This window comes from Rosettibacter primus (genome assembly GCF_036860675.1).
GTDB lineage: Bacteria > Bacteroidota > Ignavibacteria > Ignavibacteriales > Melioribacteraceae > Rosettibacter > Rosettibacter primus.
In genome coordinates this window covers 288,358-346,028 of record NZ_JAYKGK010000003.1, presented here as the reverse complement: position 1 = coordinate 346,028, position 57,671 = coordinate 288,358, and the positions used below count along the sequence as shown (strand labels likewise).

The 57,671-nt window shown below is 30.6% G+C and carries 48 protein-coding genes (2 of these 48 only partly in view); 34 read left to right on the top strand and 14 right to left on the bottom strand.

Translation table 11 applies throughout. The features are described from left to right. Together VJY32_RS06250 and VJY32_RS06245 are read left to right on the top strand one after the other, a co-directional pair. On the top strand, positions 1-1,565 hold the 3' portion of the coding sequence (locus tag VJY32_RS06250) for a spermine/spermidine synthase domain-containing protein (RefSeq protein ID WP_353677041.1). Its footprint begins 604 nt before the window's first position; the window shows 1,565 of its 2,169 coding nt (coding positions 605-2,169); its start codon lies off the left edge, out of view; the stop codon is at positions 1,563-1,565. Between the two features lie 62 nt (positions 1,566-1,627). Next, on the top strand, positions 1,628-2,038 hold the full coding sequence (locus VJY32_RS06245; RefSeq protein WP_353677040.1) for a c-type cytochrome: 411 nt from the start codon (positions 1,628-1,630) through the stop codon (positions 2,036-2,038). A 70-nt stretch (positions 2,039-2,108) separates the two neighbouring features. On the opposite strand, the gene VJY32_RS06240 is transcribed toward VJY32_RS06245, so the two are convergent. The 5 genes from VJY32_RS06240 to VJY32_RS06220 all read right to left on the bottom strand — a co-directional run bounded on the left by VJY32_RS06240 (position 2,109) and on the right by VJY32_RS06220 (position 6,200). Next, positions 2,109-3,101 (bottom strand): class II fructose-bisphosphate aldolase, encoded by a 993-nt coding sequence (locus tag VJY32_RS06240; protein WP_353677039.1) that lies wholly within the window; start codon positions 3,099-3,101, stop codon positions 2,109-2,111. Between the two features lie 96 nt (positions 3,102-3,197). Further along, the gene (gene aat / locus VJY32_RS06235; protein ID WP_353677038.1) at positions 3,198-3,800 is read right to left on the bottom strand and encodes a leucyl/phenylalanyl-tRNA--protein transferase; all 603 of its coding nucleotides are present in this window, start codon (positions 3,798-3,800) and stop codon (positions 3,198-3,200) included. Then, on the bottom strand, positions 3,793-4,275 hold the full coding sequence (locus tag VJY32_RS06230; RefSeq protein ID WP_353677037.1) for a DUF2721 domain-containing protein: 483 nt from the start codon (positions 4,273-4,275) through the stop codon (positions 3,793-3,795). Before VJY32_RS06230 ends, aat begins: the two co-directional genes overlap by 8 nt. Positions 4,276-4,285: 10 nt before the next feature. Then, the gene (locus VJY32_RS06225) at positions 4,286-4,714 is read right to left on the bottom strand and encodes a CBS domain-containing protein (protein ID WP_353677036.1); all 429 of its coding nucleotides are present in this window, start codon (positions 4,712-4,714) and stop codon (positions 4,286-4,288) included. 91 nt (positions 4,715-4,805) lie between these two features. After that, positions 4,806-6,200: an aminopeptidase P family protein gene (locus VJY32_RS06220; protein WP_353677035.1), complete on the bottom strand. Its 1,395-nt coding sequence runs from the start codon at positions 6,198-6,200 to the stop codon at positions 4,806-4,808. A 198-nt stretch (positions 6,201-6,398) separates the two neighbouring features. On the opposite strand from VJY32_RS06220, the gene VJY32_RS06215 reads away from it, so the two are divergent. Next, a complete protein-coding gene (locus VJY32_RS06215; protein WP_353677034.1) occupies positions 6,399-7,280 on the top strand; it encodes a DMT family transporter in 882 nt (293 codons plus the stop codon). A 6-nt stretch (positions 7,281-7,286) separates the two neighbouring features. On the opposite strand, the gene VJY32_RS06210 is transcribed toward VJY32_RS06215, so the two are convergent. Together VJY32_RS06210 and VJY32_RS06205 are read right to left on the bottom strand one after the other, a co-directional pair. Further along, positions 7,287-9,308, bottom strand: a complete 2,022-nt coding sequence (locus VJY32_RS06210) for a chloride channel protein (protein ID WP_353677033.1) — start codon at positions 9,306-9,308, stop codon at positions 7,287-7,289. Between the two features lie 12 nt (positions 9,309-9,320). Then, positions 9,321-10,508 carry a PP2C family protein-serine/threonine phosphatase gene (locus tag VJY32_RS06205; RefSeq protein ID WP_353677032.1) on the bottom strand — a complete coding sequence of 396 codons (1,188 nt, stop codon included), beginning with the start codon at positions 10,506-10,508 and terminating at the stop codon, positions 9,321-9,323. Positions 10,509-10,694: 186 nt separating this feature from the next. Here VJY32_RS06205 and VJY32_RS06200 point away from each other — a divergent pair, with 186 nt between their 5' ends. Next, positions 10,695-11,999 carry a sodium:proton antiporter gene (locus tag VJY32_RS06200; protein WP_353677031.1) on the top strand — a complete coding sequence of 435 codons (1,305 nt, stop codon included), beginning with the start codon at positions 10,695-10,697 and terminating at the stop codon, positions 11,997-11,999. Between the two features lie 15 nt (positions 12,000-12,014). Here VJY32_RS06200 and VJY32_RS06195 read toward each other — a convergent pair whose 3' ends face one another. Together VJY32_RS06195 and VJY32_RS06190 are read right to left on the bottom strand one after the other, a co-directional pair. Then, positions 12,015-12,527, bottom strand: a complete 513-nt coding sequence (locus tag VJY32_RS06195; RefSeq protein WP_353677030.1) for a hypothetical protein — start codon at positions 12,525-12,527, stop codon at positions 12,015-12,017. A 1-nt stretch (position 12,528) separates the two neighbouring features. After that, entirely contained in the window at positions 12,529-13,503 is a 975-nt protein-coding gene (locus tag VJY32_RS06190; protein ID WP_353677029.1) for an asparaginase, read from the bottom strand. A gap of 392 nt (positions 13,504-13,895) precedes the next feature. Between VJY32_RS06190 and dnaA the strand changes: the two genes are divergently transcribed. The 18 genes from dnaA (at position 13,896) to VJY32_RS06100 (ending at position 39,714) form a co-directional block, all read left to right on the top strand. After that, a complete protein-coding gene (gene dnaA / locus VJY32_RS06185; RefSeq protein ID WP_353677028.1) occupies positions 13,896-15,287 on the top strand; it encodes a chromosomal replication initiator protein DnaA in 1,392 nt (463 codons plus the stop codon). A gap of 318 nt (positions 15,288-15,605) precedes the next feature. After that, a complete protein-coding gene (gene dnaN, locus VJY32_RS06180; RefSeq protein ID WP_353677027.1) occupies positions 15,606-16,736 on the top strand; it encodes a DNA polymerase III subunit beta in 1,131 nt (376 codons plus the stop codon). A gap of 1 nt (position 16,737) precedes the next feature. After that, entirely contained in the window at positions 16,738-17,850 is a 1,113-nt protein-coding gene (gene recF, locus VJY32_RS06175) for a DNA replication/repair protein RecF (protein WP_353677026.1), read from the top strand. Then, entirely contained in the window at positions 17,825-18,124 is a 300-nt protein-coding gene (locus VJY32_RS06170; protein WP_353677025.1) for a DciA family protein, read from the top strand. Before recF ends, VJY32_RS06170 begins: the two co-directional genes overlap by 26 nt. 12 nt (positions 18,125-18,136) lie before the next feature. Further along, a complete protein-coding gene (gene gyrB / locus VJY32_RS06165; RefSeq protein ID WP_353677024.1) occupies positions 18,137-20,128 on the top strand; it encodes a DNA topoisomerase (ATP-hydrolyzing) subunit B in 1,992 nt (663 codons plus the stop codon). A 6-nt stretch (positions 20,129-20,134) separates the two neighbouring features. Further along, positions 20,135-21,127: a magnesium transporter gene (locus tag VJY32_RS06160; RefSeq protein WP_353677023.1), complete on the top strand. Its 993-nt coding sequence runs from the start codon at positions 20,135-20,137 to the stop codon at positions 21,125-21,127. Positions 21,128-21,167: 40 nt separating this feature from the next. Then, entirely contained in the window at positions 21,168-23,609 is a 2,442-nt protein-coding gene (gene gyrA / locus VJY32_RS06155) for a DNA gyrase subunit A (protein ID WP_353677022.1), read from the top strand. A 220-nt stretch (positions 23,610-23,829) separates the two neighbouring features. Continuing rightward, the gene (locus tag VJY32_RS06150) at positions 23,830-25,719 is read left to right on the top strand and encodes a M1 family metallopeptidase (protein ID WP_353677021.1); all 1,890 of its coding nucleotides are present in this window, start codon (positions 23,830-23,832) and stop codon (positions 25,717-25,719) included. 37 nt (positions 25,720-25,756) lie between these two features. Beyond that, complete coding sequence (locus VJY32_RS06145) at positions 25,757-28,570, top strand: S8/S53 family peptidase (protein WP_353677020.1); 2,814 nt, start codon at positions 25,757-25,759, stop codon at positions 28,568-28,570. 127 nt (positions 28,571-28,697) lie between these two features. Then, on the top strand, positions 28,698-31,163 hold the full coding sequence (leuS, locus tag VJY32_RS06140) for a leucine--tRNA ligase (protein WP_353677019.1): 2,466 nt from the start codon (positions 28,698-28,700) through the stop codon (positions 31,161-31,163). 3 nt (positions 31,164-31,166) lie between these two features. Beyond that, on the top strand, positions 31,167-31,502 hold the full coding sequence (locus tag VJY32_RS06135; RefSeq protein WP_353677018.1) for a nucleotidyltransferase domain-containing protein: 336 nt from the start codon (positions 31,167-31,169) through the stop codon (positions 31,500-31,502). After that, the gene (locus VJY32_RS06130) at positions 31,492-31,824 is read left to right on the top strand and encodes a HEPN domain-containing protein (RefSeq protein WP_353677017.1); all 333 of its coding nucleotides are present in this window, start codon (positions 31,492-31,494) and stop codon (positions 31,822-31,824) included. Before VJY32_RS06135 ends, VJY32_RS06130 begins: the two co-directional genes overlap by 11 nt. Before the next feature lie 97 nt (positions 31,825-31,921). Further along, on the top strand, positions 31,922-33,208 hold the full coding sequence (locus VJY32_RS06125) for a DNA-methyltransferase (RefSeq protein WP_353677016.1): 1,287 nt from the start codon (positions 31,922-31,924) through the stop codon (positions 33,206-33,208). After that, complete coding sequence (locus VJY32_RS06120) at positions 33,205-33,783, top strand: MjaI family restriction endonuclease (protein WP_353677015.1); 579 nt, start codon at positions 33,205-33,207, stop codon at positions 33,781-33,783. The genes VJY32_RS06125 and VJY32_RS06120 overlap by 4 nt, the downstream gene beginning before the upstream one ends. A gap of 11 nt (positions 33,784-33,794) precedes the next feature. Then, complete coding sequence (gene serS / locus VJY32_RS06115; protein ID WP_353677014.1) at positions 33,795-35,072, top strand: serine--tRNA ligase; 1,278 nt, start codon at positions 33,795-33,797, stop codon at positions 35,070-35,072. A gap of 75 nt (positions 35,073-35,147) precedes the next feature. Beyond that, a complete protein-coding gene (locus VJY32_RS06110; RefSeq protein ID WP_353677013.1) occupies positions 35,148-36,899 on the top strand; it encodes an ABC transporter ATP-binding protein in 1,752 nt (583 codons plus the stop codon). A gap of 14 nt (positions 36,900-36,913) precedes the next feature. After that, positions 36,914-37,924, top strand: coding sequence for an NAD(P)-dependent oxidoreductase (locus tag VJY32_RS06105; RefSeq protein WP_353677012.1), 1,011 nt, complete (start codon positions 36,914-36,916; stop codon positions 37,922-37,924). Continuing rightward, positions 37,924-39,714 (top strand): ABC transporter ATP-binding protein, encoded by a 1,791-nt coding sequence (locus tag VJY32_RS06100; protein ID WP_353677011.1) that lies wholly within the window; start codon positions 37,924-37,926, stop codon positions 39,712-39,714. The genes VJY32_RS06105 and VJY32_RS06100 overlap by 1 nt, the downstream gene beginning before the upstream one ends. 11 nt (positions 39,715-39,725) lie before the next feature. Here VJY32_RS06100 and VJY32_RS06095 read toward each other — a convergent pair whose 3' ends face one another. From VJY32_RS06095 to VJY32_RS06085, 3 genes are read right to left on the bottom strand one after another with little or no spacing between them, the layout of a single operon-like run. Further along, complete coding sequence (locus VJY32_RS06095) at positions 39,726-40,880, bottom strand: metallophosphoesterase (RefSeq protein ID WP_353677010.1); 1,155 nt, start codon at positions 40,878-40,880, stop codon at positions 39,726-39,728. 23 nt (positions 40,881-40,903) lie between these two features. Then, a complete protein-coding gene (locus VJY32_RS06090) occupies positions 40,904-42,400 on the bottom strand; it encodes a glycogen synthase (RefSeq protein ID WP_353677009.1) in 1,497 nt (498 codons plus the stop codon). Positions 42,401-42,456: 56 nt separating this feature from the next. Then, positions 42,457-43,620 (bottom strand): AI-2E family transporter, encoded by a 1,164-nt coding sequence (locus VJY32_RS06085; RefSeq protein WP_353677008.1) that lies wholly within the window; start codon positions 43,618-43,620, stop codon positions 42,457-42,459. 139 nt (positions 43,621-43,759) lie between these two features. Here VJY32_RS06085 and VJY32_RS06080 point away from each other — a divergent pair, with 139 nt between their 5' ends. Next, on the top strand, positions 43,760-44,419 hold the full coding sequence (locus VJY32_RS06080; protein WP_353677007.1) for a heme exporter protein CcmB: 660 nt from the start codon (positions 43,760-43,762) through the stop codon (positions 44,417-44,419). A gap of 42 nt (positions 44,420-44,461) precedes the next feature. Here VJY32_RS06080 and VJY32_RS06075 read toward each other — a convergent pair whose 3' ends face one another. Continuing rightward, positions 44,462-44,821, bottom strand: a complete 360-nt coding sequence (locus VJY32_RS06075; protein WP_353677006.1) for a thioredoxin family protein — start codon at positions 44,819-44,821, stop codon at positions 44,462-44,464. A gap of 116 nt (positions 44,822-44,937) precedes the next feature. Between VJY32_RS06075 and nadB the strand changes: the two genes are divergently transcribed. The 11 genes from nadB to VJY32_RS06020 all read left to right on the top strand — a co-directional run bounded on the left by nadB (position 44,938) and on the right by VJY32_RS06020 (position 57,605). Then, the gene (nadB, locus tag VJY32_RS06070; protein ID WP_353677005.1) at positions 44,938-46,512 is read left to right on the top strand and encodes an L-aspartate oxidase; all 1,575 of its coding nucleotides are present in this window, start codon (positions 44,938-44,940) and stop codon (positions 46,510-46,512) included. 24 nt (positions 46,513-46,536) lie between these two features. Further along, positions 46,537-47,397, top strand: a complete 861-nt coding sequence (gene nadC, locus VJY32_RS06065) for a carboxylating nicotinate-nucleotide diphosphorylase (RefSeq protein WP_353677004.1) — start codon at positions 46,537-46,539, stop codon at positions 47,395-47,397. Then, on the top strand, positions 47,394-48,329 hold the full coding sequence (gene nadA, locus VJY32_RS06060; protein ID WP_353677003.1) for a quinolinate synthase NadA: 936 nt from the start codon (positions 47,394-47,396) through the stop codon (positions 48,327-48,329). Before nadC ends, nadA begins: the two co-directional genes overlap by 4 nt. A 20-nt stretch (positions 48,330-48,349) precedes the next feature. Next, the gene (gene yjjX / locus VJY32_RS06055) at positions 48,350-48,895 is read left to right on the top strand and encodes an inosine/xanthosine triphosphatase (RefSeq protein WP_353677002.1); all 546 of its coding nucleotides are present in this window, start codon (positions 48,350-48,352) and stop codon (positions 48,893-48,895) included. A gap of 4 nt (positions 48,896-48,899) precedes the next feature. Further along, the gene (locus tag VJY32_RS06050; RefSeq protein ID WP_353677001.1) at positions 48,900-49,682 is read left to right on the top strand and encodes a PhzF family phenazine biosynthesis protein; all 783 of its coding nucleotides are present in this window, start codon (positions 48,900-48,902) and stop codon (positions 49,680-49,682) included. A 140-nt stretch (positions 49,683-49,822) separates the two neighbouring features. Continuing rightward, positions 49,823-51,769, top strand: coding sequence for a carboxypeptidase-like regulatory domain-containing protein (locus VJY32_RS06045; RefSeq protein ID WP_353677000.1), 1,947 nt, complete (start codon positions 49,823-49,825; stop codon positions 51,767-51,769). A 15-nt stretch (positions 51,770-51,784) separates the two neighbouring features. After that, positions 51,785-53,284: a sigma-54 interaction domain-containing protein gene (locus tag VJY32_RS06040; protein WP_353676999.1), complete on the top strand. Its 1,500-nt coding sequence runs from the start codon at positions 51,785-51,787 to the stop codon at positions 53,282-53,284. Beyond that, positions 53,262-54,809 carry a serine/threonine-protein kinase gene (locus VJY32_RS06035; RefSeq protein ID WP_353676998.1) on the top strand — a complete coding sequence of 516 codons (1,548 nt, stop codon included), beginning with the start codon at positions 53,262-53,264 and terminating at the stop codon, positions 54,807-54,809. The genes VJY32_RS06040 and VJY32_RS06035 overlap by 23 nt, the downstream gene beginning before the upstream one ends. Before the next feature lie 39 nt (positions 54,810-54,848). Further along, complete coding sequence (locus tag VJY32_RS06030; RefSeq protein WP_353676997.1) at positions 54,849-56,132, top strand: T9SS type A sorting domain-containing protein; 1,284 nt, start codon at positions 54,849-54,851, stop codon at positions 56,130-56,132. Then, positions 56,129-56,941 carry a hypothetical protein gene (locus VJY32_RS06025; RefSeq protein ID WP_353676996.1) on the top strand — a complete coding sequence of 271 codons (813 nt, stop codon included), beginning with the start codon at positions 56,129-56,131 and terminating at the stop codon, positions 56,939-56,941. Before VJY32_RS06030 ends, VJY32_RS06025 begins: the two co-directional genes overlap by 4 nt. A 292-nt stretch (positions 56,942-57,233) precedes the next feature. Next, complete coding sequence (locus tag VJY32_RS06020; protein WP_353676995.1) at positions 57,234-57,605, top strand: STAS domain-containing protein; 372 nt, start codon at positions 57,234-57,236, stop codon at positions 57,603-57,605. Here VJY32_RS06020 and VJY32_RS06015 read toward each other — a convergent pair. Beyond that, positions 57,586-57,671, bottom strand: partial view of a peptidase U32 family protein gene (locus VJY32_RS06015; RefSeq protein ID WP_353676994.1) — the 3' portion only. 1,138 nt of this gene lie beyond the right edge of the window; 86 of the gene's 1,224 nt are visible here — the last part of the coding sequence; the start codon falls outside the window, past its right edge; the stop codon is at positions 57,586-57,588. The two genes, VJY32_RS06020 and VJY32_RS06015, sit on opposite strands and share 20 nt — an antisense overlap.

Genomic DNA, 57,671 nt, shown 5'->3' with positions numbered 1-57,671 from the left:
TCACAAGTTTAATATTTGCAATCACTTTTCTTCTATTCGTTTTTAATCAAAAAATTGATTACTACATGAATCTATGGAATCATCCTTTTCTAATTAAATCAATTGATACTCCTTACGGACGTATTTCAATTTCATCATTTGAAAATCAGATAAATGTTTTTATTGATGATGCTCTTGCTTACGAAACCAGCAGCTTTGATGCAGAAGAGATTGTACATCTGTCAACTTTACAACTTGAAAAGATAGATAATGTTCTTGTACTCGGCGGAGGTTTTGAAGGAATTATTAATGAGTTATTGAAATTGCCTGTTAAAAAAATTGAATATGTTGAAATCAATAAAGAATTAATCGACATAGTTAAAAATTATTTACCCGAAAATTTATCGAACCCGCTGAGAAATCAAAAGGTAGAAATAATTTATGACGACCCGAGAAAATTTTTGCGTAATAAACATTCTTATGATTTGATTCTAATTGGAATGCCTGAACCAATGTCAGCACAAAACAATCGATTTTATACTAAGGAATTTTTTCAGCAATGCTATAATTCTTTAACTCAAACTGGCATTCTTACTTTTAGAATTCGTTCTTCAGAGAACATCTGGACAAATCAATTAAAGGAAAGAAATAAAAGTATCTTCAATGCTCTTAAAACAAGTTTTAAAGACATAACCGTTCTTCCCGGTGTAATTTTTATTGCTTCAAAATCAAATTTGATAAAAGATGTTTCATTACTCGTCAACAGATTTAACGAAAGAAAACCCGAAACAAAATTAGTTTCACCTCAATACATCAATTATATTTTTACTAACGACAGGTTTTATGAAATTCAAAAAATATTTAATGAACCGTCGGAGAACATAAATACAGATTTACAGCCTGTTTGCTATGCATATACAACATCAATCTGGTTATCAAAATTTTTTCCTGATTTATCATATAAAAAAATTCCATTTCAAAACTCAAAGAAAGAGTTATTAATAATTGCTTTAATAATTTTACTGGTATTTTCTCTTATCATAAGAAAGTTCAGCAATTTCAAAAGAATTGTGATTGTTTTTACTGCAGGATTTACAGGAATGATTTTAGAAGTTATACTTATAATCATCTATCAAAATCAAAATGGAATTTTGTATAGAGATATAGGACTTCTGCTAACATCTTTTATGATTGGCTTATCGCTTGGTGCATATTTAGTTAATTATTTTGTAGGTTCTTTCAAAGAAAAAGAAAAGTATTTAGGAATAATGCTCATCATTTCATTTCTGCTTTTGAATTTGTCTGTTTACTATTTAATGAAAACTATTTTACAAAGCAGTCTAATAATTTTTCTCATTTTACTTTTACTCGATGGATTTTTAACCGCAGGAATTTTCTCTTTTGCCTGTTTTTACAAAACAGAAAATCAGAAGAATTTAATTTCGCAGCTATATGCATCAGATTTAATTGGTGGATGCACTGGTTCATTAATTGCAAGTTTAATATTAATACCTTTCTACGGATTACCTTTTTCAATTTTATTTCTTGCTGTTATGTTGTTCTACAATTTAATATTAATTAAATGAAAAATTGTAATTAGTCTTCCTACCTATTAATTTTACAATTGAAAAACGAAAGGAAAAACTATATGACAAATGCTCAAAAATGGCTTGCTGCTTTTTTAAGTTTATTCATAGTACTCTTCATATTAGGCAGAATTACAAAACCAAAAGAAGAGACACAGACTTCTATAAATTATGTTGAAAAGACAATGCAGTCGAATGAAGAGAAGGACGGGTTAACATTAATCCGTGAAAATGGTTGTACTTCCTGTCACGGACAAAATCTTGAAGGAAGCAACATTGCCCCGGCACTCGTTCAAATAAATAAATACTGGAATAGAGACAATTTAATCAATTATCTAAGAAATCCATCTTCTTACAGTAATAAAAGACTGAAGCAATACAGATTGAAATACAAAAACATTGTAATGCCTTCATTTAATAATCTTGATGTAAAAGATTTAGGAAAGATTGCAGATTATTTATTAACAAGATGAGCTAAAGAAAAATTTATTATATAAAATAAAGGGAATCCATCTTGCTTGAATGGATTCCCTTTTTTGTTACTTATGCTTTATTTGCACTTCCAAGCACATTAATAATTTTATGCTTGTATAATTCTTTCAATGCTTCGCGTGCAGGACCAAGATATTTTCTTGGGTCAAACTCTGCAGGATTTTCTGCCAATACTTTTCTGATAGCTGCAGTCATAGCCAATCTTCCATCCGAATCTATATTAATTTTGCAAACTGCTGACGCAGCTGCACGACGCAACTGGTCTTCTGGAATTCCTACAGCATCTTTTAATTTCCCGCCATAACTGTTAATTGTTTTGACTAATTCAACTGGAACAGAAGAAGCTCCATGCAGAACAATTGGGAATCCAGGAATTCTTTTTTCAATTTCTTCAAGTATATCAAATCTAAGCGGCGGAGGAATTAGAATCCCATCTTCAGTTCTTGTACATTGTTCAGGTTTGAATTTATTAGCACCATGTGATGTGCCAATTGAAATTGCAAGAGAATCAACGCCGGTTTTACTTACAAAATCCTCTACTTCTTCAGGTTTTGTATAATGTGTAACCTCGCTTGAAACTTCATCTTCAATTCCTGCAAGAACACCTAGTTCACCTTCTACAGATACATCGAATTGATGAGCATATTCAACTACTTTTCTTGTAAGTTCAACATTTTGTTCATATGGTAAATGTGAACCATCAATCATAACAGATGAAAAACCTGATTCAATACAGGATTTGCAAAGTTCAAAACTATCGCCGTGGTCAAGGTGCAGAACGATTGGAATATCATATCCAAGTTCATGAGCATATTCTACTGCTCCTTTTGCAAGATGTTTTAACAATGTTTGATTGGCATATTTACGAGCTCCGCTTGATACCTGCAGAATTACAGGAGATTTAGTTTCAACACAAGCACCAATAATTGCCTGAAGTTGTTCAAGGTTATTAAAATTGAAAGCTGGAATAGCATATCCACCTTTCACTGCTTTTTGAAACAGCTCTTTTGAGTTTACTAAGCCTAATTCTTTGTAATGTATCATTGTACTCGCCATTTTGTTAATTAATAATCATAATTTCGTTCATAAGTATAAAAAAAATATGAGGATTTATCAAAGATGAGCAGAATTTTTGGCAGGTCAATTAAAATTTACTTTCTTTTCATGTGCTCTTAGAAGCAACTCTGTATACTCATCAAAAGAAATTTCGACTGCACCAAACATTCTCAAATGTTCTGTTTGAAATTGCACATCAAGCAAAACAAATTCTTTTTTATTCAAATGTTCTATTAATCTAACAAGTGCACACTTAGAAGCCTGTGATACTTTTGAAAACATTGATTCACCAAAAAAGGCTCCTCTATATGTTACTCCATAAAGACCACCAACTAATTCATTGTTCTGATAGACTTCGACAGAATGCAGATAACCAAGTTTAATTAATCCTTTGTATGCTTCGATTAATTCTTCGGAAATCCATGTTTTTGGTCTTTTAGAACAATTAATTATAACTTCGATAATTTTAGAATCAATCTTGTATTCGAAATTTGATTTCTCCATAAACTTTCTTAGTGAGCGTGGAATATTATAATTATCAAGAGGAATGATAGTTCTAATTTCAGGCAAATACCATTCTATATTTCCATCGTCATCTGCCATGGGAAATGCACCCTGAGCATAAAGTTGAATCATATTTTCTGGTTTTAATAAATTTTTCTTTGAAATGATTCTTTGTTCATTCATGAGACTCTACTTCAAATTTTATAATATCGTAACCCTTTTTGGATTCTATCGCGGTAAAAAAGGCACCAAGAAAAACCTGAAGCATTCCAAGCAAAAATGCTGTAGTAATAAATGCATCAAGACCATCAACAGAAAATATTGAAGTAATGCCAAGTAAAATTGAGCACAGAACAAAAAGAGCTACTGCGCTTACAAAACTTAGTACAGAATTTCTTACAAGTTTCACACGATAAACAAGTGCATCAATCTGTTTTGCAATGCTTGCAAGCCTAACATTATCTTCTGTTGTGTAAGGACCTTCGCCTATCTTCAAAAGTAACCTTCTTTTTTCTTCGTTCAGGAGTCTTATTCTATTTGCAACCATTGAATACCGGCTATTCATTCCAAGCAACAAAAGACCGCAAGCATTAATCATAACTGCTGGTGCAAGCATCAATTGTATAATATTTACCGCATTAATATTTAAGGAAAACATTTTACCTTACCTATTTTGAATAAATGTAATTATGAAGAACTTCTATTGTTTCTTTTTGAACTTTCAAATCTATCTCTAATAAATCCCTTATAGAAAGTATTCCGGCTAATTTTTCATTTTCAATAATCAGAATATGTCTTGTGCCGCGGTCTTTCATTTTCTTTAAGCATTCTTCATAAGTCTCATTAATATCTGCAATAACCAAATCTTTAGACATAACATCGTCGACTTTAGTAGTTTTCAAATCAAGATTATTTGCAATCACACGTCTTACCAAATCTCTTTCTGAAAATACCCCGAGAAGTTTTCCATCGTCGCCAAGTACTGGTACAAGACCAATATTATGCTCTGCCATAAAAAGAACTGTATCATAAATATTGGTTCCGGATTTAACTGTCAATATTTTTTTTGAAAGTACTTTTTCTTTTATTGATTTCATTTTACCTCCTAATTTCTATTCAGTCTTAATGTCCATTTTAATCTAATATTTTTGGACAATGAATTGCAAGAAAAAAAATCATCTGCAAATTCTAAATTTTACTTGATGAAACTTCTTCCACTTCATCAACAAACTTTGGAATTGGTTTCCCAAGAACTTTACTTCCTGTCTCAGTTACAAGAACATCATCTTCAATTCTAATTCCACCAAAATTTTTATATGCTTGTAATTTCTGGTAATTAATAAATTGAGTAAATTTTTTTTCTGCTTCCCATTTTTCAATCAGTTGAGGAATAAAATAAATACCTGGTTCAACAGTAATTACAATTCCAGGGACAAGTGCTTTTGCATAACGCAGTGATTTTAGACCGAACTGAGAACTTCTTTTAATTTTATTATCATAACCAAAATTGCTTTCCCCAAAATTTTCGAGATCATGAACATCAAGTCCAAGCAGATGTCCAAGTCCATGCGGAAAGAAAAGAGCATGAGCCCCTTCTTTTACTGCCTGCTTTACATCGCCTTTCATCAGTCCAAGTGCTTTTAATCCATCGGCAATAACTGTAGATGCTTTCAAGTGAATATCTTTATAACTAACTCCTGGCTTAATTGATTTTATAGCTGTTAATTGTGCAAGCAATACAATTTCATATATTTCTTTTTGCATCTGAGTAAATTTTCCACTTACAGGAAATGTTCTTGTTATATCACTTGCATAATGTAAAAGACTTTCTGCCCCGGAATCATTTACAACTATATCTCCATTGTTTAATTTATTTCCATAAAAATGATTATGAAGAGTTTCCCCATGTTTTGAAAATATTACTGGAAAAGAAAGACCGCTTCCCATTGAAATTGCAATGCCTTCAATAAATCCAGCAACTTCTTTTTCCATCATTCCAGCTTTTGCAAATTTCATTGCAGCAACCTGCATTTCGTATGCTATTGATATTGCTTTTTCAATTTCTTCTAATTCTTCCTTAGATTTTACAGCCCGTTGTTCTGCCACAGCTTTAATCAATTCCTGTGAAGCATAATCATTCACTCTTGAGGCATCAATGCCAAGCAGAATTTGCAACTTAATCATATTACTATGCCGATACTGAGGAATGAAGTGAATTTTTCTTCCTTTTGCTAAAGCAGCCTTCAGAATATTTTCCAGTTCGTTCATCTTAAAAGTTAGATTAACTCCGCATTTTGCTGCTTTTTGTTTTACAGTTTTCTGTGGTCCCATCCAGACGATTTCATCAATAGTAAAATCATTTCCAAAAATCATTTCTTTGTTTTCATCAATATCTATAATAGCTGCAAAATTTGGTTCATCAATTCCAAAGTAATAAAGAAATGTGCTGTCCTGACGAAATTTATAAGCATTATCTGCATAATTCATAGGGGATTCATCATTTCCTAGAAAAAGAATTAATCCTTTTTCAATTTTTTTCTTCAATTCAGTTCTTCTTTGTTTATAAATTTTTGCTGAAAACATATTCCACCTTTTGATAAGTAATTATTTATTGCCAATATCAAAATAGTGTATTGGGTTCAAACAAAAAATAAATTTATTTGACACAGTAAAAAATATGCCTCGCTAATTTTAACCTATTAACATAGTTGATTCATGATAGTAGTTTGACTTGTCATACAGGTTTAATTATAATACAATTATAAATAAAATTATTTTTTAATGAACAATAAGTTAAAATCATTTTTATTTGCTATTGCTTCAATCATACTATGGTCAACTTCGGCCACAGCATTTAAACTTACACTAAAAGGAATGAGTGTTACTCATTTGTTGTTAATTTCTTCTTTAACTAGCACTATTATTTTTTTTGTCTTCGAGTTCATCAATAATAAAAAAAATATTTATTTAATAATCAAAGGAAAAGATTTTAAAAACAATCTGGTTCTTGGCATTATTAATCCTTTTCTTTATTACTTAATTTTATTTAAGGCATACTCAATATTGCCTGCTCAGGAAGCTCTTCCTTTAAATTATACATGGCCTATAGTTATTTCAATTTTTTCTGTTCTGTTCTTAAAAAATAAATTGACTTTGAGGACTATACTTGGTTTGTTCATAGCTTTCACTGGCGTAATTATTATTGCAACAAGAGGAAATTTAATAAGTCTTCATTTTCACAACATTACTGGAGTAAGCCTTGCCATTGGAAGTTCTGTTGTTTGGGGTTTATTCTGGATATTAAATTTACTTGACAGCAGAGAACCGTCAGAAAAACTTTTTGGTTCATTCTTGTTTGGGACAATATTAATTGGTATCTATACTTTATTTTTTGAAAATCATTTTGATTTCGAACCAAAGTATTTTTTAGGTTCGGTTTACATCGGTTTTTTTGAAATGGGGATAACATTTTTTCTCTGGATGAAAGCATTATCGTTAAGTGAAAATAAAGCACATACTGCCACTCTTGCTTATCTTTCTCCTTTTATCTCATTGATTTTTATCTCTGTTATTCTTGGAGAAAAACTATTTGCTTCTTCAATTTTAGGATTAATTTTTATTGTTGGCGGGATTATTATTCAGCAAATAAAAACAAACAATTAAAAATTTCTACAAATTTTCAAAATTATCTACATCTTCATCTTTGCCAAACAAAATTAGTTTATCATCTTTTTCAATAACATAATTTGAATGCGGGAAAACAATATTTTCGTTCTTTGAAAAATCTTTTTTTATCATTAAGATTTCTAAGCCAAAATTCTTTCTAAAATCAAGTTGCGAAAGTGTTTTTCCAATTAGTTCTTGTGGCGGAATTTTTTCTATTATGGAATACCCTTCAAAAACTTTTATCCTTTTAACTTTTTCCAGTTTTAATAAATTGAATGATAATTGTTCAATAATTTCTGCCCTGAGATTTTCTTTGTTATAAACAGCAATAATATCATTTCTGCTTATTGTTCCGAGTACTTTCTTTTTGTCAGCAGATATTACTGGAATTTCATTAATATCATAAATCTCAAATAGTTTTAAAACCTCATCCAAAGTATCGTCTTCCAATACAGTTACAATTTTATTTTTTGATATGTCTCTTGCAACAAGTATATCTCTTATACTTTCATATTCTGTAATTAATTCCTTTAATTCAGATTCAGAAATATACCCATTCAAATTTCCTTCTTTATCAACAACATAAAAAACGCTTTGTTTACTTTCTATTAAATCTTTTATTAAATGCGGTAATAGTGTATCTTCTGAAATTAGAACTATGTCCTTTCTCATTACAGATTTTACAGGAATTAATCTAAACTTAATATCTCTTGTTGTTGAAATACGATAACCTTGCTGTTCAAGATATCTCTCATGAATAGATTTTTTTAAGGTCAGCTGTACAAACATTGTGCTTGTTACAACTGCTAGCATCAAAGGAAGTATAAATGAATAATCCTTTGTCATTTCAAAAATTATAAGAATAGCAGAAATTGGTATGAAATTTATCCCACCTAGGACTGCCCCCATTCCAACGAGAACAAATGCTGTAACATCAAATTGATTCCCCAAAAGATAATTTAATCCAGAACCATATAAATAACCAGAACATGCACCTATAAACAATGATGGTGCAAAAATACCTCCAAAACCACCTGAATTTAGAATAAGCGGCACAAGAATAAATTTCAAAACAAGCAAAATTAAAACCACCTGAAAAGTTAAAGAACCAGATAAAATTTGATTAATCCCATTATAACCTATGCCAAAAATATATTTATAAAAATATCCTGTTATGCCAACCAGCAAACCAATAGAAGTCATAACAATCCACTGAGGAATTTTTTTTAGTATTCTACTAAAAATTTTTTCTGTTTTATTTGAATAACTTACAAATGCAAAAGAAATTATACCTGCCAGCACTCCCAGTAATGCATAATGATATAAATAAAGATAACTTCCTGGATTTGGGCTGTGAAAAACAAAAATTGATTCGTTTCCTAAAAAAGTTCTTGAGATAGCACTTGCAGAAATAGAAGAAAGAATTAAAATAGGAACGCTTGTAGTTGAAAATTCATTTAATAAAATTATTTCGAGGGCAAAGAAAATTCCTCCGATTGGGGTATTAAAAATTGCTGATATAGCGGCTCCTGCGCCTGCAGCAGTAAGAATACTTTTTTTATTATCAGGTAACTTAAAAACAAAAGCAAATTTATTTGCTATTCCGCCTCCAAGACGAGCAGCCGGACCTTCTGGACCAACAGTATTACCGGAACCAATACTTATAACTGAGGCAAGAAAATTAAATATTGTTGAGCGAAAAGGAATTCTATTTCCATTTAATGCTACTGCTTTAATAACTTCTGTAACTCCCTTTTTGCTTGCATATTCTGGCGAAAGAAAAATCATTACACTCTGTATTAACATTCCAATTGCAGGAATAATAATAACCGCTGCGGCTCCAAGGAAAAATAAACCACTTGCTGTTTGATGAAAAAATAGTTCGTTAAAAAATTCTATTGAATTGTGAAAAAGAACTGCAGAAAGTCCTACAATTATTCCTGTTGCTACAGCATAAATTATATTTAATGTAAAATCATTTCTAATTGTTTGAGAAAAGAACTTTTTTATTATTTCTTTATTCAATTATATATCCTCTTATTTATCTCTTCTTACAATAACAACCGTTGCATCATCATCCCATTTTTTTCCTCCTCCATATACGTAAAGTGTATCAAAGATTATATCGAGAAGTTGTTCTGGTGTTTTATCAAAATGTTCTTTAATTATTTTTTTTAATCCTGTAATATCAAAATCATTTTCATTGCTGTTTTTTCTCTCAATAATTCCATCACTGTAAAGAATTAGCAAACTATTTGGTTTCATAAATGCATGGCCGCGATGAATGTTTATTTCGGGGAGTGCACCAAAAATTAATCCTGTAGAATCTAGTTCTATAAATTCATTGCCATCGTATAGTAAAGGCGCTGGATGACCCGCATTTACATAGATTATATTACCATTCTTCTCAATTTCTGCATAAAACAACGAAACAAAACTTGTGGAATAAACACTTCTATAAATAACATTATTAAGTTTCTTAAATGTATAAACCATTTTAAGATGTTTTTCAAGACCCATCCTCAATCCTGTTACAACATCTCTTACAAGCAAAGCTGCAGGCAATCCATGTCCGCTCGCATCGCCGATACAAACACCAAAAACTTCGTTATCGAAATTAAAGTAATCATAAAGGTCGCCACCGACCATTTCTGCTGGAATAGATCTACCTGCAATTGTCAGCCCTTCAAATTCAGGAGCAGTAAGAGGCAATAAACTTTGCTGAATTTGAACTGCCTGTTCCATTTCACTTTTTACTGCTTCTGATGTTAATCTATAATTTAAAACTGTTCGCACTGCATTTAAGCATAATTCAATTTCTTCTCTTATCCAGCCACTCATCAAATCAAAAATAAATATCCATCTTTGTTCTTTTCCTCTTACTGTAATAGCTGCAGGTATTCTATACTCACCATTTCTGCCAACAGTATTATCAATAGACACTTCAGGATTATCGAATATATATGTTTTTGATTTCAGTAATAACTGTACTGCCTTTGAATCTGCTGGTATTTTTTCCATTGGATGATTTTCTTTCGAGAAGATTAATACATATTCATTATCTCTTTCTTCATAAATTCTTCCATTACCAATATGTAAATCGTAACCAAAAGTTTTTTCGAGCTCGGTTACTATTGTAGATAGAAAATCCTTTCCAGATTTTTCCTGTCCTATTTTTGAAAGAAGAGAGTCAAGCTTTCTGTGAAATGTTTTTGGGTCAAGCATTTCTTTATCTTTTTTATTTCGTAAAACAAATTTACAAAAGATAATAATCTTATTTTAATCATAACTATTTAAAAAGTAATATTAAATCAGCTGGTTATTTTTCTGTTAAATTTCTTGCTTTAATTGATTCATTATCATATAAATTTTAGTTTTGCAGGAATTTTTAACTAATTTATGTGAGAAAAAATGGAAACACACAGTATCTCTATTCCTTTGCTTAGTTTACTTCCTTTCGTATTGATGCTATTATCTATTGCAATTTTTCCACTGGTATGGAATCATTTTTGGGAAAAAAATTCAAACAAACTCATTATTGCAATTATCTTGAGTATCCCTGCCACAATTTTCCTTCTGTCCTCTAATTTAGGTGAACATCTTTATGAAACCCTGGTGTTTGATTACATCCCTTTTATTATTCTGCTTGGTTCTCTTTTTACTATAACCGGTGGAATTTATCTATCAGGAGACATTGAGGCAAAACCTTCTATTAACACTTTATTTTTAGGGATTGGAGCTGTTCTAGCTTCATTTATGGGAACTACTGGTGCTGCTATGCTCCTAATTCGTCCGGTTATTCAAACAAATAAAGAAAGACAATTTAAGGTTCATACAATTCTATTCTTTATAGGAATTGTAGCTAATTGCGGTGGCTTATTAACCCCTCTTGGCGATCCGCCATTATTTATGATGTATCTGCGTGGTGCTCACTTTACATGGTTCCTAAAGCTGTTTCCGGAATGGTTCTTCACTAACGCAGTATTATTAATAATTTATTTCCTGGTTGACAATTATTACTACAAAAAGGAACCAAAAGCTTCAATTCAAAAAGATAAAACTAACATTCGTCCGATAAAGTTAGAAGGAAAAATAAATTTCCTCTGGCTTGCTGGGGTTGTTTTATCTGTAGCATTTTTAAATGAACAATATCTGCACTTTATTGAAGAGAATGAATACTACAAGTTTATTAGAGAAGGTGCAATACTTTCTATGGCTATTCTTTCTCTCTTATTTACTCCTAAACTCACAAGAGAATCTAACAATTTTACTTGGGAGCCAATTAAAGAAGTTGCTTACCTGTTCTTAGGAATTTTTATAACTATGGTTCCTTGTTTGTTATATCTTGAAGTAAATGCTCACACGCTTGGTGTTACATTACCACATCAATTTTACTATTACACTGGGTTACTAAGTAGTTTTCTTGACAATACTCCAACCGCTGTAACATTTCATTCATTAGCTTTAGGACTGGGAATAAATACGGGGACTCTTGTAGCAGGAATTCCAGAGGAATTGTTAAAAGCAATTTCTGTAGCTGCTGTATTGTTTGGAAGTATGACTTACATTGGAAACGGACCAAATTTTATGGTTAAAGCTGTTGCAGAAGAAAACAATATTAAAATGCCCAGTTTCTTTGCTTACATGTATAAATTTTCATTAATCGTGTTACTTCCTATTTTTATATTAATTCAATTGATTTTTATTGGCTGGTAAGAAAATATTTTGGGGCTACAACTTTAAATCAATATCTTCTTTTTTGTAGCCCCTTCTATTTAAAGGTAGCAATAGAGCAATAATAAAAATTATTATGCCAATAAAGTAAAAAATTTCTCCAACTATAAAATCATAATTCAAAATTCCGAGTTCATTCAAAATATAGTTCCAGTCGTGATATACTTTTTTACCCCCTAATAATGGCAGCTTTTGTGTTCTCGCATCTGCTGCATAAACACTAATATTCAAAAAGTTTTCTCCAAGCCAAACCAAAAGTATCTGTGAAATAAAAATTTTTTCATTTTTCAAATAATAAATAACAAACATAACAGGAATTAAAATTTGTGTAAGTGTCCCTCCTATTGCGTGTAAAAATTTTCCAAAGATTTTGAATATACCATGCCCTCCTTCATGAATTAGTAAATTGATATAATCAATAAAAATAAATTTCCCCTTGTTGATAATTAAAAAAATAATAATTGGAATTAGCAACACTGTGCAAATCCATTTTTCAAGCTCTTTCTTCAATTCAGCCTTCAAACATTTTTCTTAGATGATTTACATCTTTTGTAATACCAAGACAAACAATTAATTTGATTCTTGCTTTCTGTCCATTTAAATATTCTGCAAAAATTACTCCTATTTGTTTTAACCATTTGCCCGCACCTGGATATCCATAGATATCAAGTGTTTCTCCTGCTGGACATCTTGATACAAGAACTACAGGTATATTTTTTTCAATTGCATATTTTATTCCATCAAATGCTTTTGGAGGAACATTTCCTACTCCCATTGCTTCTACTACTATTCCATCAACTCCACTGTCTGCTGAGAAACGGAAAAATTTTTCATCCATTCCTGCATATACTTTAATTAAATCAACATTAGAATTAATTTTTTCTGTTTCGAATTTCTCAAGTTTTCTCGGCAACCGATTAAATATTACTTTTCCCCTTTCAACAAAACCAAGCGCGCCAAAATCGAGACTTCTAAATGTTTCAATATCTTCTGTATGTGTTTTTGTAACTTCACTTGCTGCATTAATTTCACCATTCAAACAAACAAGAACTCCAAGACCTCTACTATTAGAATTATTAATAATGTGTATTGCATCAATCATATTTCGTGGTCCATCCCAGTCTGGTTCGGAACTTGTTTTCATTGCTCCTATTACTACTATCGGTTTATCTGTTTTAATTACCAAATCCAGAAAATATGCTGTCTCTTCTAATGTGTCTGTTCCATGTGTGATAATAATTCCATCAATGTTTTCATCACTAATAAATTTTTTTATTTCTTTTGATAATTCTAACATTAATTGTGGTGTCATATGCGGTCCAGGATAATTCCCGAACTCATATATAGAAATATTTGCTAATTCTTTTGCTTCTGGAATTAATTTAATTAATTCTTCTCCATGAAAATGGGGAATTGCCGCTTTTGTTTCCTCGTCTATTCTCATTGAAAAGGTTCCGCCTGTAAAAACAATCAAAATATTTTTCATTGTTCTTCCTTTTATTTAACTCAAAACTAATCAAATTTATTTTCTTTCTTTATTAGAAAAATTTTTAAATTATTCTTAAAAATTAATTTGCTCTTATGATTTCCAACCCATATTTTCACGTGGGTTTAAACCCTTCCAAAACTTGTTGATAATTTGTTGATAATTTTATTTTGTGAAACGTTTCACAAAAAATAATTTTGGTTTTTTCTTTTTTTATATACAGGTGTTAATGTTTATTTTTTTGCTCATTTGCTTGTATCTTGTTTTATTATAATAAGTTATGGTTATTTTTTAATGTTAATAATTTGTTGATACTTTAAGTAGTTATGCTTTTTTTTATATAAAAAAATTTGATTTTTAGTTCATTTTCAAAACAAAAATTGTGGATAACTATGGAGTTAATTCAAAAATCCGAGATAACAAAAGATGCAAAAGATATTTGGAAAGAATGCTTAAATATAATTAGAAATAACGTTTCTTATATGACTTATCACACTTGGTTTTTACCAATTAAACCTTTTGAATTCAACAATAATACACTAAAAATTTTTGTGCCTAATCACTTTTTTATAGAATGGATAGAAGAGCATTACAATACTTTAATTAATAATGTAATTAATCAAGTTTTAGGTAGTGATGGAAAATTAGTTTACATAGTATTAGAAGAAAAAGAAGAACCGACAGAAAATGAACTTATAATTACAAAAAAAGAAGAACCGTCTTTATCCAATGTTCCACAACAAAAACAATATGAAACATTTTTAAATCCAAGATATACTTTTGAAAATTTTATTAAAGGGGAAGGAAATCAACTTGCAAGGGCTGCTGCCTATGCAATAGCAGAAAATCCTGGTCAAACTTCTTTTAATCCCCTTTTTATTTACGGAGGCGTTGGTCTTGGTAAAACTCATCTGATGCATGCTATAGGAAATAAAATCCTTGAGAGAACTCCCGAAAAAAGAGTAATCTACATTTCTTCAGATGCTTTTACTGTTGAATTTGTAGAATCCATTCAAAGTGATAAAGTTAATGAGTTTTCAAGTTTTTACAAAAGCATGGATGTATTAATTATTGACGACATACAATTTCTCGTTGGCAAGGAAAAGACTCTCGATTTATTTTTCCAGATTTTTAATACTTTACATCATAACGGAAAACAAATAGTTCTATCAAGCGACAAGCCGCCAAAAGAATTAAAGGGATTAAACGAAAGATTAATTTCTCGTTTTTCCTGGGGTTTAACCGCTGACATTCAACCACCTGATTTTGAAACTCGTGTTGCTATCTTAAAAAATAAAAGTGAAAATTATGGAATTAATCTTCCAAATGAATTTCTTGAATATATTGCTTATAACATCACCTCAAATATTCGTGAATTAGAAGGTTGTTTAATTAAATTACTTGCTACTTCTTCTCTTAATTCTAAAGAAATAGATTTTGAATTAGTTAAAAAAACTGTAAAAGAAGTTTCTACTAATAAGCAGGTTAACATTTCTATTGACATTATAACAAAAGTTGTTTGTGATTTTTATAATGTTGATGAAAACAAAGTAAGAGAAAAGAATAGAAGAAAAGAAGTAGTACTCGCAAGACAAATTGCTATGTATCTTTCCAAAACTTTAACTAAATCTTCTCTAAAAACTATTGGCTTGCATTTTGGAGGAAGAGACCACTCCACTGTTATTCATGCCTGCTCTTCTATTGAAGAATTAATAAAGACAGATATGAAATTAAAAGAAACTATTGATTTCCTAAAAAACAAAATCGAAATGTCTTCTTCTTAATTGTTTATATCTTGTGATTACTTTGTTAAAATATTGTTGAATAATTATCAATTTATTTTCTGCATTTTTTTAACATTAACTTTTAACAAAAAAGTAACAACAATTAATTTTATTTTTTCTTTCTTTTAATCTAAAAACTAATAAATGAGTAATTATCAACTTATCAACATTCTTATTATTTACCCTATAGAATTAATTAATTAGCAAGTATTTATAATAACTGTGTGGATATTAATAATTTATATAGTCAATACAAAAATTTATAAATTGAAAGTATAGGCATTTTTTGATATTTTGCACTGTCAATTGGAGATAAAAATGGAATTTAAAGTCAACAGTAAAGAACTAGAAAAACTACTTAGCAAAATCATCCCTGCTGTTCCAACAAGAACTCCAATGAAGATTTTAGAGAATTTTCTTTTTGATATCAAAGATGGTTTGCTAACAGTTTATGCAACAGATCTTGAAATATCTTTAAAGTCATTTTTAAGTGTTATTTCTGATGATAATGTAAAATTTGTAATACAAGCACATCATCTTTATAATTTAGTAAAATCATTGAAAGACACAACAATAAATTTTCTTCTTCAAGAAAGTAATAAGAAAATAATTCTGACTACAGATACAGGTAAGTACTCTCTAAGTTATCTGGAAGCAGAAGATTTTCCAGAAATTCCTTCATTAAACGATAGCAAAGAACAGGATATAAATGAGATTTCCATTAATGGCGAAGAATTAAGAAGTGCAATAGAAAGAACTGCATTCGCAATGAGTAAGGAGGAAATTAGACCAGCATTATTAGGAACACTTTTTGAATTTTCTGATGATGGGTTAAGATTCGTAACAACAGATGGACATAGGCTCGTTAACCTTTTGAGAAAAAACATTGAAGCACCAGTTAAAAAACAGTATGTAGTTCCAGAAAGAGCAGTAAATGTGTTAACAAAGATTTTAGATGAAAAAGAAGTAAAAGTCTATTTCACAAATACCTATGTATCTTTTAGGCTCAGTGATATAGAATTAATTTCCAGACTAATTTCACATAAGTATCCAGAATATCAAAGCGTAATACCTTTAGAAAATGAATATTTACTAAAGATTAATACAAAAGAATTAAATGAATCAATAAAAAGAATGATGTTATTTTCTACATCTAACACAAGAAGAGTAAAGTTTAGTTTAAACAAAGAATATATAACTATTTCAGCAGAAGATGTAGATACAGGATCTGCAGGAGAAGAAAAAGTATCTTGTGAATATTCTGGCGAACCGATGGATATTGGTTTTAATTCTCAATATATGAATGATATTTTAAGCCATCTTTCAGATTATGAAGAAGTTTTATTTAAATTACATTCTCCAACAAAAGCAGTTATAATCGAGCCGGCAGAAAAAAAAGAAAATATTGAACTTATGATGTTGCTTATGCCGGTAAGAATAAACACATAAAATGGTTCTTAAACAAATTGAGCTGCAGAATTTTAGACTTCACAAAAATACATCCATTGAGTTCTCTGATAAATTAAATCTTATTATTGGAGGAAATGGGCAAGGAAAAACAACTATCTTAGAAGCAATATATTACTTGTGTACGACTAAAAATTTACATTTATCTGCTGAAAGTGAAGTAGTTACTTATGATGCGCCATATTTTGAAATAACAGGGAAGTTTATTGATTTGACGGAAGAAAAAGCACGACTGACTTACGATATTCAAAAAAATAAAAAAATATATTATCTCAACGAAAAACAAATTAATTCAGCTGCAGAAATCATCGGGAAATTTCCTGTAGTATCTTTAACACAGTCAGACCATTCAATTACACAAGGTGCACCAGCAGATAGAAGAAAATTTGTTGATTCTATTATTTCACAAATCAGTCAGGTATATTTAAAAATACTTCTCGAGTATTCAAAAATTCTTAAACAACGATCATTAATCTTAAACCAGATTAGAGAAAACAAGAATGTTAATCTTTATAGTCAACTTGATGTATGGACAGAAGCCTTAATTAAAAGGGGTATAGAAATTATTAAACAAAGGAAAAAATTTATATTCGATTTTGATAATTACCTAAAAGAAGCATATAAGCAAATAATGTCAGATGAAGAAATTCCAGCAATTATTTATTCTACACAAATTAATAGTGAAGAAATCAAGGAAGAAGAATTTAGAGAAATACTAGAAAATCAAAAAGAAGAAGAAATAAAAAAAAGTATGAATTTGATTGGACCGCACAGAGACGACTATATTTTTTATCTGAATGGAAAAGAATTAAAAAGGTATGGTTCACAAGGACAGCATAAAACATTTCAAATTGCACTAAGGTTTGCACAATTCTTTTATATACATGAAAAGATTTCAAAGTCGCCTATTTTTTTAATGGATGATATATTTGGCGAACTTGATAAATATAGAGCAGAAAAAATCAGCAGGTATCTTCCAAAAGTTGGACAGGCATTTATAACTATGACGGACTTAACCAAAAAAGAAGAACTTGGTGATTTATTAGATACACTTTTAATAAAAGTGGAAAATGGGAAAACGACAATCATTAATTAGTTTTAAAAGTATAAACGATATCTTGCAGACGGAAAAGGAATTTGAGAAAATTAGGGAGATAGCAGAAAATTATAATATTGCAGAAGAGTTTGTTAATATTTTTCCTGAGTTAAAAGAAATAGCAAAAGCAAAAAAAGTGGATAAGCAAACTTTATACTTGAAAGTAGAAAACTCAGTCTGGAAAAGTGAATTGAATTTTCAAAAAAATTTATTAATAAAAAAAATCAATAAATATTTTGGCAGAGAAGTAATAAAAGCAATAAAATTTTTATGAGGACAAGAAATTATGACTAAAGAAAAAACAACACCAACAGCAGAATATACTGCTAAAAGTATTAATGTTCTAAAAGGACTTGAAGCAGTTAGAAAAAGACCGGCAATGTATATAGGCGATGTTGGTTCAAGAGGTCTTCATCATTTAATAAATGAAGTTGTGGATAATAGTATAGATGAGGCACTTGCAGGATTTAATGATAGAGTAATTGTAATAATACACAAAGACCAAAGTGTAACAGTAGAAGACAAAGGAAGAGGTATTCCAGTTGATATTCATCCAGAAGAAAAAAAATCTGCACTTGAAGTTGTAATGACAGTACTTCATGCAGGAGGAAAATTTGATAAAAGTTCATATAAAGTATCGGGTGGATTACATGGCGTAGGTGTGTCTGTTGTTAATGCTTTATCAGAATGGCTAAAAGTTGAGGTTAGAAGAGATGGGAAAATTTATTTTCAAGAATATCGTCGTGGAATTCCAAAAGCCCCTGTAAAAGAGATAGGCACTTGTAAGGCAGACCAAACAGGAACAAAAATTACATTCAAACCCGATAAAGAAATTTTCAAAACAGTTAAATTCAATTTTGATACTGTAGCCGAAAGAATGCGTGAACTTGCTTACTTGAATAAAGATGTTACCATGATTTTAAAAGACGAAGCAGAAGGATTAGAAGAAACTTACAGATTTAAAGGTGGACTGATTGATTTTGTTAAATATCTTGATGAACAGAGAGAGCCAATTCATAAGCCAATTTATATCGAAGGTGAAAAAGATGGAACTCCAGTAGAAGTGGCTTTTGAATATAATAATTCTTATTCAGAAAATGTTCACTCGTATGTCAATAATATAAATACAATTGAAGGAGGAACACACTTAATTGGCTTTAGAACAGCTCTTACAAGAACTTTCAATAATTACGCTTATAAAAATGGATTAATAAAGGAAAACAGTAAAATAACTTTAACAGGAGATGATTTTAAGGAAGGACTTACAGCCGTAATTTCTGTTAAAGTAATGGAACCGCAATTTGAAGGACAAACAAAAACGAAACTTGGCAATAGTGAAGTTAAATCAATTGTAGAATCAATCGTAGGTGAAAAACTTTCTGAATATCTTGAAGAAAATCCATCTGTAGCAAGAAAAATTATTGAAAAATGTTTGCGTGCAGCCGAAGCAAGAGAGGCAGCAAGAAAAGCACGTGAACTTGTAAGAAGAAAAAATGCTCTTGACTCTTTACACTTGCCCGGCAAATTAGCAGATTGTTCAATTACAGACCCAGAACATTGTGAAATTTATATTGTTGAGGGAGACTCTGCTGGTGGTTCTGCAAAACAAGGAAGGGATAGAAGATTTCAGGCAATTCTTCCAATAAAAGGAAAAATTATAAATGTAGAAAAAGCTAAGATTAATAAGATTCTGGAAAATCCAGAAATTCAGGCTATAGTTTCTGCAATTGGCGCAGGAATAGGAGAAGATTTTGACCCATCAAAAGCACGATATGGAAAAATAATTCTAATGACAGATGCAGATGTAGACGGAAGCCATATTAGAACATTACTTCTTACTTTCTTTTACAGACACATGAAAGAGCTGATTACCGAAGGAAGAGTTTATATCGCTCAGCCGCCGCTTTATAAAATTAAAAAAGGAAAAGATGAATATTATGCTTATGACGATGAAGAAAGAGATAAAATCTTAAAACGACTTAAAGCAGATGGAAAAGTGAAAAAAGAAAATGCGGAAGTTGTAGAAGCAGAAGAAGGAACAGAAGAAACAACCACATCAAAACATATTGTTATATCCCGTTATAAAGGTCTTGGTGAAATGAACCCGGAACAGCTCTGGCAAACAACAATGAATCCGGAAACAAGAACCATTCTTCAGGTTAATCTGGAAAGCGCAGCAGCAGCAGATAAAATTTTTGAAACCTTAATGGGAGACGAGGTTGAACCAAGAAGACAATTTATAGAAAAACATGCAAAGTATGCTAACCTTGATATTTGATAAAGTATGAATGTAAAGCCAACATACGATAAACCAATTATTGAATTTGCCCGTAAAGATTTTACAGTGTTAAATAAAAATTTATCGGTGGAAGAAGCACTTCAAAAAATAAGAAACGAAGGAGTTGGAGAAAGAATAGTTTATTTCTATGCCATTGATGATGAAGATAAATTAGTTGGAGTTTTACCAACAAGGAGATTATTAACTGCACAACCGGATACAAAATTAGAACAAATTATGGTTCAAAGAGTTGCTGCACTTCCATCGACTGCTACAGTTTATGATGCCTGTGAATTTTTTGTAACTTATAAATTTCTTGCATTTCCGATAGTTGATGAACAAAGAAAATTAGTAGGAATTATTGATATTAATATTTTCACAGAAGAGTTTTTGAGCAGCGAACCAGATATTGAAGAACGCCGGAGAATTAATGATATCTTTGAAACAATTGGTGTTAATATTAATGAGATTAAAAATGCTTCACCTATTAAAGCTTGGAGAATTAGATTTCCTTGGTTGCTTGCCACGGTAACAAGTGGTACTATTTGTGCTTTTTTAGCTGGAATGTTTGAAACAACTATAGAAGAAAGTTTAATTATTGCTTTTTTTCTTACATTGATTCTAGGACTTGCAGAAAGCACAAGCATTCAATCTATGACGCTTACAGTACAGGCTCTTCATTCAGTAAAGCCAACGATTAAATGGTATTTTAGAATTTTGTGGAAGGAATTAAGAACGGCATTTTTACTTGCACTTACCTGCGGAACAATAGTTTCTTTAATTATAATTCTATGGAAACAGGATTTGCTTGCTGCAGTAGTAATTGGTCTAAGTATTTTGGTAATTCAAATAATTGCTGCTTTCTGGGGAATTACAATTCCATCATTTCTTCATAAAAAAAGTCTGGACCCAAAAATTTCTGCAGGACCAATTACACTTGCAATAACGGATATTTTTACGATTACTTTTTATCTTGGAATAGCAACCATACTGATGTAAAAAAGTTTTAGAAATAAATTAAGGAAATAAAAGAAACCATATGACAACAATATTTGAAAAGATTATTCCAGTCTCTCTCGAAGAAGAAATGAAATCTTCTTACATCGATTATGCAATGAGTGTAATTGTAGCCAGAGCATTGCCGGATGTAAGAGATGGATTAAAACCCGTTCATCGAAGAGTGCTTTTTGGAATGCACGAATTAGGATTAGCATATAATAAGCCATATAAAAAATCTGCACGTATTGTGGGTGAAGTCCTTGGTAAATATCACCCTCATGGTGATAGTGCAGTTTATGATACAATGGTTAGAATGGTTCAGGATTTTTCATTACGTTATCCTTTAGTTGATGGACAGGGAAATTTTGGTTCAATCGATGGTGATAGTCCAGCAGCAATGCGTTATACAGAGGCAAGACTTGCTAAAATTGCCGATGAAATGCTTCGTGATTTAGATAAAAACACTGTAGACTTCGTTCCAAATTTTGATGATACTCTTCAAGAACCATCGGTTCTTCCCTCTTATCTTCCTAATTTGCTTGTCAATGGTTCAAGTGGAATTGCGGTCGGAATGGCAACAAACATTCCTCCACATAATTTGAATGAAGTCGTTGATGGGCTTGTTGCACTTATTGATAATCCAAAAATGAAGCCTGAAGATTTGATGAAATACATTAAAGCTCCAGATTTTCCTACAGGAGGGATTATATATGGTTATGAAGGAGTTCGAGAAGCGTATCTGACAGGAAGAGGAAGAATTATTCTACGAGCCAAAGCAAATATTGAAACACTTAAGAACGACAGAGAAAATATTGTTATAACAGAAATCCCTTATCAGGTAAATAAAGCGGCACTAATTGAAAAAATTGCAGAACTGGTACGAGAGCAGAAAATTGATGGAATTGCAAATATTCGTGATGAATCTGATAGAGATGGGCTGCGAATTGTAATTGAAATGAAGCGTGATGGACAGCCAGCAGTAACATTAAATCAACTTTTCAAGCATACTCAGATGCAGGTTACTTTCGGTGTTATAATGCTTGCTCTTGTTAATGGAGTGCCGAAAGTATTAACACTTCAACAAATGATGCAGCATTTCCTTGACCATCGAATGAATGTTCTTATTAGAAGAACAAAGTTCGACCTCGATGCTGCAGAAAGACGCGCACATATTCTGGAAGGTTATATAATAGCACTTGATAATATTGATGCAGTAATTGAAACAATAAAAAAATCCAGAGATGTAGAAACTGCTAAACATAACTTGATGCGTAAATTTAAACTCTCTGAAATTCAGGCCAAGGCAATTCTTGATATGAGATTGCAAAGACTGACTGGTTTGGAGAGAAAGAAAATCGAAGATGAATACAAAGAAACAATTAAATTGATTGAAAAATTGAAAGGCATACTCGAAAGTGAAAAGAAAAGAAAACAAATTATAAAAGAAGAACTTCTTGAATTAAAAGAAAAATATGGCGACGAAAGAAGAACCGAAATTATTTATGACTTCAAAGAATTTTCACTCGAAGACATTATAGCCGAAGAAGATGTTGTTGTAACAATTTCACATCAAGGATTTATTAAAAGATTTCCTGTAAGCGGATACAGACGACAAGCAAGAGGAGGTAAAGGCATAACAGGTGCAGGAACTAAAGATGAAGATTTCATTGAACATATGTTCGTAGCTTCAACCCATCATTATATTATGTTCTTTACAGACAAAGGAAAATGCTATTGGTTAAAAGTTCATGAGGTTCCCGAAGGCGGAAGAGCTGCTAAAGGAAGGTCAATTCTAAATTTAATTGAAAAAGAGAAAGACGAAAAAATTACAGCATTTGTAACAGTTAAAGAATTTTCTGATGACAAATATGTTGTAATGGTTACTGAAAAAGGAACGATCAAAAAAACAGTTCTCTCTGCTTACTCAAATATTCGAAGAGGTGGAATTAATGCAATAAATCTTGTCCCCGGAGATAGATTAATTGAAGCTAAACTTAGCGATGGAAATAATGACATTATCATTGGAACAAGGAATGGTATGGCGATTAGATTTAATGAGAAAGATGTAAGAGATATGGGAAGAACTGCAACTGGTGTTCGTGGAATTAAATTAGGCAAGAACGATGCTGTAATAGGAATGATTGTGGTTAGAAATGCATCAACATTGCTTGTTGTTACTGAAAAAGGATTTGGCAAACGTTCTGAAATAGAAGAATACAGACTAACAAAACGCGGCGGCAAGGGTGTTATTACAGTAAAGACATCAGAGAAAAATGGTAAATTGATTGCAATGAAAGAAGTAAATGATGGAGATGAACTTGTAATCATAACAACAAAAGGAATGGTAATTCGTCAAGCAGTGAGCGATATTAGAATTATGGGAAGAAATACTCAAGGTGTAAGATTAATTAAATTAAATGAAGATGATGAAATAGCAGATATTGCAAGAGTTATCCCAGAAAGTAATGGAGATGAAGAATAATATTAAAAGAGGTTATCTCAAAAGTTGAAGATATAGAGATGTAATTACGCGAAAAACAGAACTCATGAGGTAGCCTCTTATCTTTTTAATAAGTGAAAAAATTTTTGAAACGAAATCAACACCAGCAAAACAAATCAAAAGCACAGTAAATAAATCTTCATTTGTAATAAGACATCTTTTCATTTATTTTTACTTTGTTTTATAACAAAAGAGAATTAAAATGAAAACATATCTTTTAAAGCTCATTCTAATTTTTTTATTACCAGCAGTAGCATTAGCACAAAAAACCTCTCTTTTTATTCCTGTTAATTTTCAAAAAGCGTATGAAAAAGAAACTCGTTCTTATGATGGAACTCCAGGAAAAAATTATTGGCAGAACAGAGCTGACTATAAAATTAAAGCAGAAGTCTTTCCATATGAAAGAAAAATTATTGGAGAAGAGAAAATTGTTTATTATAACAATAGTCCCGATACACTAAAAAGAATAGTAGTAAAACTTTTGATGGATATTTATCGAAAAGGCAATATGCGTGATTTTCAAATTTCTCCTGATGCTGTAAATGAAGGAGTTGAATTACATAAAATAGTCTATAACAACAATGAAATAAAATTTGATAATAAGAAGGATTCACCTTATCGAGATGGAACAAATCTTTTTATCCCACTATCCAAGCCAATACTGCCAAAAGAAAAATCTGAAATTGAATTTTACTGGTCATGTAAAATTCCTGATAAATCTCAAATAAGAATGGGTGCGTATGACAGCACTTCTATGTTTGTTGCTTATTGGTTTCCGCAAATTGCAGTATATGATGACATTGATGGTTGGGATGTTATAAGTTACACAGGCAATACAGAAACATATAATGATTTTGGAAATTATGAAGTTGAAATTACAGTTCCTAAAAATTTTGTCATCTGGGCAACAGGAGTATTACAAAATCCAGAAGAAGTTTTTTCAGAAAAAATTTTAGAGAAATATAAGAAAGCATTATCTTCAGACGAAATTGTAAGAATAATTGAAGAAAGTGATTACTCAGGTTTAATAACATTGAACAAAGAAAAGTTAACTTACAAATTCAAAGCGGAATATGTACCCGATTTTGCATTTGCTCTAAGTAATCATTATTTGTGGGACGCATCAAGTCTGGTAGTAGATAAACAAACAGGAAGAAGAGCTTTTATTTCAGCCGCATATAATCCTAATTCAAAAGATTTTTATCAGGTAGCAGAAATTGCAAGAAAATCAATTGAAAGTTTTTCCACTCATCTACCAGGGTATCCATATCCTTATCCAGTAATGACTGTCTTCAATGGTCAGGGTGGTATGGAATTTCCAATGATGTGTAATAATTCATCTGTTCCGGAAATTCAAGGTACTATTCACTTGACTTCTCATGAAATCGCACATACATATTTCCCATTTTTTATGGGTATTAACGAGAAAAAATATGCATGGATGGATGAAGGCTGGGCAACTATGCTGCCTTTTGATTTTCAAACAGAACAAGCAGAAGGATATGACCCGCGAACACGCAATGCACAGGGTTATTCCGAGGTTGGCGGAACAGATAAAGATTTGCCTCCAATGATTACTTCGTATCAAATGAGAGGACCTTCTTACAGAAATGCTTCATACAGAAGACCAGCAGCAGCTTATGAGTTTTTAAGGAATTTACTTGGTGATGATTTGTTCAAAAAATCTTTGCATGAGTATATTAAAAGATGGAATGGTAAACATCCTGTTCCTTATGACTTCTTTTTTACTTTTAATGAAGTTTCTAAACAAAATTTAGATTGGTTCTGGAAAGCGTGGTTCTTTGATACAAAGTATCCAGATTTATCCATAAAATTAGCACATCAAAAAGATAATAAAGTAGAAATTGTAATTTTTAATAAAGGTGGTTTGCCGCTTCCGGTAAAAATAAATGCTGTTTATGATGATAATACAGAACAAATAATTTATGAATCAAAAGCAGATATATGGAAAGATGGTAATTACGAAAAGAAAATTAATTTTAACTCAAAAAAGAAAATTAAGAAAATTCAGCTTGGCAACAATCAAATTCCAGATGTCAACATAAAAGACAATACAATAGAGATGAAGTAATCATAAAAAGTTTATTACATAAGAGTATGAGAGTTTTATGAAGATAAAAATCATATTTACTTTGATATTATTTCACACAATGCTGATTTTTTCTCAAGAATCTGTAATTGAAAAAGGTAATCTGATATATCTTTCAAATACTGTAATAATAAAAGTAAAAGATAATTATGCTAATCCTATAGAGATTAAAAAAAGAATAAATTCTGTATTAAAGGGTGAAACTGTTCAAGAAATAAAACCGGTTTTTTCTGAGTTTCAGAATGCATTAAAGAAAGGTGAAGATAAATTAGATAGGATTTATAACGTAAAACTTAAATCAGGAAACGACCCGTTGATTGTATCGAAAAAAATTTCAAGCATGAAGGAAATTGAATGGGCTGAACCCAAATTTGTAAGACAGATAACTTATATGCCGAACGACTCAATTTATCTTAGTGGAACACAAATTAATCTTTCACAAATTTCTGCTACTAAAGCGTGGGACATTACAAAAGGTGATTCAACAATTATTATTGCAATTGTTGATATAGGAGTTGACTGGAGACATTCAGATATAAGTGGAAATGTTTATCGAGATAGTAATGGGAATATACTTGGATATGATTTTGGAGGATTGAATGGAACGCCTGACAACGACCCATCCGAAGACCAAGCACCATTTGGATTTGGAGTTGGTTATCATGGCACACATGTAGCAGGAATTGCAGCAGCAGTTACAAATAATAAAATTGGAATTGCTTCTATTGGGTATAATTGCTCAATAATGCCAGTGAAAGCATCAAGAGGGGATAAAAGAAATAATAATAATATCCCATATATTTATTATGGTTTTGAAGGAATAAAATATGCAGCTGATAATGGAGCTAAAGTGATTAATTGCAGCTGGGGTGGTTATGGATATTCAAGATATGAACAGGAAATAATTGATTATGCGATTTCAAAAGGCGCACTTATAGTAGCTTCTGCAGGCAATGAAAACAAAAAAGAGCCATTTTATCCAGCAAGTTATAATGGCGTTCTTTCGGTCGGCTGGCTTGATTCAGATGGAATTCATAGAGCTTACTACAACAAAACATCTGGAAGTAATTATGGTAATTATATTGATGTTTTTGCACCCGGCACTTCAATTATATCAACCTGGCCTACAATATCAGGACAAATGTATAAACAAATTAGTGGTTCATCTATGTCTGCACCCCATGTTGCAGGTTTAGCTGCATTAGTGTTTTCTCGATATCCAGATTATACCCCGCTTCAAGCAGCAGAAAAAATTAGAATGACCTGTGATGATATTTATGCAGCAAATGATGACTCTTTAAAATATCTTTTGGGTCGCGGTAGAATTAATGCTTTTAAAGCTGTTAAAGATACAAATTTAATTTCCGTACGGGCAGTAGATATTAAATATCTCGATAAGGGAAATGAAAATGGTTTGCTCGAAAAAGGTGAACAAGTTTTTATTAATATTACATTCCAGAACTTCCTTGATTTAGCTTCTAATGTCAATGTAGATTTAATCTGTGATGACCCATCAATTCAATTAATTAATTCCAGATTTTCAATTAATCAATTAAATACTCTTGAGACTGTCACTACCGATGCATTCTCGTTCATAGTTCTGGACAATGTCCCATATAATCACACCGTTAATTTTATGCTGAAATTTTCAGGGAATAATTATTCAGACTTTCAATGGTTCTCTGCAAGAATTAATCCAACTTATGATAGTCATACGGCAAATAAAATTTCAATGACGATTACAAGCAAAGGAACTCTTGGATTTAATGATTATCCAGATAATCAGGAAGGAATTGGATTTAAATATAGAGAAGAAAATCTGATGTTCGAAGGAGCTTTTATGTATGGCACATCTGAAACAACAGTAATGGATGCTGCAAGAGAAACCTTTGTTCAAAGAAATGATTTTAGAATTATTGAACAATTTAAAATTGTTAAAACTAATGGTGATGAAATTGGAACAGCTGTATTTGATGATTATAATTTTGGTCAAGGAAGATTGGGAATAGAAACACAGCTTAAATCATATTCATTCAATCAACAGCCGTATGATAATTTTATAATTTTAGTGATGAATTTGAAAAATACAACAACGCAGGAAATTAATGGATTGTATGCAGGCTTTTTCTTTGATTGGGATATTCCGCCAGACGATGCAACAAAAGATTCTGTTGTGTATGATTATATTGAAAATTTTGGTTATGCTTATTGTGTTGATAAAAATTTAAGCAGCAATTATGCTGCAGCAGCACTAATTTCTTCTGATAAATATGGATTCTATCCAATTTATAATGAAGTTACTTTGTTTGACATAGAATCAGGAGGATTTACTAAGAAAGATAAATGGATTTCGCTTTCAAGTGGAATTGTAAACAAAGGTGCAGGTCCGGCAGATGTTTCGTTTACAATTTCAGGGGGACCATTTAATATTTCGGCAGGTGAAACTTTGCCAGTTGCATTTGTTCTTGCTGCAGGTGAAAATTTGAACGAACTTAGAAATGCTATTCGACTTAGCAGAGAAAAATATATTTCTTTAATTTCAGATGTTTCAAATGAAGAACCTGCTCCAAAAGAGTTTGCATTATATCAAAATTATCCCAATCCATTTAATTCTTTTACAATTATTAATTATCAAATATCAAAATCAAGCAGAGCAATTCTGAAAGTTTATGATGCTTTAGGAAGAGAAATTCAAACATTGGTAGATGAAGTAAAAGAACCAGGAAATTATAAAGTGGAATTTAATGCATCAAAACTTTCAAGCGGTGTATATTTCTATACACTTCAAACTGAAGGTAATTTTTTTGTGAAGAAGATGATATTGATGAAGTAAGATGAATGGGCTGAATTAAAATCAAGATTATAAAATAAGTTATTTCATAATAACCAAGCAGTTTTCTTGATAAACCCTTTCGTTTTTGATAAGTTTCTAATTAATTTCAAACAAATTTGTGTGAGCTATGAAATACCCATTTGAAGAAATCGAATTAAAGTGGCAAAAATTCTGGGAAGAAAAAAAAGTATTTAAAACAGATTTATCAAAAATTGATAAAAAACTTTATGTGCTTGTAATGTTTATTTATCCTTCCGGTGCAAAAATGCATATTGGGCACTGGTATAATTATGGACCTACAGATTCTTTTGCTCGTTATAAAAAATTAAAAGGCTTTAATGTGTTCGAACCAATGGGTTACGATGCATTTGGCTTACCTGCAGAAAATTATGCAATTAAAACAGGAATTCATCCACAAGATAGTACATTGCAAAATATCAGGGATATTAGAAAAATGTTGAATCGAATGGGCGGAATGTATGATTGGGATGCAGAATTAATGACATGTGTTCCTGAATATTATAAATGGAATCAGTGGCTTTTCCTTCAAATGTATAAAAGAGGATTGGCTTATAGAAAAAATGCACCGGTTAATTGGTGTCCTTCCTGTCAAACAGTTTTAGCTCGTGAACAAGTTTTAAATGATGGCGGCTGTGAACGCTGCGGAACAACTGTAATTCAAAAAAATCTTACTCAATGGTTCTTCAAGATTACTCAATATGCTGATGAACTTCTTGATGGATTAAATAAAATAGATTGGCCAGAAAAAACTAAAATAATGCAAATAAACTGGATTGGTAAAAGTTATGGAACTGAAATTGATTTTCAAATTGAAGGACACGATGAGAAAATAAAAGTATTTACAACAAGACCAGATACATTATTTGGTGTAACTTATGTTGTATTAGCTCCTGAACATGATTTAGTTCTGAAAATTACAAAACCAGAGTTTCGTGAAGGAGTCGAAAAATATATTGATTCAATAAAATCTTTAACCGAAGTTGAGAGAACTTCTACAGTAAAAGAAAAGACAGGTGTGCCTACGGGTGCTTATGCAATTAATCCTGTCAATGGTGAACGAGTTCCAATCTGGATTGCTGATTATGTATTGGCAACTTATGGTACAGGCTGTGTTATGGCAGTTCCAGGTCACGATGAAAGAGATTTTGAGTTTGCAAAAAAATTTAATTTGCCAATTAAGAAAGTAATTCTTCAACCCGGAACGAAAGAAGAAGATGAACTTACAGCTGCTTATACAGATGTTGGAATTATGATTAATTCTGGTAAATATAATGGATTGAACTCGGATGTTGGTATTCAAAAAATTTCAGAAGACCTTGAAGCTGCGGGAGTTGGAAAAAGAACAATAAATTATAGATTGAGGGATTGGTTAATTTCCCGTCAACGTTATTGGGGAACTCCAATTCCAATTGTTCATTGTGATAAATGCGGTGAGGTTTCTGTACCAGAAGAGCAATTACCCGTTGTATTACCGTATAAAGTAAATTTTAAACCAGAAGGTGGTTCACCGCTTGCAAGCTGTGAAGAATTTATAAACACAACATGTCCAAAGTGTGGTAAACCTGCTAAACGAGACCCCGATACTATGGATACATTTGTTGATTCATCCTGGTATTATTTACGTTATCTTAATCCAAAATATGAAAATGGAATGTTTGATGTAGATTTGGCAAATAAATGGACTCCTGTTGATGTTTATGTTGGAGGGGCAGAACACGCAACTATGCATCTGCTGTATGCAAGATTCATTCATAAATTTTTACGTGATATTGGACTTGTAAATAGTGATGAACCATTTCTTAAATTAATTCATCAAGGCACAATTACAAATCAAGGTGCTAAGATGTCTAAATCAAAAGGAAATGTTGTTGACCCGAATACATTTATTGAACAATTCGGCTCAGATGTTTTCAGAATGTATTTGATGTTTATGGGACCATACGAATTGGGCGGTGATTGGAGTGATAAAGGAATTATTGGGGTTGATAGATTTGTTCAAAGAGTTTATACACTCTTTAATTCTTATCAAGGAATTGCAAAAGAATTTCCTTCAAAAGATAAATATGAAATTTCGGAATTAAATGAAGCTGAAAAAATTATCTATCGTAAAATAAATCAAACCTTAACTAAGATAGATTCAGAAATTGATAATTTCAGATTTAATACAGCTGTTGCTGCTATGATGGAATTGTTAAATGATTTAAAAAATCTAAATGAATGCAGAAAAGATTTGCAGACTTATGCACTTGAAAGATTTGCATTGATGATTTCTCCGCTTGCACCGCATCTTGGAGAAGAATGCTGGAATATAATAGGGAAAGAAAAATCTATTTTTGAAAATCCGTTCTGGTACGAAGCTGATCCTGCAGCACTGATTAAAGAAAATGTATTAATTGTTGTTCAAATAAATGGTAAAGTGCGGGCAAAAATTGAAATGCCGGCAGATTTGTCCGAATCAGAAGTTAAAGTTAGAGTATATGAAGATGAAAAAGTGAAATCATATGTTAACGGTAAACAGATTGTAAAAGAAATTTATGTGCCTAATAAGATTTATAATATTGTGGTAAAGTAAACTATGATAAATATTGAAGAATTAAAAAAAGAAGTAGAAATAGCAGCTAAAGAAATTTTTGGTGCAAAACTAGAAAAAGTTTTTTTATATGGGTCATATGTTAGGGGTGATTACGATGAAGATTCAGATATAGATTTCGCGGCTATTGTAAATGTACCAACATTTGAGATGAGTTCTTATAACAATTTAATAGGCGATATTGTAAGCGAACTTACTCTTAAGTATGGAATAATTATTACGTTAATTGTTATAAATACTGAATATTTTGTGAAGTATAAAGATATACTTCCATTTTATTCAAATATTTTGAATGAAGGACAAATTATTTATGAATCATAGCTTAAAAGAACTTGCTATATATAGAGTAGAGAAAGCAAAGAATGATTTAGAAGCAGCAGAAAAATTATTAGATGAAAATTTACTCCTTCAATCAATTAATCGTTCTTATTACGCAATGTTTCATGCAATTAGAGCATTGCTAGCTTTTGATAAAGTTGATTCAAAAAAACATTCCGGTATAATTCATTTATTTAATCAAAAATATATTAGCACAGGTAAAATTGATAAAAAGTACTTAAAAATAGTTAGCACCGCATTCAATATAAGAATTCAATCAGATTATGATGATTTTTACATAATCTCATGTGATGACTCAAATTAAAAATGCTAAGGAATTGATAAGTGTAATTGAAAATTATATACAAAAATTAATTGAAAAGAATGATTATGAACAGATTTAATTTAGAGATGTAGTTATTATGAATAAAACAAAACACAAAATCATATTTGGCGATTCTCGATGTATGAAAGAAGTAGAAGATGAATCTGTTCATTTGATAATTACATCACCACCTTATTGGCAATTAAAAGACTATGGACATCCCGACCAAATTGGTTTTGATGATACATATGAAGATTATATAAATAATTTGAATTTGGTATGGCAAGAATGTCATCGTGTTTTACATAAAGGTTGCAGATTATGTATAAATATTGGAGATCAATTTGCAAGATCGGTTTATTATGGAAGATATAAAGTAATTCCTATTAGAACGGAGATAATTCGATTCTGTGAAACTATTGGTTTTGATTACATGGGTGCAATTATATGGCAAAAAGTTACAACATCGAACACAACAGGCGGTGCCTCTGTGATGGGTTCTTATCCTTACCCGAGAAATGGAATAATTAAAATTGATTATGAATTTATATTAATTTTCAAGAAACTGGGGGAACCTCCTAAGCCCACAAAAGAACAGAAAGAAAAATCAAAACTTACTCAAGAAGAATGGAATGATTATTTTTCCGGGCACTGGAACTTCTCGGGCGAAAGACAAAATGGGCATTTAGCAATGTTTCCAGAAGAATTACCAAGACGGTTAATAAGAATGTTTAGTTTTGTAGGAGAAACTGTTTTAGACCCTTTCTGTGGTAGTGGAACAACAAGTTTAGCTGCAATCCATTTGCAAAGAAATTCAATTGGATATGAAATTAATAAAAAATATAAAAGTATTATAGAAGAAAAATTAAAAGTAAAAGAGCATCAACTTTTTGAAAAAGATTTTTCAATTGAATTTATCGAACAAGGTCCGGTTCAATTTAATTTAAATACACTGCCGTATTTATTTAGGGACCCGATTCAATTTGATAAAAAAATTGACCCAAGGAAATTAACTTTTGGTTCAAAAATTACAGGTAATGAAGTTTCCAACAATAAATATTATTATGTAAATGAAGTATTAACACCAAACAAAATAAGATTAAATTCTGGTCAATTAATAAAGTTATTAGGTGTAAAACCAAAATTAAAAGACGAACAAAAAACAATCGAGTTCATTAAAAATATAACCAAAGGAAATCCAGTATTTCTTAAGTTTGATGAGATTAAATATGACGATGAAAATAATTTGTTGGCCTATCTTTTTCTTAAAAATAAAACTTTTATAAATGCACATCTAATAAAAAATAAATTAGTAGATGTGGATACGTTAATTAATTATAAATACAGAAAAAAATTTGAAAAATTAGCAAGTATTACTGAATGAAACCCGAAATCTCAAATGAAGAAATTCAACAATTATTGGAAATTCAGGAAACAGATTTTCAAAAATATGTATCTCCGATAATTAATTTGGCAAATCGCTTTGCACAAGGGACAAGACCAAAAGTTGTTGGAAAATTAAGTGATTTGATAAAAGAATTCCCAAGGATTAATTTTGATGAATGGTTTGAATGGTATCAAGAAAAAAATCTTTCGGCTATTGAAAATGCTGCTAATAAGATTTATGAGATGATTAAAAAATTTAAAATAATCATGGAGGAGATAGATATAGAAGTTATAAGAAAATGGGTTGGTGATTTAGTTTTAGTAAAGACATTTATTGGCTTGCGGTTTCAAGAAGCAATTATAAAAAAATTGGCATTAATTAAAGCCCTTGATTATAAAATTGCTGATAAAGAAGATGAAGCTAAAGGTATTGATGGATATGTTGGTAACACTCCCGTCTCTATAAAACCAATTACTTATAAGAACAAACCAGAATTACTTGATAACATAAATACTCATATTATTTTTTATAATAAAAAGAAAAATACCATAGAAATTGAATTTAACTTTTAAGGGAAATTACTATGCTCGATATCAAATTCATTCGTGAAAATCCTGATTTAGTTAGGCAGGGATTATTAAATAAAAATTCTGCTGATGTAGTTAATGATATTCTTGAACTGGATGAAAAAAGAAGAACATTAATTGCAAAAACAGATGAACTGAAAGCACTTCGAAACAAAGTTTCATCTCAAATTCCTCAAATGAAAAAACGCGGAGAAGATACAACATCTATATTTGAAGAAATGAAAAAAGTCGGAGATGAAATTTCAGAACTTGATAAACAATTAAAAGAAGTAGAAGAAAAGTTAGAAGAAATTTTGCGCTGGACGCCAAATCTTGCTCATTCTTCTGTGCCTGTAGGAAAAACAGCAGAAGATAATGTTGAGGTTCGTCGATGGTTACCCGAAGGTTTTTCTTTTGAATATGATTTTAAGGTTCTTGACCATATTGAAATTGGAAAAAAACTTGACATACTTGATTTTGAACGAGGCACAAAAATATCAGGCTCAGGATTTCCACTTTATAAAGGTAAAGGTGCTACTCTTGAGAGAGCTTTAATTAATTTTATGCTTGATTATCATCTGCAGTATCACGGTTATAAAGAAATATTCCCGCCTGTTCTTGTAAATCGCGAATCAATGAAAGGAACAGGACAAATACCAAAACTAGAAGAAGATATGTATTTCATAGAAAAAGATGGACTCTATCCAATTCCAACGGCAGAAGTACCTATCACAAATATTCATCGAGATGAAATTCTTCAAGAAAAAGATTTAACAATAAAATATGTTGGATATTCACCCTGTTTTAGAAGAGAAGCTGGTTCATATGGAAAAGAATCAAAAGGATTTTTGAGAGTTCACCAATTTAATAAAGTTGAAATGGTAAAGTTTGCTAAACCAGAAGATTCATACAATGAACTTGAAAGTTTAGTAAAAGATGCAGAAGATATTTTACAGGTATTAAAAATTCCTTATCGAGTGATATTATTGTGCACTGGAGATTTAAGTTTTTCGGCTGCAAAATGTTATGATATTGAAACTTGGTCGCCAGCAGAAAATAAATGGCTTGAGGCATCTTCCTGCAGTAACTTCGAAGCTTTTCAGGCACGTCGTGCTAATATTAGATTCAGAAGAGAAGAAACCAAGAAACTTGAATTTGTTCACACTTTAAATGGAAGTGGACTTGCAACAAGCAGATTAATGGTTTCTCTGCTCGAAAATTATCAAACCCCGGAGGGGAAAGTAATCGTTCCAAAAGTTTTACAAAAGTATACTGGATTTGAAATTATTGATTGATAGATCTGAGTATTAATCTAATTTTGAATTTTATTTTAACTCTATTTGTTTTAGTCAGAAAGGAATTGCAGAAACTTGTTTAGAAATCTTTTATATCTGAAAAAATATTTCATCCGTTACAAGAACACACTATTATTAGGAATTTTATTCATAATTCTTTCTAATATTGGTTCTGTTTATGTTCCTATTTTGATTAAGGATGGAATAAATTCCTTAAAAGAGAATATTAGCACCAAAGTAATTATAAATTATGCATTGCTGATTGTTGGAGTTACTTTTGTTTCTGGGGTATTTCAATTTTTGATAAGAGAAACAATAATTGTAGTATCTCGAAAAATTGAATATGACCTGAGACAGGATTTCTGGAATCATATTCAAAAACTTCCTTTAAGATTTTTTCAAAATAATTCCACTGGAAATATTATGGCTCATGCCACAAATGATATAAATGCAGTTCGTTCATTTGTGGGGCCAGCGGTTATGTATTCTATTGATAATGGTGTTTTGTTTGTAATGATTATTTCAATTATGATATCACTTAGTCCTTTGCTTACACTTTATGCTTTGATGCCGCTTCCATTGCTTTCTTTTATTGTCTATATAGTTATGAAGAAAGTTCATAAACGATATACTAAAATTCAGGAGAAATTTTCTGAGCTTACTACACTTGCACAGGAAAATTTTGCTGGAATCCGCGTAATTAAATCTTATGTTAGAGAAGATTATGAAATAAAAAAATACACAAAGCACAGTTTTGAATATTTAAACAGAAAAATGGATTTAGTAAGACTCCAAGCTTTATTTCATCCAATATTTTTTATGATTGCTGGATTATCGGCAATTATCGTTATTCTTTTTGGTGGCAGAATGGTAATGAATAATCAAACATCGCTTGGTGTTATAGCTGCTTTTATTGCTTATTTATCAATGTTAATTTGGCCAATGATTTCATTTGGATTTGTTGCAAATATAATTCAACAGGCAGAAGCAAGCATGAAGCGATTGATGAAATTCTTTAATGAACCACACGAAATTTCTGATGGTCCAAATACTAATTACAACATAAAATCAATTAAAGGAGAAATTGAATTTAAAAATGTTTCTTTTAGATATAATGAATACCTGCCTTTAATACTTGATAACATCAGTTTGAAAATTAAACAGGGAGAAACAGTTGCGTTTATTGGCAAAACCGGAACAGGTAAAACGACACTTGTTAATTTAATTCCAAGAATGTACGATGTTACATCTGGAGAAGTTTTAATTGATGGATATAATGTAAAAGAAATTCCTCTCGAAGTCCTAAGAAAAAATATTGGTTATGTTCCTCAAGAAACATTTTTATTTTCTGACACTCTTGCAAATAATATTGCTTATGGATTAAATGGTTTTGATAGGGAATTAATTTTTGAAGTTTCTGAAATCGCTCAATTAACAAAAGATGTAAAAGATTTTCCTAATGGATTTGATACAATTCTTGGCGAAAGAGGAATAACTTTGTCTGGCGGGCAAAAACAACGAGCTACACTTGCCAGAGCTCTGGCAATAAATCCTAAAATATTGATTCTTGACGATTCTTTCTCTGCTGTGGATACACACACAGAAGAAGAAATTCTTAAAAGACTAAAAGAATTTATGAAAGAAAGAACAAGTATCATTATTAGTCATAGAATTTCTACTGTGAAAGATTCTGATAAAATTTTTGTTCTCGATAATGGGAAAATTGCAGAAGAAGGAACTCATAATGAACTAATAGCAAAAGGTGGTATCTATGCAGAACTTTATTACAAACAACTTCTCGAGGATGAACTAAAAGAAATTAATTAATGAAAGGCAGAAGTATGAAAAAAATAAAAATTGCTTTCTTTTCAATTCCTGCAAAAGAAAAAAATTACCTGAACAAAAAATTTGATAAAAGTAAATATGAATTATTCTTTTTCAAGGAAGAATTATCATTAGATTCATCAGTACTTAAAGATATAGATGTTCTGTCAGTTTTTATTTATGATAAAGTAGAAAAATCTATAATTGATAAAGCAAAAAATCTCAAATTAATTGCTACGAGAAGTACAGGTTATAATCATATTGATATTGAATATGCAAAAAAGAAAAATATTTCTGTATGTAATGTGCCTTATTATGGTGAGAATACTGTAGCCGAGCATACGTTTGCATTAATACTTGCATTATCAAGGAATTTGCATAAAGCTTACATACGTTCACAGCAAAGTAATTTTTCACTGGATGGATTAAGAGGATTTGATTTGCGTGGAAAAACAATTGGAGTCATTGGAGCAGGAAGCATTGGTGTTCATGTTATGAAAATTGCAAAAGGCTTTGGAATGAATGTGGTTGCATATGATGTGAAAAAAAATCATATACTCGAAGAACTGCTGGATTTTAAGTATGTATCTTTGGATGAACTACTTGGTTCGTCTGATATTATTACACTTCACTGCCCGTATAATGATAGTACTCATCATTTGATTAATATGAAAAACATTGATAAAGTTAAAAAAGGTGCATTGTTTATTAATACAGCTCGTAGCGGAATTATAGAACCGACAGCACTTTATTATGCAATTGATAAAGGAATATTTGGAGGGGCAGGATTGGATGTTTTTGAAGGAGAGGAATTATTAAAAGAAGAAAACCAAATGCTTACCAAAAATGTATCTAAAGAAAATATCGAAGCATTATTAAAAAGAAATTTATTGTTAAGAAGAGAAAATGTAATAATAACACCTCACATGGCATTCGACTCTCACGAAGCTATCGAAAGAATTCTACAAACAACTTATGAAAACATAATCTCATTTTTTGAAAATAAAAGTTACTACAAAGTTGTCTAATGGCATCAGATTACGGTGATGAAATATTAGGTAAAGCATACGACTCAAAATTAATGAGGCGGCTGCTGAAGTATGTTAAACCATATAAAAAATATGTGGTGCTTGCAATACTTCTCAATATTCTTGTGGCGGCTTTAGGTCCGCTGCGTCCATATTTAACTAAGATAGCAGTTGATAATTATATTTCAACAAAGGATTGGAACGGATTAATACTGATAAGCTTAATTTTATTTGCTTCTCTCTTTTTTCAGGCACTGGTTCAGTACTTTCTTACTTACTACACAGAATTAATGGGACAAAAGATTATCTTTGATTTGCGTGTAGAGATATTTTCGCATGTTCAAAAACTTGCTTTAAAATTTTTTGACAAAACTCCAATTGGAAGAATTGTTACACGAGTTACCAATGATGTTGAATCTCTTAATGAAATGTTTTCTTCTGGTATCGTAGCAGTTTTCAGCGACATATTTGTTATTGTCTGGATTTTTGTCTTCATGTTCTCTCTTTCATGGGATTTAGCACTGGTTACTTTATCTATTATTCCAATACTTTTTTATGCAACATTTTTATTTAGAAAGAAAGTTAGAGAAACTTACCGAGATGTTCGTTTGCATCTTGCAAGATTAAATTCTTACATGCAGGAACATGTTACGGGAATAAATATAGTTCAAAATTTTGTTAAAGAAGATGATGAATTAAAAAAATTTTCTTTGATTAATAGTGACTACAGAAATGCAAATATTAAATCAGTTTTTTATTATGCTGTTTTTTTCCCATTTGTTGAATTGTTAAGTTCTATTACAATTGGTTTGATTATCTGGTATGGCGGAGGTGAAGTAATTCAGAAACATTTAACAATTGGTGTTCTGTTTGCTTTTCTTCAGTATACAGAAATGTTCTGGAGACCAGTTAGAGATTTATCTGAAAAATATAACATTCTTCAAACTGCAATGGCTTCTTCCGAAAGAATTTTTAAACTACTTGATGACCAAACATTTGTTAAGAATCCAGAAAATCCAATTATTTTGAATAGTATTAAAGGTGAGATTGAATTTAAAAATGTCTGGTTTGCATATAATCCTGAAGAATATGTATTAAAAGATATTTCATTTAAAATTAATCCAGGTGAAACAGTAGCAATTGTAGGAGCTACAGGTGCAGGAAAGACAAGCATCATAAATATTCTAACAAGATTTTATGATATTCAGAAAGGAAGTATTACAATAGATGGAATTGATATTCGTAAACTTGACAAACGCAATCTGAGAAAATTCATTTCCGTTGTTTTGCAAGATGTATTTTTATTTTCTGGAACAATTAAATCAAATATATCGCTTGGTTCAGAAGAAATTTCTGATGAACAAATAATTCAAGCTGCTAAAATTGTTGGAGCACATGATTTTATTTCTAAGCTTTCTAATGGATATGATGAGGAAGTAAAAGAAAAAGGAGCTACATTAAGTGTTGGACAAAGACAATTGATTTCGTTTGCAAGAGCACTGGCTTTCAATCCACAAATATTAATCCTTGATGAAGCAACTTCGAGTATTGATACAGAAACAGAAGAGTTAATACAAAATGCAATTGAAAAACTTTTAGCCGGCAGAACTTCGATTGTTATAGCACACAGATTGTCAACAATTCAAAACGCAGATAAAATAATAGTAATGCACAAAGGTGAATTAAAAGAAATAGGAACTCATCAAGAACTTTTAACAAAGCGCGGGATATACTACAAATTGTATCAACTTCAATATAAAGAACAAGAAATTACAAGAACTGCATTATAAATGTTTATCAGCTATTCGTTAAAATGAAGTTTAATGTTTACGATTTCAGGTAGACTGCCAATTCTTATTGGCGGACCCCAGCCTCCCGCCCCACAAGAAACATAATAATGTGTGTTTCCTTTTCGCTTGTATCCCCAAGGCAATTCATAAATTTTTCTTATGATATAATTTAAGGGCCAGAGTTGTCCATTATGTGTATGCCCGGATAATTGTAAATCAATCCCATTTTGTTCTGCTTCTTCGAGATGAAATGGTTGGTGGTCCATTAGAATAATTGGAAGTGATTTGTCTAAATCTTTTGTTAATTCACTTAATTCTTTTCTATTTTTTTCTGAAAATCTGTTTATTGAACGGTCTTCTCTTCCTACTATATAAAATGTATTGTCAATTAAAATTGAACTATCTCTTAACATCTGTATTTTGTGAGCATTCAAATAGTTGACAGCGTCTTCTACTCCTCCAATGTATTCGTGATTACCAGTTATTCCAAAAATTCCATATTTTGCTTTCAGTTCAAATAGTGCTTCTCCAACATTGTCTTTTAAGACAGGCTTTATATCTTCATCAATTATATCTCCAGCCAAAAGAATTATATCAGGTTTGAGTTTGTTAATTTTGTCAACAATTTTGTATGCAAACATTTTCCCATTAATTGTTCCAAGATGTAAATCTGATGCCATTACAATATTAAGTGATTTTAAGTTGCCTGCTTTTTTATTTATGAATAACTCATATTTACGAACATTTATAATTTTTGAAGTAAAATATCCTCCCATAATTAGAATTAATACTAGAATAGAAATACATGCTGCTAAAAATTTTTTCACTTTAACAGGATTTTCTGTTATAAAAGATGGAAGAAAATGCAAGAAATGATTTATTATTCTAATTAAATCAATTGTAATTATGAATAGGAATGAATAAAACATAACAGCAATCCAGAAAGAACCACACCATATTAAAAAATCACTAAGATAAGAAACCCAGTAATTTTCAAGTATTCGGCCGAAGATGTAAGAAAGAATTAAAAAAACTAAGACTATAATTGAAAGATTTTTGTAATTATCCGGTATTACTGAAATAATTCTTCTTGCGATGTAAAAATTAATTAAACCATAAATTGTAAAAACAATTGCAAAAAATGTTATTGCCTGAGTAGTTTTCATAGTTCTTTAACTTTTTTGGATGGTCAATTAATAAATGCTTTTCTTTTTTGAACAGCTTTTTCGTAAAGTTGAATGTATTTTTCGGCAGATTTTTTCCATGAGTAATCCTTGCTCATTCCATTCGTTTGAATTTTTTTCCAGACATCTTTTAATTGAAAATCATGTAAAGCTCGTTTTACAGAATCTAACAAAGCATGACCTGAATAATCCCAGAAAGAATAACCAGTGCCTATTTCTTGTCCCATAGCTAAATATTCATTCCAATCTTGCACAGTATCTGCCAATCCTCCGGTTTTTCTCACTACGGGGACAGTTCCATATTTTAACGAGTAAATTTGATTGAGACCGCATGGTTCGTATTTTGAAGGCATAAGAAAAATATCAGCACCGGCTTCAATCAAGTGTGCAAGCTCGTTGTTATAACCAATGTAAGTAAAAAGTTTATTAGGGAATTTATGTGAAATATGATAAAAGAGTTCTTCATATCGCTGCTCTCCGCTTCCAAGTATAATCCATTGAGCATTTAAGTTCATCAGTTCATTAATTACATAAGCTAAAATATCGAACCCTTTTTGAGAAACAAATCGAGAAATCATAGCAATCAAGGGAATACTTTCATTAAATGAAAAGTTAATATGTTCAAGAAGAAATTTTTTGTTTTTTATTTTGCCTGATAAATCATTTATTGAATAATTATATGGAATAAATTTATCTGTTTCGGGATTCCAGATGTTATAATCAACACCATTTAAGATTCCGTAAAAATCATCTTTTCTTATTTGTAAATATTCATGCATGCCTTCACCATATTCGGGGGTAAGAAGTTCTTTAGCATAAGTTTCGCTTACAGTATTTAATACATCTGCTGTGAAAATAGCTGTTTTCAAAAAATTTACATCACCATAATATTCACCTATTCCGCCAAAGAGATAATGTTCGTGTTTAATTTCTGCTTTTGCAAATGTATCTTTAGCAAATCTTCCTTGATATGCAATATTGTGAATAGTAAATACAGTTGCAGTTTTTTCGAATAATTTATCCCATCCATAGTTTTCTCTAATAAGAATTGGAATTAATGCAGTCTGCCAGTCATTGCAATGAATAACATCTGGTGCCCATTGAAGCCGCTGCAATATTTCAATTACACCTTTAGAAAAAAGAATAAATCTCTCATCTTCATCATAATCATTTGTATAAATGCGAAAACGGTGATAGTAATGAGGACAATCAACAAAATATACTTCCACATTAGATGTCTCTGAAGGATTCGAGTTAGGCAGTTTTGCTGTATGAACATGAACCGAATGAACTTTGCCTGCAACACGAATAGGAATTTCACCAATATCCCATCTATAAGACAAACCGTGTTCAACTTCGCCAAATGTATTATACTTTGGCATAAAAACTTTAACTTCGTGACCTAATTTTGAAAGTTCGAGAGGAAGAGAACCTGAAACATCTGCAAGGCCACCGGTTTTGGCATAAGGATAAACTTCACTTGAAGCAAAAGCAATTTTCATTAACAGAAATTTTTTATTTATAAATACAAAGATAATGAAAGAAAAGTTTATAAGAATTAGTTACTCATTAGATTTGTTATAAAGCGCATGTTTTTTGATGATGAGTTTGAAATAATAATTTTTAATACTGCAGTAAGTGGCACAGACAAAAACATTCCTACAATTCCCCATAGATAACCCCAAACCATTAAAGAAAAAAGAATTATAAGTGGATTTAAGCCAAGTTTATTTCCAAATATTTGAGGCTCAATAATGTTTCCTATAATATTTTGAACAACTATAATTGTTGCAGTTACAAGAAGTGCGTATCCAACAGATTCATACTGAATGAGCGTCATCAATGCAGGTAAGGCAACACCAATAACCGAACCAATATTGGGAATGAAATTCAACAACACTGCTATTGTAGCCCATACAATGTAGAACTCAACTCCATAAAGCCATAATATAATACCTATCAAAAAACCAAGTGTAAGGCTGATTAGAAATTTGGTGATTATATATTTTTGAATTTGTTCTGTAATATCTTTAAAAGTTTTGCGCAGCTTCATTTCTCTTTGAATTGTTAATGTAGCAAGCTGTTCGTCGATAGATTTATCATTTTCATCTAAAAGTTCTTGTTTTTGTTTTAATTCCCTTCTCAATTTTTTAATTGTTGATTTTACATTTTTCTCAACATAACGAAGTCGTATTGCTTCTACAATTTTATCATGACCGCTGCTTATAAAAATGAAGAAGAAAAGAATTAGAAATAGATTTGTAAAGACATCAATTGTGGAAGAAAAAATACCGCTTGCAATATCTCCATAATTCAATGATTTGAAAAATCTGCTTATTGTAAAATTTGTAAAAAGTGGGTCTCTAATTCCAATCGACCTTGATGCATTTCTTATTATGTGGCTTAATTTTTCTGTATAAACAGAAAGGTTTTCACCAAACTGTAAAAATGAAGTTAGGATAATTTGTGTAATTCCAGCAAAAAGTCCTATCGTGATTATTATATCTATGAAAATGATAATACTCAAAGGAATTCTTCTTACTTTAAGAAAATTGTTCATTGGTTCGTAAACAAAAAACAAAATGTAGGCAATTACAAAAGGGATGAAAATATGGCGTAATTCTTTAAGAATAAAAAAAATGACGAATAATCCAATGACAGAAACAAAAAATTTTATTGTTGAATCGGGATTAATTTTTTTCATTAGTTTTTGCTTTTTCATAGTCAAATATATAAAAAAGATAATTCTATTATTGTGCTCTTAATATGAGTTACATAAAAAATATTTTTCAAATTTTTTTCAAGAAACATTCATAAATTAAAATTATTTTTTGATATCAGAATCAAAATAGAAAATGTTTATGAAATCATATTATTTATTCAAAAAAGATTGGGAATCGGAACTAAGAACGCGTTATGCAATTAATGCATTGTCGATGTTTATTCTGGTGACAATTAGTGTAATAATGTTTTCTATCGGTAGTGAAAAAATAACAGAATATTTAACAGGGGGACTCCTCTGGGTTGTAATATTTTTTTCTGCAATGTCGGGTTTATCAAGAGTATTTGTTTCCGAAGAAGAGCGTGGTACTACAATGACTCTTCATTTGATTGCATCACCATCAACAATTTTTTCCGGGAAGTTAATTTTTAATCTTGTTCTTGTTTTTTTAATGAACTTTGCAATTACTATTTTGTTTTTGCTTTTGTTTGAATCATTCATAATAAAAAATTTTTTGTTATTCATAGTTGCATTTGTTCTTGGAAATATTGGAATAGCAATTTCATCTACAATCATAGCAGCTATAATATCAAAAGCATCTTCAAAGGGAACACTTTACCCGGTTTTATCTTTTCCAATTTTGCTTCCATTAATTCTCATTCTTCTTGAAATCACAAAATTTTCGATGGATGGTAATTCCATTTCTTCATCAATGGTTGAGATTTTAGTTCTTGTTTGTTATGATGTAATTATGTTAACAGCATCTTATCTTTTGTTCGATTTTATATGGAAAGAATAATATTGAATTTAATAAATATTCTTTTATATAAATCAACCTCAATTAACTATTATTTTTTTCAGTCCCAAAAAAGTCGTTAAGTATTTTCATAATTTCTTCTTTTGTTTGAATGCTGCTTGTTGCTTTTACAACCTTACCATTTTTATAGTAGACAGTAAATGGTAAGCCGGCAAAGCCTTTGCATTCGGGAAGATTTCTGATGACACGTGCAGCAGGAATATCGAATTCCATGTCAAAAAATTTAACATGTTGATATTCATTTTCAAGCTCTTGCATAGCTTGATAAACAGGAATGCACATTGGTCCCATTCTTCCACAACAAATCATTACATTTTCATTTTCTTTAAGAATTTTATGGTATTCTTCTTCAGATAAAATATGATGTAAATTTGTTCTAAGCATTTTTTGTTCACCCGAAATTTTTTTGTAAGCATAAGATGATTAACAATTGAAAAAGATTCTAGAAAAATTTTTTCATATAAATTTTCTATCTTTTGAAAAACAAAAAATTTTTTTCAATGAATTATGTTAATTATGATTTTGTAATTATAGGGGCAGGATTGGCTGGTCTGTATTCTGCATACCAGGCATCTAAGTATGGTACTGTTGCATTAATAACAAAAACAACTATTGAAATAAGTAATTCTTATTTAGCACAGGGAGGAATAGCAGCTGCAATAGGAAATGATGATTCTCCTCAATTGCACTATGAAGATACAATTAAAGCTGGAAGAGGTTTATGCAATAAAGAAGCAGTAAAGATTCTTGTGAATGAAGGATTGGACAGAGTCAAAGAACTAATCGAACTCGGAATGCAGTTCGACAAAGAGAATGGCAAGATATCATTGGGACTCGAAGGAGGTCATTCAAGAAATCGTGTATTACATGCAGGAGGTGATGCCACAGGAAAAGAAGTAGTAAACTTTATTCTTAAGTTTATCTATGACAACGAAAAAATAAAAATATTCGAAAACACATTGATTTATAAATTAATTTCGAAAAATAATGAATGCACTGGGGCATATGCTTTTAACCACTACAATAATGAAAATTTTTTAATTACTGGAAAAGTTATTATTCTTGCAACAGGAGGAGCTTCCGCAATTTTTTCGAATTCGACAAATCCACACACAACCGTAGGCGAAGGTTTGTGGCTTGCTTACGATATTGGAGTAAAAGTAGAAAGCATGGAGTTTATTCAATTTCATCCCACATCATTTTATACAGGGACGGATGAAACATTTCTTATTAGCGAAGCAGTACGAGGAGAAGGAGCTTTGCTTTTGAATTATGATGGAAAGAGATTTTTGCAAGATGAACACTTGACAGAGCTTGCAACAAGAGACCTTGTATCAGAAGCAATTTTCATAGAATTAAAAAAAACTGGCAAGCCGAATGTATTCTTAAAACTAAGTCATCTAGATGAGAATAAAATCAAAAAAAGATTTTCTAATATTTACAAAGAAGCACTAAAATATGGAATTGACATAACTAAAGACCTTGTTCCTGTAACACCTGCAGCTCATTATATGGTTGGAGGTATTAAAACCGGATTAAATGCAGAAACAAATATTAAACGACTTTATGCAGTTGGCGAAGTTGCTTCTACGGGGGTTCATGGAGCAAATCGACTTGCAAGTAATTCTTTGCTCGAATGTCTTGTCTTTTCTAAAAGAGCAATAGAACATTCATTAAAATATTTGAAAGATGAGAGCAACGAGATCGATGAATTTAATGACATAAAATTTTATGTAGATAATAAAAACAAACAAAATTTTCTTGAAACAAAAAACATTATTGCAAAACTTCTGTGGGACAATGTTGGAATTCTGAGGACAAAAGATTCTTTGCTTGAAGCTCTCAATCAAATTAATAATTTAACAGAAAAAATCTCTTTAGATGAAAATGAATACTTTGCAGGAAGAATCATAAGTCTGATTAATGTAGCAAAAATGATTACAAAAGCCGCATTAATACGAGAAGAAAGCAGAGGATGTCACAGAAGAAAAGATTTTCCAGAAGAAAATGAAAATTTTAGAAAATTAATTGTTCAGGAAAAAGGAAAAGAACCTATATTACTTCCCATATCATAACCACAAAAATTTTTTTGAAAAAAAATGAATAAGAAAGAATTAATTCAAATAATCAATTTAGCTCTAAAAGAAGATATCGGAAGCGGGGATATAACAACCAATTTGATTATACCTGATTTTCAAAAAGGAATTGCAGAAATCTTTGTAAAAGAAGATGGAGTAATTGCAGGATTGAATGTAGCAAATGAGGTGTTCAAAAGACTGAATAATAAAATTACTTTTAGAAAATTTATTAAAGAAGGCGATAAAGTATCTAAGGGGACTAAAATTGCAGAAGTAAAAGGCTCTCTTAGAGCTCTATTAACAGGTGAACGAACTGCATTAAATTTTTTACAAAGAATGAGTGGTATTGCTACTTTTACATCAAAATTTGTGGCTCAACTTGAAGGATTAAATACAAAGATTCTTGATACGCGCAAGACAGTTCCTTGCTTGAGAATGCTTGACAAATATTCTGTTAAAGTTGGAGGAGGAACAAATCATCGTTTTGGACTTTACGATATGGTGTTAATTAAAGATAATCATATCAAAGCTGCGGGAAGTATTACAAAAGCTGTTCAATTGATAAGAAAAAAGCTAAAGAAAAAAGTGAGGATTGAAGTGGAGACTACAAATCTTGATGAGGTCAAAGAAGCATTATCAAATAAAGTTGATATTATTATGCTTGATAATATGTCTTTAAAATTAATGGAACAAGCAGTAAAATTAATTGATGGGAAAGCAAAAGTTGAAGCCTCCGGAAATGTAACACTTCAGAATGTTAGAAAGATTGCATTAACGGGAGTTGATTTTATTTCTGCTGGAGTTCTAACTCATTCGGTCAAAGCACTTGATATCAGCATGAAAATACAAAAATTTAATGCAGAATTAGGAGAACAAAGATGAACGATTTAATAAATGAAATAAATAAATTAAGAAAAGAAAAAAACGCTGTTATACTTGCACATAATTATCAAATTCCTGAAATACAAGATTTAGCAGATTTTGTTGGCGATTCACTTGGTTTATCTCAGCAAGCAGCAAAGACAAATGCAGATATAATTATTTTCTGCGGCGTTCATTTTATGGCAGAGACAGCTTCAATCATTTCTCCAGATAAAAAAGTTTTAATCCCAGATTTACAAGCAGGATGTTCACTTGCTTCTACAATTAATGCAGAACAACTTAGAAAGTGGAAAGAAGAACATCCAGATTATGTTGTTGTATCTTATGTCAATACAACTGCAGAGGTAAAAGCCGAAAGTGATTATTGTGTTACTTCTTCAAATGCAGTTAAAGTTGTTCAAGCAATTCCGGAAGAAAAAAAAATATTATTTCTTCCAGATAAATTCTTAGGATTATATGTAAGCACAGTAACAGGAAGAAAAATGGAGATATGGAACGGTGCTTGTCATGTTCATGAAAAAATTGGAGATGTGAATTTTGATGACGCAAGAAAAGAACATCCAAATGCTGAATTTTTAATTCATCCAGAATGTGGATGTTCATCTTCGTGTATGTTAAAATCTCAACTCTACTTTGATTGTAAAAATATTCATATTTATTCTACAGAAGGAATGATTAAACATGTTATAAATTCTAAAGCAAATGAATTTGTAATTGCTACCGAAGTAGGAATTCTTCATAGATTAAGAAAAGTAAAACCAGAATCAATATTTTATCCATTAAGTGAAAATGCGGTGTGTGAATACATGAAAATGATAACATTGGAGAAATTGTATAATTCTTTGAGGAATGAATTATATGAAGTAAAAGTACCGGAAGAAATTGCACAAAAAGCAAGACTTCCTATCGAACGAATGCTTTCGATTGTCTAAATAATTATTTTATTTAAAACATGATAATTCTTGTAGGTTCAAAAAATCCTGTTAAAATTGAATCTGTAAAAGAAGCATTTTCATATTACTTTGATAATATTGAGGTAATTGGAATCGAAGTTGATTCAGGCGTTTCTTCTCAGCCGATTAATGATGATACATTTTTAGGGGCACAAAATCGTGCTCTTAAGTTGAAGGAGATTAATGAGAAAGAAAAATTAAATGGAGATTTTTTTATTGGCATCGAAGGAGGAATAATAAATCATTTTAACAAATGGTTTGCTTTTGGTTGTATGTGTGTTGTAAATAAAGAAGGAAAAATTTCATTTGGAACTTCACCACATTTTGAACTGCCGAAAATAATCATTTCCAGATTATTAAATGGAATTGAACTTGGTGAAGTAATGGATGAAATAATGAATCAAAAAAATACTAAACAGAAAAATGGTGCAATAGGATTTTTTACTAATGGAGTAATGAATAGAAAAGAGCTATATGTTGAAGGTTTAAAAGTTGCAGTGATTCCATTCTTGCATGAAGAAATGTTTTTTAATAAAAAAGGGTGATAAAATGATTCTGCCAATTTACCAAGTTGATGCATTTACAGGGAAAATTTTTTCTGGTAATCCAGCAGCTGTGATTCCACTTGAAGAGTGGCTTGATGATAAAGTACTGCAGAGTATTGCCATGGAAAATAATTTATCCGAGACAGCATTTTTTGTAAAAAAGGGGGATAAATATCACATCCGATGGATGACGCCTCAATCCGAAGTTCCATTATGTGGTCATGCAACTCTTGCTTCAAGTTTTGTTTTGTTTAATTTTATTGAGAAAGATAAAGATAAAATTATTTTCACATCTAAAAGTGGCGATTTAATTGTTGAACGAAATGGTGACCTGTTAACTTTAGATTTTCCTGCTAATAAACCGCATACAGCAAATCAACCATATGAATTGAATGAATGTTTTCAAAAAATACCAATTGAAGTTCTTGAAAATGGTTTATTTCTTTTTATAGTTTTTGATGATGAAGATTTTATAAAAAATTATTTACCGGACTTTAATTTAATTCGAAAACTTCATAAACATGGTGTAATAATAACCGCAAAAAGTAAAACAGTCGATTTTGTATCGAGAGTGTTTGTGCCAAATGAAGGTGTTGATGAAGACCCTGTTACTGGTTCAGCACACACGGTATTAACGCCATATTGGTCAGAAAAGCTTAATAAGAAAAAGCTAATTGCTCATCAAGTTTCAAAAAGGGGTGGCGAACTCTTTTGTGAAAATATGGGAGAACGTGTTAAAATATCTGGCAAAGCTGTTTTATATATGACCGGAAATATCTATTTATAAATCACATTCCCAGGGTTTATTTTAATTCAATTCTATTTTATTAAAAAAAATATAAGCATATTTACACAAAAAATTTTTCGCACTGCGAAAAATTTGCACAAATAGTTTATTTTTATAGTTGAATTTTAATTCAATATAAAATGAAAAAAATATTACTGATAATTCTAACAGTACTGGGTATAATTTCTTGTGATGCACCAAGATTAAATCCGCTTGATTCACAAAATCCAAACAATAAATTGGGTCTAATCGATGGTTATGTATTGTCTTCTAATCGTTCTGGTTTAATAGGTGTAAAGGTAATCTGGAAAAATCAAAATGTTTTTGTGTCAACTAATTCGCAGGGTTATTTTAGAATAGAAAACATTCAAATGAAAAATGGAATGTTAATTTTTGAAAAAGAAGGATTATCTCGAGATTCTATTTATGTTGAATGGAATAATCAAAAGGTAAAACATTTACAGGAATTCATTTTAAGTTATATTCGTGGGCAGCTTGATGGATATGTTTATACAGTTCCAAAAAATCCAGTTGAAAATGTAAGAGTATTATGGAAAAATCAAAAAGTTTTTGCTGAAACAAATTCCGATGGGTATTATAAATTAGAAAATGTTTCAATGAATAATGGCTGGCTTTATTTTGAAAAAGAAGGATTATCTCGAGATTCTTTTTATGTTGAATGGAACAATGAAGAAACAAAACATATTTCTGATGTAATTCTGTATCCAACTATTGGAACACTTGATGGATTTGTTTATGCTGTTCCCCGTTCAGCTTTGCCAAATGTAAAAGTTTTCTGGAAGAATCAAAATATACTTGTTCAAACAAATTCATCAGGCTATTATAAATTAGAAAATATATCAATGAAAGATGGCTGGCTTTATTTTGAAAAGGAAGGCTTTGCAAAAGATTCTGTTTATGTCAGATGGAATAATCAAAAATCAGTAAGAGTCAATGAAGTAATTCTTTATTACACGATTGGTATACTTGATGGATTTGTTTATGATATTTCCAGAAATCCTTTGAAAGATGTTAAAGTGTTATGGAAAGATCAAAATATTTTTGGCGAAACAAATTCGAGTGGTTATTATAAACTGCAAAATGTTTCCTTAAAAGATGGCTGGCTTTATTTTGAAAAATATGGATTTAAAAAAGATTCAGTTTATGTAAGCTGGAACGGTCAGAACTCATTAAGAATTGGTGATAGAACTTTGGGTTATACTTATGCTACAATTTTGGGGTATGTTAAAACAGTAGCACTGCCGCGCAAAGTTATTCCAGATGTGAAAGTATACTGGAAAAATCAATCAATGATTGCTCAGACCGATGCAACAGGGAAATATCAATTAGATAATGTAGTTCAAAATGATGGCTGGCTTTATTTTGAGAAAGACGGTTACAATAAGGATTCTGTTTTTGTTCAATTTGATAATCAACCAGTTAAACAAATAGATGATAGATTCTTGAATGCTAATCCACGGTTGACTGAGCTTTCAATTTATACAATTGTTCAGAACAGGTATCCGGATATTCAAGTTCAGAGACTTTATATTCAGGCAACAATTTCTGATGATGAGAATGATGTTGATACAGTTTTTGTTAAAAACAATTCGTTGAATTTTTCTAAGAGATTAATTTTCAATCCAGAAACGAACAAATATGAAAATAATTTCAGAACAATAGATTTAAAGATAAATTCAATTGAAGATGCAATTGGTACTGATTTTACAATCATAGCAAAAGACAAATCAGGAAAAGTTTTTACAATTGGTTCATCCAACATTAAAAGGTTAATTACACAGGAAATTATAATTGATTCGCCAGTTAATAGAGCTGCGGTAAGCAGCAGTCCTACATTTGTCTGGAAAAAATTTACTCCAGGATTCAATTTTAAATATGCTGTTCAAGTTTATACAGATGAAACAGCTCCAATTTTAGTTTGGGAGAAAAAAAATATTTCAAAAGATGCAACTGAAGTAACATGTGATATAACACTGCCACCAGGCGATTATTTCTGGGTTGTAATTTGCATAGATGATTTTGGAAATAGTTCAATTTCAAAACCTGGAACATTTACGGTAAAATAAGAACAGAGATTAACCATGAAGTTTATTCCAGAAAATATTAATTACATAAAAAATCTCTCAAAAGAAGAATTTGAAGCTCTCTTTGAATTCAGTCAACTTCTGAACTCATCAAGTTATCAAGAATCTTTTATAGAAGATGTAATTGATATTGTAATAAAAATTATTAATGCAGAACGAGGATTATTTGTAAAATATGATGAAACAACAGACAGCTTTTCAATTATAACAGCAAGAAAAATTTCCAATGAAAGCATAACAGACTTAAATCAATTTTCTTCGGGAATACTTCAAAAAGTAATAAAAGAAAAACGACCTTTACTGTATCACGATGTGATGGGTGACCCAAATTTATCTCAATTTCAGAGTGTGCAAATTCATAGAATAAAATCTGTGATTGGTGTTCCAATAATGCGTGATGGCAAAGTTTGGGGAGTAATTATTGCAGACAGCACATTAGACCGTCGTGAATTTACAGAAGAGAATTTAATTTTCTTAAACTTCTTTTCGAATCTTGTATCTCTAACTTTAGACAGAATAATCAAGCTTGAAGAATTAGAAAAAGAAAACAGAATATTAATAAATAAACTTCAGTCTTCTGAAATTATTCCGGAGATGGTTGGCAATAGCACTGCCATTCAAAATCTTACAAAGTTAATTCATAAAGTTGCCCAAACAGATGCAACAGTTTTGATAACAGGAGAAAGCGGAACAGGAAAAGAAGTTGCAGCCCGTGCAATTCATCAATTAAGCAGAAGAAAAGACAAACCATTTCTCGCTCAATTTTGCGGTTCAATTCCCGATAGTCTTCTTGAAAGTGAATTATTTGGTTATAAGAAAGGTGCTTTTACAGGTGCCAGTACAGATAAGCAGGGTTTGATAGAAGCTGCAGATGGTGGAACATTTTTCCTTGACGAAATTGCTGATATATCGAGTGCTCTTCAAGCAAAACTTTTAAGAGTTCTTGAAAACCGCGAGATAATTCGACTTGGTGATACTAAAGTGAAAAAAGTAGATGTAAGAATAATTGCAGCTACAAATAAAGATTTACATGCACTTACTAAAGAAGGTCAGTTCAGAGAAGATTTGTTTTATCGGTTAAATGTGTTTCCTATTAAAATGCCACCATTGAGAGAAAGACGGGAAGATATCCCGCTGCTTGCAAGTTACTTTGTAAAAAAGATTGCAAAGAAAAATATTCCTATAGATACTTCTGCGATAAAAAAATTGGAGAGTTATTACTGGCCAGGAAATGTTCGGCAATTAATAAATGTAATCCAACGAGCACTTATTCTTTGTGACTCGGATAAAATTTATGCAGAACATATAATCCTTGAAGATAATCAGGATTTGATGAATTTTAAAGGAACACTTAAGGAATTTGAATTGCTGCTTCTTAAAAAACGTCTTGAAGAATTTAATGGCAATAGGACATTAACAGCAAAATCACTTGATGTTTCAGTTCGATGGATTCAACTAAAATTAAAAGAGATGGGTGAACAACAAAACGATGCTTAGTTCAACAGAAATATTGTTCGAGAAGTTTGAAATTCTTGATGTACTCAAAAAAGATGAACATGCTGCAGTTTATCTTGCAAATCATATTTATCTAAGTAAAAAGATTATTCTGAAAGTTCTTAATACAGAAAAAATATCAGACCAGACATTAATAGAAAGATTTAAACGCGAAGCAAAATTACTTGCAAAACTTGACCATCCAAACATTATCAAAGTACTGGACTTTGGTACAAGCAAAGAATATTTCTACATTTCATTTGAATACATCGAAGGAGAAAGTTTAAGAAATTTATTAAAACATAGAAATCTTTCTTATGAAGAAAAAAAACTTTTAACAATACAACTTTTCAAAGCACTTCATTTTGCTCATTCAAATCAAATTATTCATCGGGATATAAAACCGGAAAATATTTTTATTGACAATAACATGAATTTAAAATTAGGTGATTTTGGATTGGCACTTTCTGCAGAAGATAATTATGTGACAAGCCCGTATTCAATTGTAGGAACACCCAGTTACATGTCGCCAGAACAAGTAGCAGGAGCAAAACTTACTTATCAGAGTGATTTGTTTTCTGCTGGTGTTGTGATATACGAAATATTTACCGGGAAAAATCCATTTTTGAAAGAAAATGTTACTCTTACTTTAAATGAAATAATGTCCTACAATGAAAACAATATTATTGAAGGTTTGAGTGAAACACCAGAAGAAATTAGACAAATTATTATTCGTCTTTTGAAGAAGAAACCTGCACTTCGTTATAATTCTGCACTCGAAGTATTAAATGAATTGAATGTTCAATTAGAACAATTAACAATTTCTTTAAGTAAAGAAGTAAAACCCGATAAAAGAAAAACAAAGATTATTATTTCTGGGATTGCTTTAATTGTTTTAATAATAGCAGTTACAATTTACTTAAATCAAATACAATTAAAAAAATCTTTACCTGCAGAACAAAGGGTTGATCAACAAAAAGTTGAACCAAGGGAAGAAAAAGCTGCCTTGGATGAAAAACAATCATTTAATAATAAAATTGATTCCAGTTTAATTGCGGCTAAAACAACAGAAAATAAAACATTAAACGAAGGCTCTCCACTAAAATATGGAGGATTATTTGTTGAATGTTTCCCGTGGGCTGATGTCTATGTAGATGGAGAAAAACTTGAAACAACACCAATGAATAAACCATTAGCATTAATAGAAGGGGAACACACTATTAAATTAGTACATCCTGACTATCCAATTTATTCTGAAGTAGTTAAAATAAATCATTCACAAGTAACAAACTTAAAGGTTTCACTTGAATCTTTAATGGGATATATAAATTGCAAGGTTAATCCCTGGGGAAACATCTATGTCAATGGGGATTTCAAGGGTCAAACCCCTATGAAAGAATTAATTAGAGTTTTTCCTGGTTTTGTGAGATTAACTGTTAAAAATCCAAATTATAAAGATATTGATACAAGTTTTTATGTTAAACAAGGAGATACTGTACAACTTAAATTGGTATTAAAAGAAAAATGATGGTATAGAACTTGTTCTATACATAAGAAAGAGGTGAGTATGAGAAGAAAAATTTTTATGATGCTGATATTATTTGCCCTGCCTGTACTTGCACAGAATTATGAATGGCAGGTAGTAACCGGCTGGGATATGAAATTTCCTGTTTCAGGAGGTCAGGTAGTCTATGACACAGTTAGCAATAAATTTTATGTGCTTGGCGGAGAAAATTCTTCTAAAGAAATTGTTGATTGGATTCAGGAATACAATATTCTTTCAGGTGAATGGAAAATTGTGGGTAAAATGAGTCAGCCAAGATATTTGTTTGTAGCAAATATCTGGCAATCGCAAATTCTTTATTTTGGCGGTGTGAGTGAATTTGCTCAAGAAAAAAATGTAATGGAATCATGGAATTATAAATTAATTCCATCAAACCCTGTTGTTTTTGATACTCAGGATAATTTTGCAAGAGCATTTTCTACTGGATATATTAAAAATAATTTATTGTATATCATAGGTGGTGAACCCATTCCCAGCGGAGTTCATGAACTTCCTTATATTATTGGGTATGATTTAATAAACAAAAAAATAAATTTTACTTACGGAACAACAAGTCAAAATCAACCAAAGCAGCAGATGAGTATTCTTCTTGATAATAATATTTATATTTTTGGTGGAATTTTAAACGGTGCGCTTTCTTCTATTAATAAATTTGATATTAGTAAAAATAAAATTGAAGAACTCACGCAAAAACTTTCAACTCCCCGAGCTGGAGGAGTTGCAATTTATAACCCTGTATTAAAAAGAGGTTTTATTATTGGTGGTTTTAATGAAACAGATAAAGCTCTCAAATCAGTTGAAGCAATAGACTTTTTGAGTGATGGAAAAGTTCTTATTTATTCATTTCCCCCGCTTAAATATGCAAGAAGAAATCCAATGGCAATTAATTATGGAAATACAATTGTTGTTTTTGGTGGAAGAGACGAAAATGGAAATATTGTTCCATACCTTGAAAAACTTGTAACACTAACAACTAAATCTGATAATGAAGAAGAAAATAATCTGCCAAAAACAGATGCATTATTTCAAAACTATCCCAATCCTTTTAATCCAAATACAACAATTTCGTTTGAATTATCAAGATATTCATCGGTTTCGCTTGATATTTATTCTTTACTTGGTCAGCACGTAATAACATTGAAACAGGGAAATCTTCATGCTGGAAGATATTCTGTTGAATGGAATGGGAAAGATAAATATGGTAAGGAAGTTCCGGCAGGAGTTTATTTTGTATGTTTGAAAACTGATATTCTTATTCAAACCAGAAAAATGGTTCTTCTCAAATGACTAAAAAAAATTTTTTCTTTTTATTGTTTTTATTTTCATTAAATATTTTTGCTCAGGAAATCTCATTTGAGAAAGTCAAAAGAGAATATGATTCTTTTGAGTATGAAAATGTTATAAAATATTCAAATGTGTTGTTAAAAGAAAAATCTTTGCCCGATACACTTTTAATTGACATTTATTTAATGAGAGCAGTATCTTTTTATTCACTTGGCTTTGAAGATTCAACAAAAGAAAGCTTCAAAGAAATATTGAAGATAAAAAACGATTATAATGCTGACCCTTCAAAAATATCTCCAAAACTCATTGCTCTTTTTAATCAGGTAAAAGTTGATTTTATTAATACATTAAAATCAGAAACTCCTTCACAGGATAGCACACAAATATTTTCAATGCAAAAATCTTTTGACTATTCACTTGTAAGAAATTCTTTGATAAGAAATGTTTTTCTGCCTGGTTCGGGACAATTTTACTGTGGTCTAAAAACAAAGGGCTCAATTCTTGGAGTTCTTTCTTTAATTAATCTTGCCAGTGCAGTTTATTATATCTACGATACAAATAAAAAAGAAAATGATTATTTGAATGAAGTTGATAATTTATTGATTCAACAGAAATATGATTTATACAACAAATCATACAAAACAAGAAACATTTTATTAATCTCTTACATTGCTCTGTGGGTTTATAGTCAACTTGATTTATTGTTTTTTAATGATGATGAAATTTTCATGAATGAAACTATAAAATCAGAGTCTAATTCATTTATGATGATGAGAAATGAAATTCAGTTGAGTATTAGAATTCCATTTTGATTTCCACAAATACTGACCGAATAATTTTCCTATGATACGAAAAAAATTCGCACAAAAGAAATTAGAATGCTGTGAAATATTTAAAAAATTCAGTTTGATTAATGGCACTTAAATTGTGCATTGCTTATACACACACAAACAAGCTCCGTCCTTAAGAGGCGAAGGTGAGTTTAAGTTTCAGTATCCTTCGCCTTTTTTATTTTTAAAACAAACTGAGCTAAAATATTACATAAAAATTTTCATAACAAAATGAATATTCATATATTAAGTTTAGAAAAAATTTTGTTCACCAATGGAATTTAAAACTGAAAAATATAAAGATGTTGCAGTAGTTCATGTTTATTTAACGAGAGCTACTTTAACAAAAGCTGTAAAATTCAAAGAATTTGTTGCAGAAGTTATAAATGAAGGAACAAATAAAATTATTATCGACCTTACTTTATGTGAATATATCGATTCAACATTCTTAGGTGCTTTAGTTTCCCAGTTGAAAAAAGTTAATTCTTTGGGAGGAGATTTGAGATTGGTTTACAATAAAGATGTTCCCTCGCTTGTTTTTATGGTAACACGAATGGATAAAGTATTTAAAGTTTTCTCAACCCTTGATGAAGCTTTATCGAGTTTTGGTGTAATAAATTCAAAACCTAAGCTTGAGTGGAAATGATTTTATAAACCTTGTCGTTTTCTCTTACAAGTTCTTTACAAGGGAAAGTAATATCAAATCCCTTTT

What these genes read in the sequence shown, in the direction of transcription:
- VJY32_RS06030 (WP_353676997.1), top strand. Translation starts at nt 54,849, where the DNA reads ATGAGAAGAAAAATTTTTATGATGCTGATATTATTTGCCCTGCCTGTA.
- VJY32_RS06020 (WP_353676995.1), top strand. Translation starts at nt 57,234, where the DNA reads ATGGAATTTAAAACTGAAAAATATAAAGATGTTGCAGTAGTTCATGTT.
- VJY32_RS06240 (WP_353677039.1), bottom strand. Translation starts at nt 3,101, where the DNA reads ATGATACATTACAAAGAATTAGGCTTAGTAAACTCAAAAGAGCTGTTT.
- VJY32_RS06160 (WP_353677023.1), top strand. Translation starts at nt 20,135, where the DNA reads ATGAATGTAAAGCCAACATACGATAAACCAATTATTGAATTTGCCCGT.
- VJY32_RS06040 (WP_353676999.1), top strand. Translation starts at nt 51,785, where the DNA reads ATGAAGTTTATTCCAGAAAATATTAATTACATAAAAAATCTCTCAAAA.
- leuS (WP_353677019.1), top strand. Translation starts at nt 28,698, where the DNA reads ATGAAATACCCATTTGAAGAAATCGAATTAAAGTGGCAAAAATTCTGG.
- VJY32_RS06225 (WP_353677036.1), bottom strand. Translation starts at nt 4,714, where the DNA reads ATGAAATCAATAAAAGAAAAAGTACTTTCAAAAAAAATATTGACAGTT.
- nadB (WP_353677005.1), top strand. Translation starts at nt 44,938, where the DNA reads ATGAATTATGTTAATTATGATTTTGTAATTATAGGGGCAGGATTGGCT.
- VJY32_RS06085 (WP_353677008.1), bottom strand. Translation starts at nt 43,620, where the DNA reads ATGAAAAAGCAAAAACTAATGAAAAAAATTAATCCCGATTCAACAATA.
- aat (WP_353677038.1), bottom strand. Translation starts at nt 3,800, where the DNA reads ATGAATGAACAAAGAATCATTTCAAAGAAAAATTTATTAAAACCAGAA.
- yjjX (WP_353677002.1), top strand. Translation starts at nt 48,350, where the DNA reads ATGATAATTCTTGTAGGTTCAAAAAATCCTGTTAAAATTGAATCTGTA.
- VJY32_RS06120 (WP_353677015.1), top strand. Translation starts at nt 33,205, where the DNA reads ATGAAACCCGAAATCTCAAATGAAGAAATTCAACAATTATTGGAAATT.
- nadA (WP_353677003.1), top strand. Translation starts at nt 47,394, where the DNA reads ATGAACGATTTAATAAATGAAATAAATAAATTAAGAAAAGAAAAAAAC.
- gyrB (WP_353677024.1), top strand. Translation starts at nt 18,137, where the DNA reads ATGACTAAAGAAAAAACAACACCAACAGCAGAATATACTGCTAAAAGT.
- VJY32_RS06205 (WP_353677032.1), bottom strand. Translation starts at nt 10,508, where the DNA reads ATGCTTGACCCAAAAACATTTCACAGAAAGCTTGACTCTCTTCTTTCA.
- nadC (WP_353677004.1), top strand. Translation starts at nt 46,537, where the DNA reads ATGAATAAGAAAGAATTAATTCAAATAATCAATTTAGCTCTAAAAGAA.
- VJY32_RS06135 (WP_353677018.1), top strand. Translation starts at nt 31,167, where the DNA reads ATGATAAATATTGAAGAATTAAAAAAAGAAGTAGAAATAGCAGCTAAA.
- VJY32_RS06090 (WP_353677009.1), bottom strand. Translation starts at nt 42,400, where the DNA reads ATGAAAATTGCTTTTGCTTCAAGTGAAGTTTATCCTTATGCCAAAACC.
- VJY32_RS06150 (WP_353677021.1), top strand. Translation starts at nt 23,830, where the DNA reads ATGAAAACATATCTTTTAAAGCTCATTCTAATTTTTTTATTACCAGCA.
- VJY32_RS06245 (WP_353677040.1), top strand. Translation starts at nt 1,628, where the DNA reads ATGACAAATGCTCAAAAATGGCTTGCTGCTTTTTTAAGTTTATTCATA.
- VJY32_RS06050 (WP_353677001.1), top strand. Translation starts at nt 48,900, where the DNA reads ATGATTCTGCCAATTTACCAAGTTGATGCATTTACAGGGAAAATTTTT.
- VJY32_RS06080 (WP_353677007.1), top strand. Translation starts at nt 43,760, where the DNA reads ATGAAATCATATTATTTATTCAAAAAAGATTGGGAATCGGAACTAAGA.
- VJY32_RS06095 (WP_353677010.1), bottom strand. Translation starts at nt 40,880, where the DNA reads ATGAAAACTACTCAGGCAATAACATTTTTTGCAATTGTTTTTACAATT.
- VJY32_RS06190 (WP_353677029.1), bottom strand. Translation starts at nt 13,503, where the DNA reads ATGAAAAATATTTTGATTGTTTTTACAGGCGGAACCTTTTCAATGAGA.
- recF (WP_353677026.1), top strand. Translation starts at nt 16,738, where the DNA reads ATGGTTCTTAAACAAATTGAGCTGCAGAATTTTAGACTTCACAAAAAT.
- VJY32_RS06220 (WP_353677035.1), bottom strand. Translation starts at nt 6,200, where the DNA reads ATGTTTTCAGCAAAAATTTATAAACAAAGAAGAACTGAATTGAAGAAA.
- VJY32_RS06170 (WP_353677025.1), top strand. Translation starts at nt 17,825, where the DNA reads ATGGGAAAACGACAATCATTAATTAGTTTTAAAAGTATAAACGATATC.
- serS (WP_353677014.1), top strand. Translation starts at nt 33,795, where the DNA reads ATGCTCGATATCAAATTCATTCGTGAAAATCCTGATTTAGTTAGGCAG.
- VJY32_RS06230 (WP_353677037.1), bottom strand. Translation starts at nt 4,275, where the DNA reads ATGTTTTCCTTAAATATTAATGCGGTAAATATTATACAATTGATGCTT.
- gyrA (WP_353677022.1), top strand. Translation starts at nt 21,168, where the DNA reads ATGACAACAATATTTGAAAAGATTATTCCAGTCTCTCTCGAAGAAGAA.
- VJY32_RS06215 (WP_353677034.1), top strand. Translation starts at nt 6,399, where the DNA reads ATGAACAATAAGTTAAAATCATTTTTATTTGCTATTGCTTCAATCATA.
- VJY32_RS06145 (WP_353677020.1), top strand. Translation starts at nt 25,757, where the DNA reads ATGAAGATAAAAATCATATTTACTTTGATATTATTTCACACAATGCTG.
- VJY32_RS06130 (WP_353677017.1), top strand. Translation starts at nt 31,492, where the DNA reads ATGAATCATAGCTTAAAAGAACTTGCTATATATAGAGTAGAGAAAGCA.
- VJY32_RS06025 (WP_353676996.1), top strand. Translation starts at nt 56,129, where the DNA reads ATGACTAAAAAAAATTTTTTCTTTTTATTGTTTTTATTTTCATTAAAT.
- VJY32_RS06105 (WP_353677012.1), top strand. Translation starts at nt 36,914, where the DNA reads ATGAAAAAAATAAAAATTGCTTTCTTTTCAATTCCTGCAAAAGAAAAA.
- dnaA (WP_353677028.1), top strand. Translation starts at nt 13,896, where the DNA reads ATGGAGTTAATTCAAAAATCCGAGATAACAAAAGATGCAAAAGATATT.
- VJY32_RS06125 (WP_353677016.1), top strand. Translation starts at nt 31,922, where the DNA reads ATGAATAAAACAAAACACAAAATCATATTTGGCGATTCTCGATGTATG.
- VJY32_RS06075 (WP_353677006.1), bottom strand. Translation starts at nt 44,821, where the DNA reads ATGCTTAGAACAAATTTACATCATATTTTATCTGAAGAAGAATACCAT.
- VJY32_RS06045 (WP_353677000.1), top strand. Translation starts at nt 49,823, where the DNA reads ATGAAAAAAATATTACTGATAATTCTAACAGTACTGGGTATAATTTCT.
- dnaN (WP_353677027.1), top strand. Translation starts at nt 15,606, where the DNA reads ATGGAATTTAAAGTCAACAGTAAAGAACTAGAAAAACTACTTAGCAAA.
- VJY32_RS06200 (WP_353677031.1), top strand. Translation starts at nt 10,695, where the DNA reads ATGGAAACACACAGTATCTCTATTCCTTTGCTTAGTTTACTTCCTTTC.
- VJY32_RS06100 (WP_353677011.1), top strand. Translation starts at nt 37,924, where the DNA reads ATGGCATCAGATTACGGTGATGAAATATTAGGTAAAGCATACGACTCA.